The organism is Micromonospora sp. NPDC050495 (assembly GCF_040655175.1).
In the GTDB taxonomy this organism is placed as follows: Bacteria; Actinomycetota; Actinomycetes; order Mycobacteriales; family Micromonosporaceae; genus Micromonospora.
Genome location: NZ_JBFAJK010000001.1, coordinates 535307 through 591332 on the forward strand (window position 1 = coordinate 535307; position 56026 = coordinate 591332).

The window sequence follows — 56026 nt, forward strand, 5'->3', positions numbered from 1 at the left end:
GCCGCCCACGCATCCAGGTCGATTGCCGGATCCGGCACCTCCCGCAACGGCCAGATGTTCAAGTACTGCGCGGTGAAACCTGCCATCGGGTCCGGGTCGTCGGCCTGCGGGTCAGCCTCCCCCGCCAGCGCCTTCGCGTACTTCTTCGCGATCATCTGCCGACGGTCCTCCGACCAATGCGGCGACGCCGCCCGCCACACCTTCGGATCGCCCGGGTCCGACCCGTGCGGCGCCGCCCACAACAGCAGCAACGTGCCCGCGTCCCCACCGGCCAGCGCAACCTGCAACTGCGACCGCATCAGGCTCGTCGCCCGCCGGTGCGCCGTCGACGTCAGGTGGATCTGCGGAGACAGCCGCTCCAGCGTCGCCGGCTCCAAGCCCTCCGACACCGTGTCCGGCGCAACGTTCCACCCCTCATCGACGATCCCCAGACACACGTCATACCCGTACACCGCCCGCTGCGCCCGCACCAGCCACCGGTCACCGTCGGGCGTCTCCACCGCCTCCTTACCGTTGCTCCTGCTCACCGTCCAGCCGGCGACCTCCTCCGCCCACCGCCACGCGCCCCGCTGAATCTCACGGCAGATCGCCACGTCGCTGCCCGTATGGATGACGGTCTGAACCTCGCCGAACAGGTCCGGGTGCGCCATCCGCCACAACGCCAGCCCACGCACCCGAACCGACTTCCCCGCGCGCCGCGGCGCCGACTCCACCACCACCCGGTGACACAGCGACCCGTCCTCGCGGTGCTCCAGCTGCCGGGTGATCGCCAGCGCCTGCCACCACCGCAGCCGGATCCGCTGCGACGACTCGATCCACGCCACCGCATCCGCCCCGTACGACCCGACGGCGTCCTTCGGGGGCAGCGACATGGCCATCGGCGGAGAAGCGTCGTCAGGGACAGCCAGGAGCGGGCGCAGCCATGCGTACTTGGACAGCCGGCGGCGGTTCCAGGCCAATTCGGGAGTCAACTGATCACCTCGGGGAGAGAGAAAAGAACACTCGGCGGGTGTCCGTGGCCCCGGGCGGCGGGGAAAACCGCGGTCACCATCGCGTTCTCGGTTGCGGCTTCGGGTCTGCGGTCTTTGTTGGGTCGCCGACCTTGAGGTTGCAGGCGGGGCAGGCTGCCACGAGGTAGCGGATGTCGTCGCCGGTGGTGGCTCGGCCTTGTGTGTGGTGTACGTGGGTGGCCACGGTGGTGCACACCCCGGGTATGCGTAGCTGGCATACCCCCCGGTCGCGGGCCAGCACCAGGGCGCGGCGTCTGCGCCATTCCCTGGTGCTGCCCTTGGCCCAGCTACGGCTCATCGCCTGCGGTTGATCCACGTCATGAGGGCTACGCCGCCCCAGATGGTGGCGATGATGAGCAGGAACGCCAGGTTGTTACCGATCTCAACGGTCATGGCTTGTCCTTCCACTTCCAGCCGGGGCAGCCCGAGCACTTGGGCCACTTGTCCGGCTCATCGGGGTGTTGGCACGCGCACTGGTGCAGCAGGGGTCGGCTCAGCTTCTGTGCGTGCCTGGCCTTGAGCCCTCGCTGCCGACTCCCATTCAGGGTGTCCCGTGTGGACTGTCGGGCCTGCCGGCGTTCTCTGGCAGCCTCTACGGACGCTCGAAGCCGTTCGTCTAGCTCTTCCCTGGTCAGGGCGTACTTTTCATCGATTCCTTTTGTGGCTCCCATGGCTCCCGTGGGAGTCCCGTGGGAGTGGTGACTACACTCCCGCCCACTCCCACCCCCCTTAGGGGTGGGAGTGTGGGAGTCACCTGGCAGTCCAGCCATGGCAGTCACCCGTCCGTGGGATCGTTGGTGAGCCGGTAGCGGGTGCTGTTGCCCTCGCCCTCGCGCGCCACGACGCCCTCGCGGATCAGGTCGAGCTTGCTGCGGTGGAAGGTGGTTTCGCTGACCACGCCGCTCTTGACCAGCACCGAGACGCTGACCGGTTCCTTCTCGTGCACGGTCCACCAGTCCCGCACCCACTTGCGGGACGCGATGGCGGCCCGCTTGGGGCGGTGCAGCGGGTCGGACATCATCAGGACCAGGGATTCGCCGGTGGGGACGGCCCGTAGCTCGATGTCGTCCCATTCCTCGGCGTCCTTGTTCTTGGTGCACTGGAGCGTGATGAGGTCCTCGTCCTTGCTGACCTTGATGATGGTGGAGACGGCTCCGTCGAGGGTGGTGGCGCCGCGGCCGGTGTCGCCGTTGCGGCCGATGTGGTGGACGATCACCACGCACGCGTGGGATGCCTCCCGCAGCTTCTCGGCCTGGTGGACGAACTCGCCCATCTCCCGGTTGCTGTTCTCCTCCACGCCGACGGTGACCCGGGCCTGGGTGTCGATGACGACCATGACGGGCTGGATCTGGCGGACCAGCTCGACCAGGGCGCCCCACTGGGCGGCGTTGGTGGACTGCACGGGCAGGGGCAGGAACTGCACGCCGGTCATGGGGTGGCCGATGGACGCCTCCCATGCCCGGACGCGTTTCTTGGTGCCGCGGGCGCCCTCGGCGACCAGGTAGACCACCGGGCCGGATTTCACCTGGTAGCCCTGCCACGTCTCGCCGGTGCCGACGCAGCCGACCATGTCCAGTACGACGAACGACTTGCCGTGGCCCGGCTTGCCGACCACCCACACCAGCGAGTCGCGGAAGAGGATGTCCTCGCCGATCAGCGGCTCCGGGTCGGGGATGGAGTCGAGGCCCGCGGTGTCGAGCAGCGCGGCCCGCAGCCGGTCGAGGTGTGATGGCCGGTCCGGCTCAGGCTCACCGGGCGGTCCGCTCACGGGCATCTGCTCGTCGAGCCAGCCGCCCGGTGAGCAGAACTCACACGCGTCGCTGTGGCATGGGTCCGACGGCGTGCAGCCGGCCGTCACCGACCACCCCGGCGGCGGTCGGGGATGCCGTACTTGGCGGCTTCGTCGGCGCCGTACATCCGCACGCACAGCTCGTCGAGGGCCTGGCTGACGCGGCGGCGGTTGCGTTGCCGGTCGAGCCGCCACCGGGTACGGGCCCGGTCGGGGTCGACGGTGGCGGGGCCAGCCGGCGGCGGGGTGGGCGGGACGTTGACGTGCGGCCACTCGCTCATGCGGCCATCACCGCCTCGCGGGGCCGCGCCGGCGGCAGGGCCACCGCCAGGCGGCGGGTCTGCTCGCGGGTGAGCGGTGGGGCGGCGGCCACGGTGGCGGCGATCAGCCGCTCGACGTCACGCATCGGTGGCCGCCTTGCGGGCGGCGGCTTTGGCCCGGCGGGTCTGCGCCGAGCGCAGCGCCATCCGGGCGTAGTGGGCCGACTTCGCCGACGCGGCCCGCTTGGCGCGCTCGGCCGGGTCGAGCTTGCCGTCGGGGTCGACCAGCTGCTCCCACCGGTCGTGGAAGGCCTGGCGGGCGGCTGCGGTGGCCGCGGCGCGGTCGGGGCACTGCGCCCACTTGACGTGGGCGGCGAGTCTGGCGATCTGGGCGGCGTCGCCCGGGTGGTTCGATGCCATCGGGGGGCCTTTCGGTCGGCCCCGACCCGAGTCGCCGGACGGTCACACCTCACGCTGGGTAGTCGCATGCCGGGTGACGGATAGAAGCCGTCACCCCTGCCCGGGCGCCTTCACGTGGTCCCCCTACTGGCAACACGTGAGGCACAGCGCTAAGTTGTGGTTGACGCAGGACCATTGGCGTGGACTGCGTCCCGCCCGTTGGCGCGGGTCGGGTAGTACATCCCATGTGGTGCGGGGCCTTGCTGACGCGATCGTCGGTGGGGCCCCGCGCTTGTTGATGAACGTTAGTACGGCAGAGCGCTCAAGTTCTACTAGGCCAGCCGAGGTGACTGAGCAGCACTGAGCAACGGGGAACAACGGGGAGTTGCAGGTAGTGCGATGGCGACGGTGCCGTACGTCCGTTCGAGTCCCGCACTGGCACGCATGGGCTGGCACCGGCTGGCAAAACCGCAGGTCAGCCGCTTCCGGCTGATCCGGGGCGTAAGTGCCACGCCCGAGCCCCGCAGGCGCAAGATAACGATTTGGTCACGGGGCGTGGCGGATTCCACGTCGGCCCCGAAACTACTGTCCGTACGACGCGAACGGACCGACAATTCGAACGCCTGTATCAGGCCCAGATGTCGCCCCACGTGCGTTCGTCGCCGACCCACCGCGACAGGCCCAACCGCTCCGGCTCGAACACCTTCGACCCCGGCAGGGTGGCCGGCCCGACGACGATCACGGCGAGTGCCCGGATCACCTCGCGGCGGGCGGGCAGCGGCGCGCTGTCCCACCGCACCCGGACGTCCACGCCCGGTTCCAGGATCTGCCGCAGCGCCGGCGGGATCGACGCGTGCTCGGCCTTCCGCTCGGCGGCCCGGATCTTCCGGGTGAGGTCCGCCTCGATGACGGCCAGCGATGCCGGGGACGTCTCGCCCTTCGCGGCGGACAGCCGCCACTCGTCCAGCTTCGCGGTCAGCTCGGCGGCCTCACGGCGGGCGGCGATAACCTCCCGGTCGGACTCCGCCCCTTCCTGGCGCAGGGCGGCGTACGCGTCGGGTCGGGCCAGCCGGCCGAGCACCATGCGGGTCACGAGGTCGTCGGTGGGCGCCTGGAGGATGCTCACGCACCCGTCGGCGAAGCACCGGTACCGGCCGCGCACCGACGTCAGGCCGGACCCGCACGGCGTGGCGGCCAGGTAGGACAGCAGGTGCTTCTGCCGGCCGGGCCGGGTGGTGACGCGCGCCGGGTCGGTGAGGACGCGCTGCGCCTCGTAGAACACGGCCGGGTCGACGATGGCCGGCCAGTCGCCGGGGTACTGCTGGCCGTTGTAGACCCGCACGCCGATGTACGCCGGGTTGGTGGCGATGTCGCGGACCCGCATCGGGTACCAGCGCTTTGCGTTGAGGGTGGGCACGCCGCGGTCGTTGAGGTCGCGGACGATGGCGAGGATGGGCACCCCGCGCGCGGCCTTGTCGACGATCTCCCGGACGACCGCGGCGCGCTCCGCGTCCGGCTCCTGGCCGACCAGCTCGCCGGTGGCGGGGTCGTAGGTGCGCCGGTAGCCGTAGGGGGTGCGGCCGTGCGAGGGGCGACCGGAGGCGGCGGCGCCGGCGTGGCCACGGCGTACGCGCACCGACAACACCTCCGTCTCGTACGCGTTGCTCACGCCCTCTTCGGCGAGGGTCTTCCAGTCGCGGGCGCGCGCCAGGTCGTAGGTGCGCTCGTGGGATACGACGTGGATCCTCACGCCCTGCCTGCGGCAGAGCGACAGGAAGGCGAACCACGTCTCGGGGGTGCGGTCGCCGCGGCTGGACTCCCAGAGAATCAGGATGTCGAGCTGCCCGTCGCCGATGTCGGTGAGGACGCGCTGCCAGTCGTCGCGGACGGTGCGCGCGCTGCGGGATGCGCTGGTGCCGTCGGAGTAGCTGCCGGCGTCGGTCCAGCCTTCTTCGGCGATGACGGCCCGGCCGGCCGTGATCTGCTCCATGATGCTTTTGGCCTTACCACGGCTTTGCCGGCCGTACACGGCCGCGCGTACTTGCGGGGTGTCCACCATGGCGCGTAGCTTACAGGCTAAGAACCGAACATCAGGTTGTAGATGCACTGCTCGGAGACGAGGCCGAGGAAGTTGCGCCGGCCCGCCGCCGCCTGCGCCTGGGCGATGTGCCAACCGGCGAAGTTGGACGATCCGACGTAGAGGACCTTGCCCTGGACGACCAGGGTCTCCATCGCCTGCCAGATCTCCTCCCACGGCGTGGCCCGGGAGATGTGGTGCATCTGGTAGAGGTCGATGGTGTCGGTCTGCAGCCGGCGCAGCGAGTCCTCGCAGGCCCGGATGATGTGCCGGGCGCTGAGGCCCTGCTCGTTGGGCCACTCGCCCATCTTGCCGTAGACCTTGGTGGCCAGGACGACCCGGTCGCGGCGTCCGCCGCCCTGGGCGAACCAGCGGCCGATGATCTGTTCGGTGACGCCCTCGCCGAGCTTCCAGCCGTACACGTTGGCGGTGTCGAAGAAGTTGATCCCGTGTTCGAGTGCCCGGTCCATGATGGCGAAGCTGTCCGGCTCGTCGGTCTGCGGCCCGAAGTTCATGGTGCCGAGGCAGAGCCGGCTCACCGAGAGTCCGGTGCGTCCGAGGTTCGTGTACTCCATGGGTCCACCCTGGCACGCCGGCACTTAGAGTGCCTTGCGATGCCAGGGTGGATCAGGACGATTCGCGGGCCGCCGGGCCGCTGCCGAAGAGGACGTCGTCCCAGCTCGGCAGCCGCTTGCGCGGCTTGCCGGCGGCGTCCGTCGACTCGGCGCCGCCGGCGGCCGCAGCCGGGGTGCCGGTGCGGCGCGGCCGGAGCACGGCCAGCGACGGTACGGCCGGGACCTCCTTCGGCGCGTCCGAGTCGTCGTCGAACGCGGAACCCTGACCGCCGCCGAGCAGCGCCGCGGCCCCGCCGGTGACGGCCCGCTGGCGGGACGCGTCCGACCCGGCCAGGGCGGCCGGGGAACGGGTGTCCAGACCCCGGCCGGAGGTGCCGCCGAGCGGACGGTCCAGCGAGGCGAGCAGGGCGTCCCGGCCGGCGCGGATCGGATCCCGACCCGGACGGGCGTGCTCGGACGGCTGCGGCAGGCCGTGCCCGCCTCGGCTCGGCTCGCCGCGCGACGGGCCGGGCAGCGCGTGGCCGCCCCGCTCCGGTGCCGGCTCCTGGCCGAGGATCGGGGTGGGCCGCTCGGCGCAGAGGTATTGCGCCATGTCGTCGTGCGGGGCGACCTGCTGGCGGGTCTTGTCGAGATCCCAGACCGCCTGTGCGGTGGCCTTGCCGGACGGCCAGGTGGCGATGATCCGCCAGGTGCCGTCGTCGCGCCGGTACGCGTCCCAGGAGATCTTCTCGGTGTCGATCCCGTGTTGGGCCAGCCGACCGTTGACCACCTCGGCCAGCGGGGTCGGCTTCTCCGCGCCCTTGAGCCGGGTACGCCGGGCGTGCTGGGCGAGCATGGCCCGCTCCTGGAGCACCGGGCCCGCGTAGCGCAGCACCCGGTCGACCGGGACGCCGGCGATGCGGGCGACGTCCTCGGCGGACTCGCCGGAGCGGATCCGGGCCTGGATGTCCCGCGGGGAGAGCGACGGGATCGGGTCGGCGGCGGTCGGCACCACCGTGAGGGGCGTCGCGCCGGGCTCGGCGTGCAGCACCGAGGCGACGCGTTCGTCGATGGGGAGGGCGAGCAGGCGCCCGACCTCGTCGGCGAGCACCAGGGCCTGGCCGTCCTCGGAGAGGGCGACGAAGCGTACTGGGCGCATGGGCTTGCCTCCGTCCCGCTTCGCTGGCCGTGTCACGCCGCGAGCCGGCCACCCGGGCGTCTCGAACCACCGTACGCCCATCTACCTGAAGGTGGGGGATGCGACACCCCGGCATGTCGCGACTGAGCTGCGGCGATGATCACGGTGGGTGGTCGTCGGAGGCGCGACGACCACCCACCGTCACGAGGTGATCAGAGTCGCTCGACCACGTAGTCGATGGACGCGGTGAGCGCCTCGACGTCGGCCGGCTCGACCGCCGGGAAGAGCGCGACCCGGAGCTGGTTGCGGCCCAGCTTCCGGTAGGGCTCGGTGTCCACGATGCCGTTGGCGCGCAGCGCCTTGGCGATCGCCGTGGCGTCCACCTCGTCGGCGAAGTCGACGGTGGCGACCACGTTGGAGCGCAGCGCCGGGTCGGCCACGAACGGGGTGGCGAACTCGGCGCGCTCCGCCCAGCCGTACACGATGCCGGCGCTCTCCGCGGTGCGCTTGGCCGCCCAGGTCAGGCCGCCCTGGGCGTTCATCCAGTCGGTCTGCTCCGCGGCCAGGAAGATGGTGGCCAGCGCGGGGGTGTTGTACGTCTGCTCGAGCCGCGAGTTGTCGATCGCGGTGACCAGGTCGAGGAAGGCCGGGATGTAGCGGCCCGACTCCTTGATCTCGGTGGCCCGGGCCAGCGCGGCCGGCGACATCAGGGCCAGCCAGAGCCCGCCGTCGGAGCCGAAGCACTTCTGCGGGGCGAAGTAGTAGACGTCGGTCTCGCCGACGTTGACCTCCAGGCCGCCGGCGCCGGAGGTGGCGTCGACCAGCAGCAGCGAGCCCTCGTCGGCGCCCGGCACCCGGCTGATCGGCACGGCCACACCGGTCGAGGTCTCGTTGTGCGGGGTGGCGTAGACGTCCACGCCCGCCTCGGCGACCAGGGTCGGCGCGCTGCCGGCCGGGGACTTGCGCACGGTCGGCTCGCCCAGGAACGGGGCGTCGGCGACCGACTTGGCGAACTTGGCGCCGAACTCGCCGAAGCTGGCGAACTGGGCCCGGTCGCGGACCAGGCCGAAGGTGGCGACCTCCCAGAAGGCGGTGGTGCCGCCGTTGCCGAGCACCACCTCGTAGCCCTCGGGCAGGGAGAAGAACTCGGCGAGGCCCCGGCGCAGCCGGGCCACCTGGTCGCGGACCGTCTTCTGCCGGTGCGAGGTGCCCAGGTAGCTGGTGGCGACCTCGGCGAGCGCGGAGACCGCCGCCGGACGGACCTTGGACGGCCCGCAGCCGAAACGTCCGTCGGCGGGCCTGATGTCGTCGGGAATCCGGATGGTCGGTGCGTCAGCCACTGTTGTCTCGATCCTTCCGCATGGGGGAGGGCGGCCCTTCAGTGGGCGCGGACCGTGGGCGGCCACGCGCGCACGCGCGGCGGGGCCGGGTCCGAGCCCGGTCCGGCGGCGCTGCCGGCCTTCATCCTCGCACCCGGGCCGGCCGGCCCGGTGGCTGGTCCCACCCCCGGAGCTGAGGGATGCGCCACAGCGCGAGGGGGCCCGGTCCGTCGCGGATGCTGTTGGTTAATTCGGCATCCGTCGCGGACCGGGCCCCCTCGGCGCGTTGCGTCGGGCCCCCGCCGCCCCCGAAGGCGTCGAGCGGGGCCCGGGCGGGACAGCTCAGACGCCGTGCGGGATGGCGTCCCAGCCCTCGACCTGCTGCGGCTTGCGCGGGGTGTGGCCGATGTACCGGGCCGACGGGCGGACCAGCCGCTGGAGCTTCTTCTGCTCCAGGATGTGCGCGGACCAGCCGCCCATCCGGGCGCAGGTGAACATCGAGGTGAACATGTGCGCCGGGACCTCGGCGAAGTCGAGCACCACGGCCGACCAGAACTCGACGTTCGTGGCGAGCACCCGGTCCGGGCGGCGGGCCTGCAGCTCGGCCAGGGCGGCCTTCTCCAGCGCCTCGGCGACCTCGAAGCGCGGCGCGCCCAGCTCCTTGGCGGTGCGCCGGAGCACCCGGGCGCGCGGGTCCTCGGCCCGGTAGACCCGGTGACCGAAGCCCATCAGCCGCTCGCCCCGGTCGAGCACGCCCTTGACGTACCCCTCGGCGTCGCCGCTGCGCTCGACCGCCTCCAGCATGCTGAGCACCCGGGACGGGGCGCCGCCGTGCAGCGGGCCGGAGAGCGCGCCGATGCCGGACGAGATGCAGGCCGCGGCGTCGGCGCCGGTGGAGGCGACGATCCGGGCGGTGAAGGTGGAGGCGTTCAGGCCGTGCTCGGCGGCCGAGATGAAGTAGGCGTCGACGGCCTTGACGTGCCGCGGGTCGGGCTCACCCCGCCAGCGCTTCATGAACCGCTCGACGATGGTCTCGGCCTTGTCGATCTCCTTCTGCGGCACGGCCGGCAGGCCGAGGCCGCGGGCGGACTGGGCGACGAAGGAGAGCGCGGTGACCGACACCCGGGCGAGGTCCTCGCGGGCCTGCTCGTCGGAGATGTCGAGCAGCTGGCTGAGCCCCCAGTACGGGGCCAGCATGGCGACCGCGGACTGCACGTCGACGCGGATGTCGCCGGAGTGCACCGGCACCGGGAACGGCTCGGCGGGCGGCAGGCCCGGACCGAACCGGCCGTCGACCAGCAGCGCCCAGACGTTGCCGAAGGAGACCTGACCGATCAGATCCTCGATGTCCACGCCGCGGTAGCGCAGCGCGCCGCCCTCGCGGTCCGGTTCGGCGATCTTGGTCTCGAAGGCTACGACGCCCTCGAGGCCCGGTTTGAAGTCGGCCATGTCGTCTCCTGGCTTCCGGCGGTGGTGGCGGCGCGGGCTCGACCGGCCCGCGGCTTAGGCGACCCTCAGGGATGTGTTCGTGACATCTTGCCTGCTCGGTAACCGAGTCCGCGACCCACCGTGGGTGTGCGCCACATGACACCCCCGCCGGTGGACAGGCGCGCTACCTGGACAAGACTGGGTGGCGGGGTCTGGCCAGCGTCGGGGGACGCGGTCGCCCCGACGAAAAGGACGGAGACTGTGACCGGCGACACACCCGCCCCGGCCGGCATGCGTAACGAGTACGCCGCCGACCTGGGCCTTTCCGAATCCGATCTGGCACCCGACTGGCACAGCCAGTTCGCCCGCTGGTTCGCCGACGCGGTGGCGTACCCGCTGCCCGAGCCGAACGCCATGGTGGTCGGCACCGCCGACGCGCAGGGCCGGCCGAGTGGGCGGACCGTCCTGCTGAAGGGGTACGACCCGGACGGCTTCGTCTTCTACACCAACTACGACTCCCGCAAGGGCGGCGAGGCGACCGCCAACCCGTGGGCCAGCCTGGTCTTCCCCTGGTTCCCGATGCAGCGGCAGGTGGTGGTCACCGGGCGGGTGGCCCGGGTCGACCGGGCCGAGACCGAGGCGTACTTCGCCAGCCGGCCGCGCGGCTCGCAGCTCGGCGCCTGGGCGAGCACCCAGTCCCGGGTCGTGCCGGACCGGGCGGCGCTGGACGCGGCGTACCGGGCGGCGGCCGAGCGCTTCGCGGCGGTCGCCGAGATCCCCGCGCCGCCGCACTGGGGCGGGCTGCGGGTCCACCCCGAGACGGTGGAGTTCTGGCAGGGCCGGGCCAGCCGGCTGCACGACCGGCTGCGCTACCGGCGCACCGGGGACGGCGCCTGGATCACCGAGCGGCTGGCGCCGTGACGGGACTGAAGGAGGCCCGGCCGCGCGGAGCGCGCCGCTGGGCGATCGACCTGCGCCCGCTGCGGGTGCCCGCGTACCGGCGGGTCTGGCTCGGCAACGCGGTGGCGATGTTCGGTTTCCAGTTCACCGCCGTGGCCGTACCGGTGGAGATGTTCGCGCTGACCCGGGGCTCGTTCTGGGTCGGCCTGCTCGGCGTGGCCGGCTTCGTGCCGCTGCTGGTGTTCGGGCTCTGGGGCGGCGCGGTCGCCGACGCCCGGGACCGCCGCCGGGTGCTGCTGGCCGGCGGCGCGCTGCTCTGGGCGTCGACCCTGTCGCTGCTGCTCCAGGCGCTGTTCCGGGTCGGCAGCCCGACGCTGCTGCTGGTCCTGGTGGCGGTGCAGGCGATCGCCTTCGCGGTCACCTCACCCACCCGCAGCGCGATCCTGCCCCGGCTGGTCCCGGCCGAGCTGATCCCGGCGGCCAGCACGCTCAACTACACCACCTTCACCGCGACCTCGGTGTTCGGGCCGCTCACCGCGGGTCTGATCTTCGCCGCCTGGCCCACCGAGGTCGGGCTGCCGATCGCGTACGCGATGGACGCGCTGCTCTTCACCGTCTCGCTCTGGGCCACCCTGCGGCTGCCCGCCATGCCGCCCGAACCGGACCCGGGGGACGCGGCCACCCCGCGCCGGGCCGGGCTGGCCAGCATCGTCGACGGCTTCCGGTACCTGGCCACCACGCCGGTGCTGCTGCTGTCGTTCGCCATCGACCTGATCGCCATGATCCTGGCCATGCCCCGGGCGCTCTTCCCTGAGCTGGCGCAGCACCGCTTCGGCGGCGGGGCGGCGGTCGGCTGGCTCTACAGCGCGATCGCGATCGGGGCGATGCTGGGCGGCCTCACCTCCGGCTGGATCGGCCGGGTACGCCGGCAGGGCCTGGCGCTGACCGTGGCCGTGGTCGGCTGGGGCGTGGCCATCGCCCTGGCCGGGCTGGCCCACCAGCTCTGGCTGGTGGTGGCGCTGCTCGGGCTGGCCGGCGCGGCGGACCTGGTCAGCGCGACGCTGCGGCAGTCGATGCTGCTGATCTACGCGCCCGACCGGATGCGCGGCCGGCTCCAGGGGGTCAACACGGTGGTGGTCGCCGGCGGCCCGCGCCTGGGTGACCTGCGGGCCGGCGCGATGGCCGCCGCGTTCGGCACCGGCGCGGCGATGGTCGCCGGTGGGCTGGCCTCCGCGGTGCTCGCGGTCCTGCTGGTGGCGGTCTTCCCGGCCCTGCTGCGCTACCGGGCGGCGGCTCGGCCGGACTGACCGACGGCTGGGACGGGCAGCGCCGGCCCGGCATCCCGGGCGCGGGACGGACTAAGGTCCCCGGCATGGAGAACGCCGGGTACCGGTCCCCGTCGGGGACGCAGTGGACCATCGCCGCCGACGGGCACGAGGCGGTCGTCGTCGAGGTCGGGGGCGGCCTGCGGACCTACCGCCAGGACGGGGTCGACCACGTCGACGGGTACGCGGAGGACGAGATCTGTGCCGGCTCGGCGGGGCAGATCCTGGCCCCCTGGCCGAACCGGATCCGGGACGGCGCGTACCGCTTCGGCGACCGGTCGTACCAGCTCGACCTGACCGAGCCGGCCCGGCACAACGCCATCCACGGCCTGGTCAACTGGGGCGCCTGGCAGCTCGTCGAGGCGGCCCCGGACACGGTCACCCTCGGCTACGACCTGCCGCCGACCCCGGGCTACCCGTGGGCGTTGCGGCTGCGTACCCGGTGGAGCGTGGGGGCGGACGGGCTGCGCGCCGAGCACGAGGTGACCAACCTGTCCGGCGAGCCGGCGCCGTTCGGCTTCTCCGTCCACCCCTACCTGCGGTTGCCGAAGGCGGCCGTGGACGAGGTGTCGATGCGGGTGCCGGGGCGGAACCGGGTGCTGCTGGACAGCCGCCTGCTGCCGGTGGCCGCGACCGAGGTGGCCGGCACCGAGTACGACTTCACCGAGCCTCGCGTGATCGGCGCCGCGGTGCTGGACCTGGCCTTCGGCGACCTGGTGCGGGACGCCGACGGCGGCTCGTCGGTCACCCTGGCCGCGCCGGACGGGTCGGCGGTGCACATCTGGGCGGACCGGGCGTTCGGCTGGTGGCAGGTCTTCACCGGGGACACCCTCACCGGGGAGCGGTACCGCCGGTCGGTGGCGGTCGAGCCGATGACCTGCCCGGCGGACGCGTTCCGCTCCGGCCGGGATCTGATCATCCTCGAGCCGGGGCAGACCTGGCGGGGCGCCTGGGGCATCCGGCCGGGCGGCTGAGCGTGGAGTTCGCCGACGTCGTCCGCCGCCGCCGGATGGTCCGCAACTACGACCCGGACCGGCCGGTCCCGCCCGAGGTGGTGGAGCGGCTGCTGGCGCACGCGGTCCGGGCGCCCTCGGCCGGGTTCGCTCAGGGCTGGGGTTTCCTGGTGCTGGAGGAGCCGGCGGACCGGGACCGCTTCTGGGCCGCGGCCACGCCGGGCGGCGGGGGCCGGGAACGCTGGCTGGCCGGGATGCGCCGCGCCCCGCTGATCGTGGTGCCGCACGGCAACGCCTCGGCGTACCTGGACCGCTACGCCGAGCCGGACAAGGGCTGGGCGGACCGGTCGACCGACCGCTGGCCGGTGCCGTACTGGCACGTGGACGCCGGTTTCGCCGCGCTGCTGATGCTGCTCACCGCCGTGGACGAGGGGCTGGGTGCGTGCTTCTTCGGCATCCCGCCGCAGCGGCTCGACGCGTACCGGGCGGCCTTCGGGGTGCCGCCGGAGTACCAGCCGATCGGTGCGGTGACGGTGGGCTACCCGGCGCCGGACCACCGGTCGCCGTCGCTGCGTCGGGGACGTCGGCCGATGGACGAGGTCGTCCGGCGGGGCCGGTGGAGCTGAGGTGATTCGCCCGTCCCACGCGGGGGTACCGGCGTGGCGAAACCGACATGAGGGAGTAAAACGCGGTGTGCCGGGTGCGGTTAGGCTGGCACCGACATCACCGGCCGGCCAGGGGGAGGGAAGCGCGCCGTGATCTTCAGAGCGGTCCGGGACGGGCGGCCCTACCCGGAGCACAACCTCACGCTGAAGCAGTGGGCGGAGATTCCGCCGCGCCCGCTGCGGCTGGACCAGCTCATCACCACTAAGCGCGAGCTTGCGCTGGACAAGCTCCTCGCCGAGGACTCGACCTTCTACGGCGACCTCTTCCCGCACGTGGTGCAGTGGAACGGCGGCCTCTACCTGGAGGACGGCCTGCACCGGGCGCTGCGCGCGGCGCTCCAGCAGCGCAACCAGATCCACGCCCGGGTGCTGGTGCTCAGCGGTCAGGGCGAGTGACGTCTTCCTGAGTCTTCGTTAAGGTGGCCGCATGACTGCGCTGGACCTGCTGGACATCGACGCGTCGCTCAGCGAGGAGGAGCGGCAGATCCGCGCCGTCGTGCGCCGGCTCATCGACGACCGGGTCCGCCCGCACGTCGCCGGCTGGTACGAGGACGGCCAGGTCCCGGCCCGCGAGCTGGCCCGCGAGTTCGGCAAGCTCGGCCTGCTCGGCATGCACCTGACCGGGTACGGCTGCGCCGGCGCGACGGCCGTCGCGTACGGGCTGGCCTGCCTGGAGCTGGAGGCCGGCGACTCCGGGGTGCGTTCGCTGGTCTCCGTGCAGGGTTCGCTGGCCATGTACGCGATCTGGCGCTACGGCAGCGAGGAGCAGAAGCAGCGCTGGCTGCCCGCGATGGCCGCCGGCGAGGCGATCGGCTGCTTCGGGCTGACCGAGCCCGACCACGGCTCCGACCCGGCCTCGATGGCCACCCGGGCCCGGCGCGACGGCGACGACTGGATCCTCACCGGCAGCAAGATGTGGATCACCAACGCGCCGATCGCCGACGTCGGGGTGATCTGGGCGCGCACCGACGAGGGGGTACGCGGCTTCGCCGTACCGATGGACACGCCTGGCGTGACGGCGCGCGAGATCCGGCACAAGATGTCGCTGCGCGCCTCCCTCACCGGGGAGATCGCCCTCGACGGCGTGCGGCTGCCGGCGGACGCCCGGCTGCCCGAGGCGGTCGGGTTGAAGGCGCCGCTGAGCTGCCTGACCGAGGCCCGGCACGGCATCGTCTGGGGCGCGCTCGGCGCGGCCCGCGACTGCCTGGAGACCGCCCTGTCGTACGCGACCACCCGGACCCAGTTCGGCAAGCCCCTCGCGGGCTTCCAGCTCACCCAGGCCAAGCTCGCCGACATGGCCGTCGAGTGGAACAAGGGCCTGCTGCTCGCGCTGCACCTGGGCCGGCTCGCCGACAGCGGAAGGCTGCGGCCCGCGCAGGTCAGCGTGGGCAAGCTGAACAACGTCCGGGAGGCCCTGGAGATCGCCCGGCAGTGCCGGACCATCCTCGGCGCCAACGGGGTCTCCGGGGAATATCCGGTGATGCGGCATGCCAACAACCTGGAGAGCGTGCTGACCTACGAGGGCACTTCCGAGATCCACCAGCTGGTCATCGGCCAGCAGCTGACCGGGCTCTCCGCCTTCGCCTGAATCGACCACCGCGGCTCGCCGGCACCCGCCTGCTGGGGCCCTCGACCCGCCGATCTTCGGCACGGAGGGCTTCCCGGTGGATCAGTCCACCGACTCCGTCGAAACCCGGATTCACCCGTTCGGGTCGCTCGACGAGCGACTGTCGCATGGTGGCCGTACCGTCATTCTCAGTCGATGTTTCTGACGAGGATGGTGAGGGGCGATGGCCCGCGACGGTGACATCAGCGAGCCCACCAGGGAGTTTCCGGAATACCCGACCGGGGAGTCGCTCCGCGCCCGGTCGGACGTTCCACCCGAGCCCGGGGCCGGTGCCCCGGCTTCGTCGGCGCGTCCGGTGCGCGGTCTGCTCGGGGTGCTCGGCGCGGTCGCGCTGGCCGTGGTGGTGCTGCTCGGCATCCAGGCCACCGGCCTCCTGCCGGACTTCCGCAACCCGTTCGCCAAGGAGCAGACCGACCGCAGCCAACCGCCGCTGCTCAAGTCGATCCGCGACCTGAGCCGCTACGTGGCCGCCGAGGGCAACTTCCAGGTCGTCGTGGACGTGCAGAAGGACCGGCGCAACGTGCCCGACTTCCTGCTCAACGAGCGGACGCTCTTCGTCGGAGCCGGCCGGGTCGAGGCGTACGTCGACTTCTCCAAGATCGCGGACGGGGCGGTGGTGGTCTCCGACGACGGCAAGTCGGTCGAGATCAAGCTGCCGGCGCCGCAGCTCGGCGAGACCGACCTCGACATGGACAAGAGCTACGTCTTCGCCGAGGAGCGCGGCCTGATCAACCGGCTGAACGACCTGGTGGGCGGCGACCCCAACCGGCAGCAGCAGGTCTACCAGCTCGCCGAGGACCGGATCGGCGCGGCCGCCCGGGACAGCGGGCTCACCGCCCGGGCCCAGGAGAACACCCGCAAGATGCTGGAGGGGCTGCTCCGCTCGCTCGGCTACACCAAGATCACGGTCAGCTACACCGCACCCTGAACGGCGGACCCCAACGCCCGCCCGGCCCGCCCGGGCGGGCGTTGCCGTGCTCCCGGCCTGGTCGGCGGGGCGGGCGTTGCCGTGCTCCCGGCCTGGTCGGCGGGGCGGGCGTTGCCGTGCTCCCGGCCTGCCGGGCGGCCGCACCCGAGGCGCACCACCCCGGGAGCGGACGTCCTCGCCGGCGCGTTGCCGTGCTCGCGGCCTGCGGGGCGGGCCGCGCGGTGGGTCAGTACCGCACCCGGTCCTCGTTCGGCATCAGGATCCAGAGCACCAGGTAGACGATCACCTGGGTGCCGGGCAGCAGCAGCGACAGCAGGAACAGCAGCCGGACCATCCCGGCCGAGAGGCCGAACCGCTGGGCCAGGCCGGCACACACGCCGGCGAACATGCGCCCCTGGCGGGGCCGGACCAGTTTGCGACTCATCAGTCGTACTCCCAACTCCGCGGCGATCCGCCGCGCTGGATTCCAGGCTAGAAACGGCTACCTGCCGCGCCCTCGGTCCCGAGGAGGATCAGGGGCCCCGGCACCCGTAGGTGCTTACCCCGCCGACCCCCCACCGACGCGCCCCCGCTCTCCCGCCACCATCCCTGCCCACCCGCCCCCGCTCTCCCGCCACCATCCCTGCCCAACCGCCCCCGCTCTCCCGCCACCATCCCTGCCCCACCCGCCCCCGCTCGCCCGCTGCCGGCTGCTGCCCGATCGCCACCCGACCCGGCGAGGTTCTCCCACATCCGGGGAGCCGCGATTCGCATCCTGGGACAGCTGTAGATCTTGGTGAGAAACGGCCCCTATAAGGGCCGCTTCTTACCAAGATCTCGATGTCGGGACGTCCCGATGCGGAGAGCGCGCCCGAGACGCGGGGCCGGTCGAAGTCGGGGCGCCGAGAGGCGGGGCCGGTCGCCGTCGCGGTGCCCGAGGGCGATTGGGCACCGGGGGCGACGTGAGCGATAGCCGGATGCGGGGTGAGGGGAGGCGAGAGGGCGGGTTCGGGTCGCCGGGTGAGCTGGGCGGGTAGGCTCGCCGGTCGGGCACCCGCAACCCGGGACCCGCCCGCCGTCCCGGCCCCGGGGCGGCACCACTCGGTCCGCGCCCGCACGACGGGCGCGGCGGCGAGGAAGTGCAGCCATGATCAGTGTTTTCGACCTCTTCAGCGTCGGCATCGGGCCGTCCAGCTCGCACACGGTAGGGCCGATGCGGGCCGCCCGGACCTTCGTGACCGGGCTCAAGGCCGACGGGTTGCTCGCCGACGTGGCCGGCGTACGGGCCGAACTCTTCGGTTCGCTCGGCGCCACCGGTCACGGCCACGGCAGCGACCGGGCGGTGCTGCTCGGGCTGGAGGGGGAGGCCCCGGAGATCGTCGACACGGACACCGTCGGGCCCCGGGTGCAGCGGATCCGCGCCGAGCGGCGACTCGGCCTGCTCGGCGTCCAGGAGATCGACTTCGACCCGGACCGGGATCTGGTGCTGCACCGGCGCCGCTCGCTGCCGTACCACCCGAACGGGATGACCTTCGTGGCCCTGGACGCGGCCGGGAACCAGGTCCGGGCCCGGACCTACTACTCGGTGGGCGGCGGGTTCGTGGTCGACGAGGAGGCCGCCGGGGCCGACCGGATCAAGCCGGACGCCACCCGGGTCCGGTACCCCTTCCTCACCGGCGCGGAGCTGCTCCGGGTCACCGCCGAGACCGGGCTGTCGATCAGCGAGGTGATGCTCGCCAACGAGCTCTCCTGGCGCAGCGAGGCCGACGTCCGGGCCGGACTGCTGGAGATCTGGCGGGTGATGCGGGAGTGCGTGGCGCGCGGCTGTGAGCGCGACGGCGTGCTGCCCGGCGGGCTCAAGGTCCGCCGCCGGGCCGCCGAACTGCGCCGGAGCCTGGCGGCCGAGGCGAACGCCAGCGACCCGCTGCGCGCGATGGACTGGGTCACCCTCTTCGCCCTCGCGGTCAACGAGGAGAACGCGGCCGGCGGGCGGGTGGTCACCGCCCCGACCAACGGCGCCGCCGGGATCATCCCGGCCGTGCTGCACTACTACACCCGCTTCGTGCCGGACGCCTCCGAGGAGGGGGTGGTCCGGTTCCTGCTCGCCGCCGGCGCGATCGGCGTGCTGTTCAAGGAGAACGCCTCGATCTCCGGGGCCGAGGTCGGCTGCCAGGGCGAGGTCGGCTCGGCCTGCTCGATGGCCGCGGCCGGGCTGGCCGAGGCGCTGGGCGGCAGCCCCGAGCAGGTGGAGAACGCCGCCGAGATCGGCATGGAACACAACCTGGGGCTCACCTGCGACCCGGTCGGCGGCCTGGTGCAGATCCCGTGCATCGAGCGGAACGCGGTGGCCAGCATCAAGGCGATCACCGCGGCCCGGCTGGCGCTGCGCGGCGACGGGGTGCACCACGTGTCGCTGGACAAGGTCATCAAGACCATGCGGGAGACCGGCGCGGACATGAAGGTCAAGTACAAGGAGACGGCGCGGGGCGGGCTCGCGGTCAACGTGATCGAGTGCTGAACCCGAAGGGGTGACGCGGCCGGTACGAGCGCCGGTGCCGGGTGCCGGCGGCGAGGATGGGGCGGTGACGACAGGAGTCGCCGCGCTCTGGTCGGCCCGCCACTCGCTGCGCATCCTGGTCCGGCGGGACCTCGCGGTGAAGTACCAGCAGTCGGTGCTGGGCTACCTCTGGTCGCTCATCGAGCCGCTCGGCATGGGCCTGATCTACTGGTTCGTCTTCGGCGTGCTCTATTCCGGTGCCACCCGCCGGCACCTGGGTGACGCGGCCGGGTCGTACCCGCTGTTCCTGATCACCGGCATCTTCGCCTGGATGTGGGCCAGCTCGGCGCTGACCGAGGCGGCCAACGCGCTGACCGGGCAGGCCCGGCTGATCACCACGATGAACGTGCCCCGCCAGGTCTTCCCGATCGGCCGGGTCACCGGCCGGTTCGCCGAGTACCTCGCCGGCCTGCCCATCCTGATCGCCATCGCGGCGGTCTACGCGGCGCACGGCGAGATCCACCCCGGCTGGTCGCTGCTCGCCCTGCCGCTGGCCGTCGGGGTGCAGTTCGTCCTGCTGGTGGGGGTGGCGTTGCTGCTCTCTGCGGCCAACGTGCTGATGCGGGACATCGAGCGGTTCATGCGGCTGATCATCCGGCTGCTGTTCTACGCCACCCCGATCATCTACCCGCTCGCCCTGGTCCGGGACTCCGGCATGCCGGCCTGGGTCAAGTTCGGGTACGAGCTGAACCCGCTGGTCGGCATCTTCCAGCTGCACCACGCGATCTGGTACCCGGACGAGTTCCCGGACGCCCGGCTGCTCGCGGTGACCGTGCTGGGCAGCCTGCTCGTGCTGGCGTTCGGCTGGTGGTCGTTCCGCCGGCTGGAACCGGCCGTGCTCAAGGAACTCTGAATGGCGGCGATCATCGAGGCGGACGGGCTCGGCATCCGGTTCGTCCGCAACCGCCGCCGCCAGCTGCGCCTCCGCGAGCTGCTGATCCACCGGGGCGGGCGGGACGCCGGGGCGGGCGACTTCTGGCCGCTGCGGGACGTGTCGTTCCGGATCGAGCCGGGTGAGACCGTGGGGGTGATCGGGCGCAACGGCACCGGCAAGAGCACGCTGCTGCGGCTGATCGCCGGGGTGCTGATCCCCGACGAGGGCCGGATCCGGGTCCGTGGCGACGTGGCCCCGCTGCTGGAACTCTCCGCCGGCTTCTCCAACGACCTCACCGGCCGGGAGAACCTCTACCTGGTCGGCGGCCTGCACGGCCTCTCCGCCGGCTACCTGCGGCAACACTTCGACGAGATCGTCGCGTTCGCCGGGGAGCAGATCGAACGCTCCATCGACACCTCGGTCCGGCACTACTCCTCCGGCATGAAGGTGCGGCTGGGTTTCGCGGTGATCGCCCAACTGCCCCACCCGATCCTGCTGATGGACGAGGTGACCGCGGTCGGGGACGCGGAGTTCCGCGCGAAGTGCTATGCGACCATCGAGCGACTCCTCGCGGAAGGGCGCACGCTGGTGCTGGTGTCACACAACGAAAAGGACCTCACCCGGTTCTGTCGTCGGGGGCTCTACCTCGACGCCGGACGGTTGACCGTCGACGGGACCATCGACGAGGCGCTGCGGGCGTACGCCGGCGGGGCCAAGCGGTGACGCTCGCGATCGTGCTCGCCGCGGGTGCCGCGGCGGGCCTGACCACCGACGCCGGGGAGCGCCTGGCCGACCGGCTCGCCGGGCAGTGGCGGGACGCCGGGGCGGCCGATGTCCGGGTGGCCGCCGACCTGTCCGAACTGGCCGCGCTGGTCACCGGCGCCACCGGCCCGGTGCTGGTCAGCGGGGCCGACCTGGTGGCGCACACCGCCGTGCTCCGGCACCTGGCCACCAGCCCGGTCGGCCCGACCGTGGCCCTGGTGCTGACCGACCCGTCGGCGGCCGGGCAGGCCACGGTCCGGGAGGAACGCGGCCAGGTCGTCGGCGTCGACGAGCCCGTGGGGGCGACCGGCGTGTTCGGCGGTGCGCTGCGGGTCGGGCCGGGGGACCTGCCGGCCCTCGCGGCCGCCGCCCGCACGGCGGCGGGCCAGGGGGGCACGGTGGATCGGCTCTTCGCCGCGCTCGCGGCCGCCGGCACGCTGACCTTCGCCCACCGGGTACGCCTGCTCGTGGCGCACCGGGTCGGCACGGAGGCGGAGCTGCGGGCGGCCGGTGCGGCGGTGGCCCGGGTCGACGAGGACCGGGCGGAGCTGCGCCTGTCGGTGAAGGAGCGGGACGACTTCTTCACCACCTTCTTCGTCAGCACCTGGTCCCCGTACGTGACGAAGGCCGCCGCCCGGCTGCGGCTGAGCCCGACCGCGGTGACCATGATCTCGGTGGCGTTCGCGGTGGCCGCCGCGCTGCTCTTCGCGGCGGGTGGGCGGCCCGCCCTGGTCGCCGGCGGGGTCCTGCTCTACCTGGGCTTCGTGCTGGACTGCGTGGACGGGCAACTGGCCCGCTACACCCGGCACTTCAGCGCCTGGGGCGGCTGGCTGGACACCATGGCGGACCGGGCCAAGGAGTACGTCGTCTACGCCGGCCTGGGCTACGGCGCAACGCACGCCGGCTTCCGCCACGGCTGGGCGCTGGCGATCGCCGCGATGACCCTGCAGACCGTGCGGCACATGACCGACGCCTGGTACGGCGTGCTGCACGACGAGGCGGCCCGGCGACCGCGTCCGGCGGCCGGGGCGGCCGACGGCATCGGCGGGAAGCTGAACGCCGCCTCGACGAAGGTGCAGGCGGACACCGGCTCGGTGTCGTACTGGCTGAAGCGGACGGTGGTCTTCCCGATCGGCGAGCGGTGGGCGCTGATCGCGCTGGCGGCCGCGCTCTTCGGCCCGCTGGTGGCGCTCTGCGCGGTGCTGGTCTGGGGCACGCTGGCGTTCGCGTACACCGGGGCGTTGCGGACCCTGCGCGCCCGGTGGATGAAGGTGCCGGTGCTGACCACGGTCGACGTGACCCTGCACCGGGACGACGGCCCGCTGGTCCGGCGGTTCGCGGCGGCCCTGCCCGCGGGCCTGACCCGCGTCCTGCTGCGCGCCGCCCGCCCGGGGGTGGGTGTGCTGGGGCTGACCGTGCTGCCGGCGCTGGCGCCGCTGGCGCTGCTGCTGCTCGCCTGGCGGTGGGGTGCGGACACGCCCCGCTGGCTGGTGGGGGTGGCCATGCTGGTCTGGCTGCTGGCCGCGGTGGGCGTCCGGGCCACGCCGGACGGGCCGCTGGACTGGCTGGTCCCCGCCGCGCTGCGGGCCGGGGAGTACCTGTTCGCGATCGCCGTCGGGGTGCTCGGCGGCGCGCCCGCCTGGCTGATCTTCGGGTACGTCTTCGTGCTGACCCTGCACCACTACGACCTGACCGCCCGGCTGGAGAAGCGGCAGGCCGCGCCGCCGCTGCACGCCGCCTCGCTGGGCTGGGAGGGGCGCTCCCTCCTGCTGGCCGCAGCGGCAAACGCCGGAATCGTGAGCATTGCTCTGGCTACACTCGGTGCGTACCTTCTCGTGGTTTTTGTCGCGAGCGTGGCCCTCGCCTGGGTGGTCCTGCCGGCCCGCGCCCGCCGGACGCCGGTCCCGGTGAACGGGGGTGAGCGCTTGCCGGGCTGACGGAGGGCCGGCCGGGATGACTCTGCTCAGCTTCGTCGTACCGGCCTACCTGGTGCAGGGCTACCTGCGGGAGTGCCTCGACTCCATCCTGGAGCAGCCCTACGGCGACCTCGAGGTGATCGGCATCGACGACGCCTCCCCGGACGGCAGCGGCGAGATCCTGCTCGAGTACGCGGACCGCGACCCCCGGGTCCGCCCGGTCCGCCTCACCGAGAACGCCGGCCTCGGTCCGGCCCGCAACATCGGGCTGGACCGGGCCGTCGGCGAGTACGTCTGGTTCGTCGACGGGGACGACTGGCTGGTCCCCGGCTGCCTGCCGCACGTCGCCGACCGGCTGGTGGCGACCCACCCGGACGTGCTGATCGTCGACCACGTCCGGGCCCACTGGAACAACACCGGCACCCGCAGCGCGATGCGCGACGTCTTCCCCGAACCGGTGGGCGAGGAGACGTTCCGGCTGCGGGACCGGCCGGAGGCGGTACGGCTGCTGCACACCGCCTGGAACCGGGTCCTGCGGCGGGAGTTCCTGCTCGACCGCGGGCTGCGCTTCGAACCGGGCTGGTACGAGGACGTCTCGTTCAGCTATCCGGCGCTGATGGCCGCCGACCGGATCGGGGTGCTCGACCGGGTCTGCCTCAACTACCGGCAGCGCCGTACCGGGGCGATCACCCGGACCCGGGGCGACCGGCACTTCGAGGTCTTCGCCCAGTGGCACCGGGTGTTCCGGCTGATGGACCGGTGGGGGCCGGCGGTCGCCCCACTGCGCCCGGCCGTCTTCGAGCGGATGATCTGGCACTACCTGACGGTGCTGGGCAACGGCGAGCGGATCGCCGCCGAGCTGCGGCCGGCGTTCTTCACCCAGATCCACGCCGACCACGTCCGCTTTCGGCCGCCCGAGGGATACCCGGTGCCGGCCGGCGTGGAAGGGCTGAAGCACCGGCTGGTGGCGGCCGGGCGGTGGCGGACGTTCAGCGGGCTGCGCGACGCCAACCAGGTGGCCGAGACGGCCGTGCGGGTCGCCCGCCGGGCCCGGCGCCGGGCGCTGCCGAAGGCGCGGCGGGCCGCCCGGAGGGCCCGGGACGCGGCGCTGCGCGAGTACTACCGGGCCGAACTGCACCGGCCGCTGGACCCGAGCCTGGCCGTCTACGCCGCGTACTGGTACCGGGGGTACTCCTGCAACCCGGCCGCGATCTACGCGGCGGCCCGCCGGCTCGCGCCGCAGGTGCGCGGGGTGTGGATCGTGCGGCGGGACCGGGTGGCCAGCCTGCCGCCGGGCGTGGAGTACGTGGTCGCCGGCAGCCCGGACTACTACCGGGTGCTGGCCCGGGCCCGCTGGCTGGTCAACAACGTCAACTTCCCGGACTTCGTCCGCAAGCGGCCCGGCTCGGTGCACCTGCAGACCCACCACGGCACCCCGGTCAAGGTGATGGGGCTGGACCAGCAGCGGTATCCGGTCGGCGCGATGGGGATGAACTTCACGAAGCTGCTGCACCGGGTGGACCGCTGGGACTACAGCGTCAGCGCGAACAGCTTCTCCACCCAGATGTGGGAGCGGGCGTACCCGGCCGGGTACACCTCCCTGGAGGTCGGCTACCCCCGCAACGACCGGCTCGCCCTGGCCACCCCGCAGGAGTGCCGCCAGGTCCGCGCGGAGCTGGGCCTCGGCCCCGACGAGTACGTGGTGCTCTACGCCCCGACGCACCGGGAGCACCTGCCCGGCTGGCGGCCGCCGTTCGATCCGGACCGGATGCTGGACGCGCTCGGCCCGTCCGGCCGGCTGTTGATGCGCAGCCACTACTTCCACGACCGGGACCGGCGGCCCCGCGGCCCGGCCGCGGCCGGCGGGGTGCTCGACGTGAGCGGCCACGACTCGGTGGAGGACCTCTACCTCGCGGCCGACGTGCTGGTCACGGACTATTCGTCGGCGATGTTCGACTACGCCGTGCTGGACCGGCCGATCGTGGTGTACGCCCCGGACTGGGACGCCTACCGGGTGGCCCGGGGGGTCTACTTCGACCTGCTCGCCGAGCCGCCCGGGGCGGTGGCCCTCGACTTCCCGGCCCTGCTCGACGTCTTCCGCTCCGGCACGGTACGCGGGCCGGCTGCCGAGCGAGCCCGGGACCGGTTCCGGGCCCGGTTCTGCGCGCTGGACGACGGCCACGCGGCGGAGCGGGTGGTCCGGCGGGTGTTCCTCGGCGAGCTGGCCTGAGCGGGGTTACCGACGGGTCACCTTACTGATCGGTACCCGCCGATCCGCTGTAATCGGTCTGTCACGGGGGGAACATGGAACGTTTACCCGATGTGCTGATCCGATGATCCTGGTCACAGTCATGTCCGGGTTCAGCCGAGCACTGGGGAGGAGACGGTGACCACCGTCGCGCTCAAGGATGTCACCAAGGTCTTCCAGGACGGAACGGTCGCGGTCGACACCATCAATCTGGACGTCAATGACGGCGAGTTCATGGTGCTGCTGGGCCCTTCGGGTTGCGGCAAGTCCACCGTGTTGCGGATGGTGGCCGGATTGGAGGACCCCACCACCGGGGCGGTGATGCTCGACGGTGAGGTCGCCAACGACCTGCCACCGCGGGACCGGAGGATCGCCATGGTCTTCCAGGATTTCGCGCTGTACCCGCACATGACGGTCGGCGACAACATCGGCTTCCCGCTGCGGCTGGCCGGCGTCGAACCGTCCCCGCGCGGGGAGCGGATCCACGACGTGGCGAGCGCGCTCGGCATCGGCGACGTGCTCGGCCGCAAGCCGAGCCAGCTCTCCGGCGGCCAGCGCCAGCGGGTCGCCATGGGCCGGGCGATAGTGCGCCGGCCCGGACTGTTCCTGATGGACGAGCCGCTCTCCAACCTGGACAGCGGCCTCCGCGCCGAGCTGCGCGCCGAGATCTCCGGCCTCACCCGCGAGCTGGGCGTCACCACCATCTACGTCACCCACGACCAGGCCGAGGCGCTGACCATGGCCGACCGGGTCGCCATCATGCGCAAGGGCGTGCTCCAGGACGTCGGCACCCCCACCCAGGTGTACGGCCGGCCGGCGACCCTGTACGTGGCCGCGTTCCTCGGCAGCCCCCGGATGAACCTGCTGGAGGCCTCGGTCTACGTCCACCTCGACCGGTACGTCGCGCTGAACCTCGGCGAGCAGTCGCTCTACCTGCCCTGGGACGACATCCGCAGCCGGGCGGTCGCGCACTACCACGGCGAGCGGATCGTGGTGGGCATGCGGGCCGAGGCGCTCACCCCGGTCGCCCCGGACACCCCGGGTGACGTGCTCCAGGGCCGGATCCGGTACCTGGAGCACCACGGCCACGAGTCGCTGGCCTTCCTCGACATCGGCGCCACGGCCATCGTGGTGGACGAGATGGGCACCCCGGTGGAGAACGCCCTGCCCGGCCAGCGCGGCCTGCGCCGGTTCGGTCAGGTCATGCAGCGCCTGACCGGCCGGGCCGCCGAGGCGCCGGAGGCCGCCGCCCCGGTCGGCGGCGGGAACCGGACCAGCGTGCTGCCCGACCCCGGCCGGCACCACCGCCGCCCGGCCGAGCTGGCCGTCCGGCTGGCCCCGTACCCGGCGGTGTCGGCGGGCCACCCGCTCTCCGTGCAGATCCGGATGGACGCGCTGCACTTCTTCGACGAGCGGGGTGACCGGATCGATGTCGGCTGGCGCTGATTCCGGCCTCCCCGGGCGGGGAGGCCGGCCTTGCCGGCGCTGGTTACTGGCGAGTAGCGTTCGGGCATGACCGTCGACTCTCGCCAGGTCGCGGCCGGTCTCCTGGAGGCCGTGCCGTTCGCCCGCACGCTCGGAATCGAATTCGTCGAGGTCGCGCCCGAGGCCGAGGGCGGGGTACGCGCCGTCGTCCGGCTGCCCGACGACCCGGCCCACCACAACCACGTCGGCGGCCCGCACGCCGGCGCCATGTTCACGCTCGGGGAGACCGCCTCCGGGGCGGTGGTGCTCGCCGCCTTCGGCACCGTGCTCGACCGGGCGGTGCCGCTCGCGGTGACCGCCACCATCCGCTACCAGAAGGTCGCCGTCGGGCCGGTGCGGGCCACCGCCCGGCTGGGCCGTGCCCCCGCCGAGGTGCTCGCCGAGCTGGACGCCGGGCAGCGGCCCGAGTTCCCCGTCGAGGTGGAGATCGGCACCGAGGACGGCACCGTCACCTCGGCCCTCACCGTCGTCTGGACGCTCCGCCCGAACCGCTGACGGCCGAATCGGGTTTGCCCAGCGGGGCCGGTGGATAGATTCAGGCAATGCTGGGCCTACCCGCTCACGTGACCGCCTGTCTCTTCGACCTGGACGGCGTCCTCACACAGACCGCCAAGGTGCACAACGCCGCCTGGACCCAGACCTTCGACGCCTTCCTGAAGCAACGGTCGGCCGCCACCGGCGAGCCGTTCCGCCCGTTCGACCCCGGCCCGGACTACAACCGGTACGTGGACGGAAAACCGAGAGCCGACGGCGTACGCTCCTTCCTCGCCTCGCGGGGGATCACCCTGCCCGAGGGCTCCCCCGACGACCCGCCCGAGGCGGACACGGTCAACGGGGTGGGCAACCGGAAGAACGCCATCCTGCTCCAGCGCATCGCCGACGGTGGCGTCGAGGTCTACCCGGGGTCGGTGCGCTACCTGGAGGCGGCCGCCGCCAGCGGGCTGCGCCGGGCGGTCGTCTCGGCCAGCGCCAACTGCGCCGCGGTGGTCGCCGCCGCCGGGCTGGACCGGCTGCTGGAGGCCCGGGTGGACGGCGTGGTGGCCCGCGAGCGCGGGCTGCGCGGCAAGCCGCACCCCGACACCTTCCTGGCCGGCGCGCAACTGCTCGGCGTGGCGCCCCGACAGGCCGCGGTCTTCGAGGACGCCCTCGCCGGGGTGGCCGCCGGCCGGGCCGGCGGCTTCGGCTACGTGATCGGCGTCGACCGGGTCGGCCAGGCCGACGAGCTGCGCGCGCACGGCGCCGACGTGGTGGTCACCGACCTCGCCGAGCTGATGACGGAGCCGGCCCGGTGATCCGCGAACGGGCCTATCCCGTCGAACCGTGGCACGTCCGGGAGACCCGGCTCGACATGGACGTGCTGGCCCAGTCCGAGTCGGTCTTCGCCCTCTCCAACGGGCACTTCGGGCTGCGCGGCAACCTCGACGAGGGCGAGCCGCACGGCCTGCCCGGCACCTACCTCAACTCCTTCTACGAGCTGCGGCCGCTGCCGTACGCCGAAGCCGGCTTCGGCTTCCCCGAGTCCGGGCAGACCGTCGTCAACGTCACCAACGGCAAGCTGATCCGGCTGCTGGTCGACGACGAGCCGCTCGACGTCCGGTACGGCGAGCTGCTCTCCCACGAGCGGGTCCTCGACCTGCGCGCCGGCACCCTGCACCGCGAGCTGCACTGGCGCTCCCCGGCCGGCCGGGACGTCAAGGTCCGCACCACCCGGCTGGTGTCGTTCACCCAGCGGGCGGTCGCCGCGATCCACTACGAGGTGGAGGCGCTGGAGGGGCCGCTCCGGCTGATCCTCCAATCCGAGCTGGTGGCGAACGAGGCGCTGCCGCCGCAGAGCCGCGACCCCCGGGTGGCCGCCGTGCTCGAGTCACCGTTGCAGGCCGAGGAGCAGCTGACCACCGACGACGGCGGCCTGCTCATCCACCGCACCAAGGTCAGCGGGCTGCGGGTCGCCGCCCAGATGGCGCACGACGTGGACGCCCCGGAGCGCACCAGCATCGAGTCCGAGGGCTACGAGGACTGGGTGCGGACCACCATCGGCTGCGTGCTCAAGCCCGGGCAGAAGCTGCGGGTGGTGAAGTACCTGACGTACGGCTGGTCCAGCCGGCGGTCGCTGCCCGCGCTGCGCGACCAGGTCGGGGCGGCGCTGGCCGCGGCCCGGCTGGACGGCTGGGACGGGCTGCGCCGGGAACAGCGGGAATACCTGGACGGGTTCTGGGACGCCGCCGACGTGCGGGTCGAGGGAGACCCGGAGGTGCAGCAGGCGGTCCGGTTCGGTCTCTTCCACGTGCTCCAGGCCGGCGCCCGGGCGGAACGCCGGCCGATCGCCGCCAAGGGCCTCACCGGCCCCGGGTACGACGGGCACGCGTTCTGGGACACCGAGATGTTCGTGCTGCCGGTGCTCACCTACACCCAGCCGGGCGCGGTCCGGGACGCGCTGCACTGGCGCTACTCGACGCTCGCCCAGGCCCAGGAGCGGGCCCGGACGTTGAACCTGCACGGGGCCGCCTTCCCGTGGCGGACCATCGAGGGGCCGGAGTCGTCGGCGTACTGGCCCGCCGGGACGGCCGCCTTCCACATCGCCGCCGACGTGGCCGACGCGCTGCGCCGCTACGTGCTCGTCACCGGCGACCAGGCGCTGGAGGAGGAGATCGGGCTGGAGTTGCTGGTCGAGACCGCCCGGCTCTGGCGCTCGCTCGGCCACCACGACCGCACCGGCCGGTTCCACATCGACGGGGTGACCGGCCCCGACGAGTACACCGCGGTCAAGAACGACAACGTCTACACCAACCTGATGGCGCAGCGGAACCTGCTCACCGCCGCCGACTGCGCGATGCGCCACCGGGACCAGGCCCTCGACCTGGGCGTCAGCGAGGAGGAGGCGGCCGCCTGGCGGGACGCCGCGCACTCCATGCACCTCCCGTACGACCCGGAGGCCCAGGTGCACGGGCAGGTGGAGGGCTTCACCCGGTTGCAGGAGTGGGACTTCGAGCACACCCCGCCGGAGAAGTACCCGCTGCTGCTGCACTACCCGTACTTCGACCTCTACCGCAAACAGGTGGTCAAGCAGGCGGACCTGGTGCTGGCCATGCACTGGCGGGGGGACGCGTTCAGCGACGACGAGAAGGTCCGCAACTTCAACTACTACGAGCGGCGTACCGTGCGGGACTCCTCGTTGAGCGCCTGCACCCAGGCGGTGATGGCGGTCGAGGTCGGCCACCCCGAACTGGCCCACCGCTACCTGCGCGAGGCCGCCCTCATGGACCTGCACGACCTGAGCGAGAACACCCGCGACGGGGTGCACATGGCCTCGCTGGCCGGCACCTGGCTGGCGCTGGTGGCGGGCTTCGGCGGCCTGCGCGACCACGACGGGACGCTCTCCTTCTCGCCCCGGCTCTCCAGCCGCCTGAGCCGGCTGGAGTTCGCGCTGCAGTGGCGGGGGATGCGACTGCGGGTGGACGTCCGGCCGCACCAGGCCACGTACTCGTTGCGCAACGGGGGAGCGGACACCGTGCTGACCCTGCGCCACCACGGCGAACCGGTCCGGGTCACCGCCGCCCAGCCGGTCACCGTGCCGGTGCCGCCGGCGCCACCGACCGGGCCGCCACCGGAGCAGCCACCGGGCCGGTCACCCCTGATGCATCTGCCGGAGAACCTGAGCTGAGCCACCCCGGGCCGCGTGGTCAGCACCTGAGCTGAGCCGCCCCGGGCCGCGTCGTCGCGATCCGGGGCGGCTCAGGCGTACGTCAGAACTGGCGGCCGTTGGACGGCCGGCCCCCGGCGTCCCGCGGCGCCGCCGCCTTCGGGTCGTCGGCGGTGCGGGCCAGCGAGGCGCGGTCCGCCCACTCCGACGAGCCCTGCAACTCCTCTTCGCGGCGCTTCTGCTCGGCGAGCTCCTGCTCCCGGGACCTGTCCTGTTTCGCCATGACGATCCTCGCGATCCGTCGGGGTCCGTGGTCACCCCGCGCCTTCCCGATCCCCGGCCGCTCAACCGTCCAGGTGCCGGGCGAAGCTCAGCCGCAGGTGGTTCTTGGGCCGGGACCCGACGATCGAGCCGACCACCTGCCCGTCCCGGAACGTCAGCAGTGTCGGCATCGACATCACCTGGTACGCCCGGGTCGTCTCGGGGTTCTCGTCCGAGTTGAGGGCGACGATGCGCAGCGCGTCGCCGAACTCCTCGGCCAGCTCGGCCAGGTGGGTGGAGACGGCGCGGCAGGGCGGGCACCACTCCGCCCAGAAGTCGACCACCACGGGCCGGTCGGCGGCCAGCACGGTGGTGGCGAAGGTGGCGTCGGTGACCGAGGTCAGTCGCGCCTGCGTGTCCTGAGGCATGTTTCCTCCCGATGGGCGATGGCGCGGGCGAGCTGATCGTGCAGCTGCCGGCGGACCGTGCCGAGCCGGTCGAGGTAGTCGTCCACCTCGGCCAGCTTGCGCCGCAGCACCGCCACCGAGTCGGGGCACACGTCACCGGAGCTGTTGCCGGCACGCAGGCAGGCCACGAACGGACGGATGTCGTCCAGCCCGAAGCCCACCGCCAGCAGCGCCCGGATCTCGTGCACGACGCGCAGCTCCGCCTCGTCGTAGACCCGGTAGCCGTTGGCCGAGCGCCCCGGCCGCACCAGCCCCTGGGACTCGTAGTAGCGCAGGGTCCGGGTGCTGGTCCCGGCTCGTTGCGCCAGCTCCCCGATCCGCATGCCGCCTCCCAGCTCACCTCGCCCAGCCGACGCTAAACCTTGCCACCGACGTCAACGCAACCCCGCGGTGACGCCCGTCGCCCCGGCCGTGCTCCGCGTACCGGGTCGGCGGCTGGACCGACGAACAGGATGCGGCACGCTGTGGAGCTGAGTCGTTTCTGATATCGCGATCCGTCCGGAACGTCAGGGCGCGCGGCCGAATTGCCCGATCTGGGCAGGCAGTCACCGTCGGTTCGAGTCGTTTCCGACGTCAGTTCCACAGGTCCCGGGTGAGGGCGCGGTGGGCGGGGGTATCCGCCGCGTGGAGGTGGGGAGCATGGCGGGGTACGAGGTGACGGTGCCGGTCGTGGACGGCGGGCTGGTCGGGGACGTGATCGTGCCGTCGGGGGCGGTCGGCGTGGTGCTGTTCGCGCACGGCAGCGGCAGCTCGCGGCACAGTCCGCGCAACGTGGCGGTGGCGCACCAGCTCAACGACCGGTCGCTGGCCACCGTGCTGGTGGACCTGCTGACCCCGGAGGAGGACGCGCGGGACGAGGTCACCGCCGAGCTGCGCTTCGACATCGGGCTGCTGGCCGAGCGGCTGGCGGCGATCGTCGACTGGGTGGCCGCCGACCCGGCGCTGGGGCGGCTGCCGGTCGGGCTCTTCGGGGCCAGCACCGGCGCGGCCGCCGCCCTGGTCGCCGCGGCGGCGCGGCCGGACCGGGTCGGTGCCGTGGTGTCCCGGGGCGGGCGTCCCGACCTGGCCGGCAGCTCGCTGGCCGCGGTGCGTGCCCCGACGCTGCTGCTGGTCGGCGGCCTCGACGAGCAGGTGATCGTGCTCAACGAGCAGGCCCGCGACCAACTCGGAGAGGTGGCGGAGCTGCGGATCGTGCCCGGCGCCACGCACCTCTTCGAGGAGCCCGGCACCCTCGACCAGGTGGCCGAGCAGGCCGGGGCCTGGTTCGGCAGTCACCTCCGGCAGCCGCACCCCGCCTGACCGGGGCGGCCGGCGGGGTCAGCCGGCCGGCTGGGAGACCCGGTGCTGTTGCACCGTGTCCAGGACGCGCCAGGTGACCGCGGCGATCGGCACCGAGACGAACGCACCGGCGATGCCGGCGACCAGCGTGCCCGCGGTGACCACGACCAGGATGACCGCCGGGTGGAGCTGTACCTGCCGCTTCATCACCAGCGGTTCCAGCAGGTTGCCCTCGATCTGCTGGACGGCGATCACGACGGCGAGGGTGAGCAGCGCGGTGGTGGGACCGTTCGCGGCGAGGGCGACCAGCACGGCGACCGCCCCGGCCACGGTGGCGCCGATGATCGGGACGAACCCGCCGACGAAGGTGATCAGCGCGAGCGGCAGGGCCAGCGGCACGCGCAGCACCACCAGTCCCAGCCCGATACCGAGCGCGTCGATCGCCGCGATGATCATCGTGCCCCGGCTGTACGCCCCGAGCGTCCGCCACCCGGCGCGGCCCGCCTCGGCGGTCAGTTCCCGGTGCGGCCCGGTCGCCCGGTGCAGCACCCAGCCCCACATCGTCCGGCCGTCCTTGAGCAGGAAGAAGAGCAGCACCAGGCCGAGCAGGATCGACCCGGCCACCTCGGCTGCGGTACGCGCACCGGCGACCGGGTCGGGGGCGCTGCCGCTCAACCCGTCCCGGACCTGCCGGACCAGCCGGTCGAGTTGCGCGTCGGTGACCGGCAGGCTGGAGGTGACGAAGTCCCGCCCGCGGGCCAGCCCCTGGTCGAGCTGCTGGCTCAGCTCGCCGAACTGGCTCGCGGTCAGGTTCCAGACCAGCGCGCCGACCCCGACCAGCACGCCGAGCAGCAGCAGGATGGTGAGCAGGGCGGCCAGCGCCGCCGGCACCCGCAGCCGGCGCAGCCGCAGCAGCACCGGGTCGAGCAGCGCGGCGAGGAAGAGGGTGCCGGCCAGCGCCACCGCCAGCGGCGCCAGCAGCACCGCGATCCGGCCCAGCAGCCAGAGCCCGGTGACCACCACGACCAGGCACGCGCTCCACGTCACGGCCGTCCGTACCGGCCAGGGCAGGCCGGCCCATGCCTGGCGCGGCCCCGCGGCCGGACCGGCCTCGCGGCGCACGGTGGCCTGCCGCCGGGCCGCCGGCCCGGCACTGTCCGCCACCCCGGTGCCGTCCGCCACCTCACCGTCCGCCACCTCGGCGCTGTCGGTCGCCCTGGCGCTGTCCGTGGCCTCGGACCCGCGCCCGCGCTCATCCTCCACGTCGGCCCCCTCCTCGAACCTGGCCGTCCGGTGGCCCGACGGGCGTGCCGACCCTCCTCGACCGTGCCGTTCCGTACCCGACGGGCGGGAATCCGACACGCGGCCGCCAACCGGGCGGGATGCGTTTGTGCCCACCCGGCCAGGGAAGGCAGGAAGGCACCGAGAGGAGATCCGACATGAGCGACTTCATGGACAAGGCCAAGGACTTCGCCGACCAGCACGACAAGCAGGTCGACAAGGGCCTCGACAAGGGCGGCGAGATGGCCGACAAGCGCACCGGCGGCAAGTACGACCAGCAGATCGACAAGGGCGTCGACATGGCGCAGCAGCGGACCGGACAGGGCGACACCGACCGCTGATCCCGCCCGCGCTCCCGGGTCGTCCCTGGCGGACGGCCCGGGAGCGCTGTGTCCGGGGTACGACCGCCCCTCTGGTCCTCATCGACCAACCTCGCTACTATCCGCAGTCGGAGCATGACTCATTGTCGAGGCGCGCGGAGTTGGCCGTCGGGTGTCCGCGCGAACGGAGGGGGAGCCGGTGAGCGAGGGGACCGAATGGCGGCTGCACGTCGACCCGACCCGGTGCATCGGGTCCGGGATCTGCGCGGGCATCGCCCCCGACCATTTCGTGCTGGTCGACGGGCTGTCCCGGCCGCTGGTGGAGCGGATCCTCGCCGCCGAGGCGGTGCTCGACGCGGCCGACTCCTGCCCCATGGAGGCGATCATCGTGTCCGATGTGACGAGCCTGCGACGGATCGCGCCCGAGGAGTGACCGCCCGCCGCCGCTGACCAGAGGCCACGGTTCCGGCGGCCAGGAGGCGGCCGGTTGCCCGGGAGACCAGGAGACGGACGGTTGCCCCCGGCGACAAGAGTCCGGGTAGCCGCCGTCCTCCGTTAACCCGCTGGTCAGGCCCTCGGCTGGGGAGTGCGGTTGCGTGGTGGTCGCAATGAGCGTTCCATCCGCCAGGAGGACCCCCGTGACCGTCCGTTCCCGCCGCAGGCTGCTCGCCCCGGTCGTCGCCGGCGCCATCGCCGCCGCCGGGCTGAGCCTCGCCAACCCGATCACCGCGGCCGATGCCGGCCCGGCCAAGGGCAAGGCGCGCAACGTCATCTTCATCAACGGCGAGGGCATGTCCGCCGCCCACCGCGAGGCGGCCCGCCTCTACCTGGCCGGCCTCGACGGCCAGCTCACCATGGACAAGCTGCCCTACTCCGGCCAGCTCACCACCAGCCCGCACGACCCGTCGACGCCGATCACCGACTCGGCCGCCGCGGCGACCGCCTGGGCCACCGGCGAGAAGACCTACAACGGCGCGATCAGCGTCGACGTGGACCGCAACCCGCTGCCCACCCTGGGTGCCCAGGCCAAGGCGGCCGGCAAGGCGACCGGCCTGGTCACCACCGCCCAGGTCACCGACGCCAGCCCGGCGGCCTTCTTCGCCAACACCGCCAACCGCTCCGCGCAGGACGAGATCGCCCGGCAGTACCTGGAGGTGACCCGGCCGGACGTGATCCTCGGCGGGGGCGAGGACTGGTGGCTGCCCGCCGACGTCCCGGGCGCGTACCCGGACCACCCGGCCGAGGACCCGGCCGAGGCCAGCAAGGGCACCAAGGGCAACCTGATCACCGAGGCGAAGGCCAAGGGATACCAGTACGTCTCCACGGCCGCTCAGCTCCGCGCCGCCAAGGGCGGCAAGCTGCTCGGGCTCTTCGGCAACGAGGAGCTGTTCCAGCAGCGCGCCGAGGGCGAGGGCGACAGCTACCACCCGCCGGCCAGCCTGGCCACCATGACCGAGAAGGCACTGTCCACCCTGTCGACGAACAAGAAGGGCTTCTTCCTCTTCGTCGAGGAGGAGGGCATCGACGAGTTCGCCCACGACAACAACGGCACCCGCATGCTCCAGGCCCTCGGCGAGTTGGAGAAGGCCGTGGCCGTGGCCCGCAACTACGCGGCCAGCCACCGGGACACCCTGGTCGTGGTGACCGGTGACCACGAGTGCGGCGGCCTGACCGTCGAGGACACCGGCAGTTCCGACGAGTCCGGCGACGACATCTCCGCCGAGGACGGGCCGTTCCCGATCAAGGGCAGCAGCCTCAGCTTCAACCTGGACTGGACCACCAGCGGGCACACCGGCGCCGACGTGCCGGTCACCGCGTACGGCCCGCTGGCCGAGCAGTTCACCGGCAAGCACCCCAACACCCACGTGCACGACGTGCTCGCGCAGATCCTGACCCGCTGAGCCCGACCCGGCGTACGCCGAAGGGCCGGCCTCCCGTGGGGGAGGCCGGCCCTCGCCGTCGCTGGGTCAGGAGCTGTAACCGCGGCCGGCGATCCAGTTGGCCAGCTGGGTCACGTCCATCCAGTACGTCGGCTCGTTCGGGCTGGCCGGGTCGGCGATCAGCACCGTGTTGCCGTCGTCCTTGTACTCCACCACGGTCAGGTAGTGGCCGGGGTAGCTGTGCTCGACACCGTCGATGTCCAGCGCGCCGCCCAGGATGTTGGCGACCACCGGCCGGTCGGCGTCCACGGCGGCCTTGATGTCCGCGCGCAGCCGCTCCACCTGCTCACGGGTGGCCACGTCGTCCCGGATCTCGGTGGTCTTGTACTTGCCACCGGTGTACTCGTTGAGCACCCGGGTGACGTCGATGGCCGAGTCGGTGCCGTTCTCGGTGGTGCCGAGCTTGGCGGCCAGCTCGTCCTGGCTGATCTCCTTGCCCTCGGCGGACAGGGCGATCCGGGTCGAGGCCGGGCCGCAGTAGTAGAAGTTCGGCTGGGCCTGGTACTCGTAGCCGGCGCTGCGCTCGCCCTTGCTCTTGACCACACTGGCGGGAGCGGCGTGCGCGGCCACGGCCGGGCCCGCGACCACACCACCGGAGGCGGCGAGGCAGGCGACGGAGAGCAGGCACTTCCGGACAATTGCGATCACGGTCGAGGCTCCATTCGGGGGTTGCCGTCCGCACGGGATCTCCGCCGGACGGAGCACCGGGAGTGGCGCTCGGCGGTCGTTCGGGAAGTGCAACGGCTCCCGGCTGCCCCTGATTCCGCAGGTGGCGGCGCTCACCGCCGAACCGGACAGACGGCACCGGCCGACCCGATTCCGGGTAGGCGTGGCCGGGCCGTTCTGGGTGGTTCGTCACCGGGTTGCGGCATGTGGGGCCTTCCCTGAGCCGGGACAGCACAACATGCGGTATCCCGAGTCGATCAAGGCCACCCCGAGCGGAGGGCCGGGCTGGGGCGGATCGGCCGGAGGGCCGGGCTGGGGCGGATCGGCCCGCCGGTCGGCGCGGGATCGACAGCGCGGGATCGACAGCGCGGGACCGAAAGCGCGGGACCGAAAGCGCCGGACCGAAAGCGCCGGACCGCAAGCGCCGGACCGAAAGCGTCCGGATCGAAAGCGCCGCTCGAAAGCGCGGGGACCGAAAGCGCGGGACCGCGCGGGACCGGTCGGTGCGGGACGGCCCGACGCGGGCGACACCCGCTGGCGGGTCAGGCCGGTCAGTCGGCGGGGAGGCTGCCGATCAGGCGGGTCACGGCGATCTCGATGACCACCCGCTGCGGGTTGGGGCGCGGCTGGCGGTAGCGCTCGGCGTACCGGCGCTCGGCCTCGGCCACCGACTCCGGGTCGCGGCGCAGCACGGCCCGTCCCTCGACGGTCAGCCACCAGCGGCCGTCCACCTGGCAGGCCGCGACCGGGGTGCCCGCCGGCCCGGCCGCCGCGACGTGCCGTGCCTTCGCCGAGGTGCCGGAGGTGATGACCCGGGCCAGCGCGGCGTCCGGGTCGAAGGTGAGGCCCACCGGGACCACGTGCGGGGTGCCGTCGCGGCGCAGCGTGGTCAGCGTGGCGAGGTGCCGGTCCCGGAAGAATGCCGCGACCCGCGCGTCGTGCGGCTCCAGCCGGTGGTCGCCCGCCATGTCCCGTCCCCCGTCGCCGGCGGCCGAGCGGGCCGCGCCGATGTCCGTCGAGCCGGGCCGGTCGGCGGCCCGGGGCAGATCATGACACGAGGCGGCGTGGGGGATCGGGCGGTGTGCGGAACCCCGGCCGGTCCGGCCCGCCGCGCTGCGCCGCCGGGTCGCGCCCGCCGCGTTGCGCCGCCGGGTCGCGCCCGCCGCGTTGCGCCGCCGGGTCGCGCCCGCCGCGTTGCGCCGCCGGGTCGCGCCCGCCGCGCTGCGCCGCCTAATCCCGCACGCCGCGCTGCGCCGCTTAATCCCGCACGCCGCGCTGCGCCGCCTAATCCCGCACGCCGCGTTGCGCGGTCCGGTCTGGCAGTCCGCGTTGCGCGGCGGAGCCCGGCAGGCCGCGTTGCGCGGTCTGGCCCGGCAGTGCTCCTTGCGCGGCCCGGTGCCGGGCGGCCAGCCGCCCCAGATAGACCAGGGCGCCGGCCAGCACGCCCATGTCGTCCAGGTAGATCGGGTCGGGGAGCAGGTCGACCGGCAGGATCGTGTAGATCAGCGCGCCGTAGAAGGCGACCTTGCCGCCGGCGCCCAGGGCACCGAGCAATCGGCGGGTGCGGACCACCCGGACGGCGAGCAGCACCGCGCCGACCAGCGTCGCCAGGGCGACCAGGCCGGCGAGCACCACCAGGAGCCACATCTCGCGGGACACGGGGTCACGCTAGCCGAGCCCGGCCAGTGGTGCTCGACGATCAGTACGCGGCGACCGCCGCACGACCCCGGGCGGCCGGCGCCGGGTCGCGTACGGGCAGCTCCCGGGTGGCCTCCGGGCCGGTCAGGTCGGCGAGGGAGAGCGCGGACCGCGGCTCGACTGCCGGGCGGGTCGCCGCGTACGCCTCCTCGCGCAGGCTGCGTGCGGCGGCCGCGGCCAGCTCGGCGTCCCGCCAGGCAGCCTGCTCCCGCTCCCGGGCGGTCTGCTGGCGGGCGCGCAGGTTGTCCCGGACCAGCCGGCGCAGCAGCAGTTCCTGCTCCACCGGGTGCCGGCGCGGGTCCCAGCCACGGTGGCCGAGGATGTCGCTCAGCTGCTCGACGGTGATCTCCTTGCGCCACTGCGCGTCCAGCGCCGCCCGGTGCAGCCAGCGCTCCCGGTCGGCGTACTCGGCCGGGGTCTGTGCCGTCCGCGGCAGCGGCAGCGCGGCAGCGGCGGCCAGCCGGTGGACGTCCTCCTCCGCCGCCTCGTACGCGCGCCAGGCCTCGTCCACCTCCTCCTGGGCGGCCAGCCACTCGGCGCGCCGCCGCTCGGCCGTCGCGGCCGCCCGGGCCGCCGCGACCTCGACCTCCTGGGCGTACCGGGCCCGCTCACGGGCCTCCTCGGCCAGTTCCAGGCTGCTCGGCATGGCCGCCTCGCTGATCCGTCCGGCGAACACCGGACGGAGCCGGCCGGGCCGGATGATCAGGGCGGCGATCGCGATCGCCGGCACGGCGATCAGGGCCAGCCAGATCAGGGCGGCCCGGGGGACGTCGGGCAGGACGGTGGAGAAGACGGTCTGCATCACCAGCACCTCAGGGTGGGACATTCGGGAGTCGCGGTCGGGGGCCCGGTCGACGGGCGGGGGTTCGTGCCACGGATCGCCGTGTGGCCGTGCCGCCGGATCGGCCCGCCGGGCCACGGCGGCCGGTCGGTTCCGCCGGGCCGTGGCGGCCGGTCGGGATCCTGCGGGCCACGGCGGCCGATCGGGTTCCGGCGGGCCGTGCGGCCGGTCGGGTTCCGGTGGCCACGGCGGCCGGTCGGGTTCCGGCCGGGCCGCGGTGGATCAGGCGGCGCGGGCGGGCACGGCGGCCGGCGGGGTCAGGCGTGCGGCGGGCCGCGGCGGGCGACGGTGCTCCGGCCCGGGTCGGTGGGCGGCACGGCCGGGCCGGCCTGCGCCCGCGGCGAGGCGACCTCCGACGTGGAGTGGCGGGCCGGAACGCGGACCGCCGGCCCGGTCGGGGTCGCGCGCAGGTCCCGGGCGGCGGCGTTCGCCCCGGGGACGAGGGCACCGGTGACCGGCGTCGCGGTGCCGGGACCGGCGGAATCCACGGCGGCGGCATACCGCACGGTGCGGAGGTCGGGCGCGGCCGGGGCGAGCCGGAGGTCGGCGATCGAGCGGCTCGTCGCGGCCGGACGGACCGGATCGGCGCCGGCCGGCGCGGCGGCCAGACCGTTGAGCCCGACGGCGAGCACCAGTGCGGTGGCCGCCATCCGGGTGAGCCGGCGGAGGCTGCGCAGCGTCGTCGCCCAGAGGGGCGGAGTGAACGCTACGGCCAGCACACGCTCAACCTATCGGTCGGTTCCGCCTCCTGCATCCCGACGATCTTCGCCACGGACGTGACCCGCCCCACGCTGCGCTGTGGACGGAACGAAACGACCCGGTACGACGACGGCGCGGCGCCCCTCCGGGTGGAGGGACGCCGCGCCGCGGGTCGGCTGCGATCAGTCGGTGCCGAGCACCGGCGGGGCGGCCGACCGGCCGTCGCCCCAGACCATCTCGTCCTCGGTCAGCCAGGTGAACCGCTCGTCCGACTCGTCGTCGTGCTGGCCCTGCCGGCCCAGCACGCCGTTGCGGCCGGCCAGCGCGGGACGCCCGCCGGTGCCCTTCGCGCCGTTGCCGCGGCCCTCGGCGTCGACCACCACGCTCCGGCCGCCGGCGAGTCGTCCGGAGCCGGTGGCCGCCCGGTTCTCCAGGCCGCCGGGGCGGCCCGCGGTCGGCGTGCTGGTCGAGCCGGCCAGCGCCCCGGTGCCCACGACGCCGCCGGAGAGCCCGAAGGGCGAGTTCCCGCCGCCGGTGGGGACGGTCGTGGACGCGCCGGCGATGGTGCTGCTGGGGAGGCCGGTCGTCGGGCCGGTGGTGGTCAGCGGGGCGGCGCCGGCCAGCGAGGTGCCGGTCGGGTCGACGGTGCCGACCGAGCCGATGGTGCCCGGGCCGCCCACGCCGCCGATCCCGGTGCCGTTCCCCGGCCCGCCACCGCCCGGCGTGCCGCTGCCCGGGGCGGTGTGGTGCACCCCGGAGGTGGTCGCGGTGGCGCCGGCTCCCGGGCCGAACGTGCCGGAGGTCGGCCCGCTGTGCGGCGTGCCGACCGACGGGCCGTCCTTCAGCGACGAGCCGGGCGGGTCGGAGTGCCCCGGCAGCCGCTTGTCGGGCTCGTCGGGCACGACGATCCGGCCGTACGCGGAGAAGTCGTACCCCTCGGCCAGGTCGGCGACGACCTTGACCATCCGCTGGTGCGCCTTCTCCTGCTCGGCCTGGTCCTGCTCGTGGCCGACGACGCCGCCGATCACCGCGCCGGTCAGGCCACCCACCAGGAAACCCTTGGTCGCCCCGGAGAGCATCTTGTCGTTGTCGTCGGTCTCCTCCGGGCTCTCCGCCTTGGTTTGGGCGGTGCGCAGCTCGGTGGCCATCATGTCGAGCCCCTGCCGGACGCCGGTCATGCCCTCGGCCAGGTTGCCCGAGTAGGTGGCGACCAGGCTCAGCCGCTGCTGGAACTCGTGCGACGCGGCGCCGGTCCAGGTCTTGCCGAGCGCCTCGAGGTCGTGGCGCAGGTCGCGGCCGAGCCCTTCCAGGGTGTCCTTCAGGGAACTCCACTGGGCGCTGAGCGCGTCGATCTGCGTCGGGTCGCCGGCGTTGACCGCCTGGTAGAGCTCCTTGTGGCTGACGTGCTCGTAGCGCTGGGTGTACTCAGACACGCGGATCCTCTCCCTTCGCCGGCTTCATCGCCTCGGACAACCCGGCGAGGGCGGCGACGATGTCGGCCGCGGCGGCGGCGTTGCGCGCCTCGGCGGTCCGGTAATTGGTCATGATCGTCTTGGTCGCCTGCTTGGCCGCCACGATCGCCCGGTGCAGCCGCTCGGCGTGGTTGACGAAACTCTGGTACGTCTCGGAGTAGCGGCGAGCGTTGTCGGTCGCGTCGGTGAACGTGCCCAACGCCGGGGGCCGGCACTGCATAGCGGTGTTGAGCTTGCGCAACACCGCCTCAGCCTCGCTCAGCCGCCGCTCAAGCCGCTGGTGGAAATCCTCCAAGGACAGTACGTCAACTGTGGTGCGCCCGCTCATGGCTGCATCCCCGTAGTCATCGTCGAGAATCGTTGGCCACGCTCAGGTTAGTCGACCCGGGCCAGCCGAGGCGACCCGTGTCCGCCGCCGCTCCACATCGGACCGGCCGGCGGTCAGCCCCCCTGGGCCGGCGGGTCGGTGCCCGCCGCCGAATCGGCCGGCCCGTCCGGGCCGGCCGACGCCGCGCCCGGGTCGAAGTACGCCATCGCGTCCCGCCGTTGCAGGGCGGGCCCGGTGGGCACCAGGGCCAGCAGCGAGGCGGGCACCGCCAGCGGCGCGACGTCGCCGTAGCCGAGCGCGACCCGGGCATCGCCCGGACCGGCGCCGAGCGGGTAGCGCACGCCCTGGGCGGTGATCAGGTAGACGGTGGCGCCGGCCGCCGCCTTCCCGGTCTCCCCGGCCGCGGCCTGGGCCAGCACGCCCTTGCCGCCGGGCAGCAGCACGCTCTCGGCGGTCCGTACCGCGTCCCGGGAGCCCTGTCGCGCGGCGACCCCGGTGGTCGCGGTCAACTCGGGCGGGGGCTGGTCGAAGACCTCCAGCGTGGTGGTCGGCGGCTGGCCCGCCCCGCTCGCCCGGTATGTGACACAGAGCACACTGTGCCCGGCCCGCACCTCGTGCAGGGCGGGCAGCCGCTGCGGCAGGCCGTCCGGCTCCAGCCGCTGGTCGGTGAGGAGCCGGCCGGCCTGGTCCGGCGTGATGTCGGTGACCTGACCGCCGTCGCCGAGCAGCAGCAGCGCCGTCACCTCCCGGATCGCCGCGAGCCCCTGCCGGGTCAGCACGTAGTACTGGTCGGCGGCCCGGAAGACCTGGCCCACCTTGGCCGGGCGGTCGGCCACCGCCAGGCCGCTCGCGCTGCCGTACCCCTCGATGTTCGGCTTGCGCAGCGCGGGCCCGACCGGCACCGCGTTGAGCAACTGCTGGCCCACGCCGAGGGCCGGCGCCCCGGCCATCTTCAACGCGACCAGCGCCTGCTCGTCGCCGACCACCCGCAGCCGCGCGCCGCCGGTGAGCAGGTACCGCGCCTCGTCGGTGCGGACCAGCACCGCCTCGTCCGTGAGCGGGGCGCCGCCGGCCAGCGGCCGGTCGATGACCAGTCGGGTGGTGGACCGCCGGGGGTCGACCGGGTCCGGCACGTCACACACCGACCAGGGCAGACCGACCAGCGACTTGCGGTCCGGCAGGTCGTCCGGAGCACCCACGATGCCGACCGTGCGACCGCGCGGCTGGTCCTTGATCGAGGCCCGCGACATGGTCCGCACCGGCGGATCGGCCTTGTCGAGGATGAGCCGGGCCGAGACGTAGTTGAGCGTCGGGTGCAGCTTCCCGTCGGTGAACACGTACGTGGCGCCGGTCTCCCGCTCGATCACCAGCGTGTCCGCCGCCAGCGGGGCCGCGTTGCCGGTGAGCTGCCCGTACGCCCCGGCGCCGCCGAGCACCACGGCGGCGGCGAGCACGCTGCCGAAGACCGCCATGCCGAGCCGCCGCATCGGCAGGTCGCTGGTCTCCGGGTCGCCGGAGAGCAGCGCGGAGACGATGCGGCGGGTGACGAAGCGGTACGCCTGCACCTGATCGCGGCGGGTCCGCATGACTAACCTCCGGCCGGGGGTGGGTCCGCGGCGATCAGGTCCGAACTCCGCCGCGGGCTTCCCTACGATAAGGGGCCGCCGGGGGTTCACCGGGACCCCGCCCGCCCTCCCGGCCCGCAATGATCCGGCGGATGCCCAGGATGTCCAGAAGGGACGCTACCGATGACGCAGGTCCAGGCGCCACCCGGTCGTACGGCCACCGCCCCCGCCGCCCCGGACGACCGTCCGGTCGCGCCCAGCGACCAGCGCCGACGGGGCCGCCTCGGCCCGGTCGTCGTCGGCCAGCTGGTGGTGCTGGAGTGCGCCGCGCTCGCGGTCTGGTTCGCCACCGCCGGCCCCACCTGGGTGCTGCCGGCGGTGGGCGTACCGGCCCTGCTGGCGGTCGTCGCCGCCTTCGCCCGGCGCGGCGGCCGCTGGTGGTACGAGGACCTGGCGCTGCGCCGCCGGCTGCGCCGCCGCCGGGAGCGGGCCCGGGGCGCGGTGCCGGCCGGCGATCCGCGGCTGGCCGCGCTCGCCCCGGAGCTGAACGTGGTCGAGCTGACCGAGCGCGGCACCCGGCTCGGCATCGGGCAGGACGAGCGGGGCTGGTTCGCCGCGGTCGCGCTGACCGGGCGGCCCGGCGCGCCGGCCGGCTCGGTCGAGGCCGCGGTGGTGGACCGGGCCCTCGCCGTGCTCGCCGACTTCGCCGGCCCGGTCACCCAGACCCAGGTCGTCTCGCACACCCTGGTCTGGTACCCGGCGCCCGGTGCGCCGCCGGCCGCGCACCGGACGGTCTGGGTGGCGCTGCGCCTCTCCGTCGCCGACGCCCGCGCCGAGGCGGTGAGCCGGGGCGGTGGCCTGCGCGGCGTGCACCGCACCGTGTCCGCCGGCATGGGCCGGCTGGGCAAGGCGCTCACCGCGGCCGGCCTCGGCCACCGGGTGCTCAGCCGGGACGAGCTGCACGCCGCGGTGGTCTCCGGGGCCGGGCTGGACCTGGCGCCGGAGTCGCCGGTGGAGAGCTGGACCAGCCTGCGCGGCGGCGGTTGGACCCAGCACTGCCTGGCCCTGCGGGTACGCCCCAACGGCGCACTGGGCCCGCTGGTGGACGCGGTGACCGCCACCTCCGCGCCGTCGCACACGGTCGCGGCGCTGGTGCTGCCCGGCGGCCGCCGGGTGCCCCCGCTGCTGCGGGTCGCCGCCATGGACGGGCACGCCGAGGCGCTGGTGAAGGTCGTCCGGGACGTGGCGAAGCGGTGCGGCGTGCCGGCCCGCCCGCTGGACGGGCAGCACGGCCCGGGCGTCTACGCCACCGCGCCGGTGGCCACCGCGATGGGCACCGTCACGGTCGAAGGTTGACGATCCAGCCGTAGAGGCCGCAGACCCAGACCGCCAACGGCACCACCGCGATGATCAGCAGGATCTCGACGATGTCCAGGGTGCGACCCCAGACCGGCGAGATCCGCTTGCCGGCCACGGTCAACCCGTAGATCAGGCTGATCACCGCGGCGAGCAGCAGCCCGCCCAGGATCAGCCCGAGCCGGACCGGCAGCGAGCCGGTGCCGAAGGTGGCCGCGGCGGCCAGCCCCAGACCGCCGGTGCCGGCGAGCAGCACCGGCGTGCGCTGGGCGCGGCCGAGGAACGGGCGGGCCCGCAGCAGCGACAGCAGGGCCAGGACCAGGCAGAGCAGCACGGACGGCAGCCGGCCGTTGTCGGCCAGCACCAGCTCGCCGCCGAGGACCAGCAGCGACACCGTCCACAGCAGACCGGTGAGGAAGGCGTCGGCGCGCTCGCTGTTGCGCAGCACCTGCGGACCGTCCACCGCCTCGGTGTCGGTCTTCAGGTCGTCCGGGCCGGTCGGGATCGACGGGACCGGCAGCCGGGCCAGCCGGTAGGCGATCATCGGCAGCGCGGGCAGGGCGGCGAACGCGACGGTCGCGACCACCGCCGCGGCGGCCGCCGCGCCGATGCCGAAGGCCAGGCTGAGCGCCGCGCCGACCGCGACGGCCACGCCGACCGCGACCGCGCCGAGGAACAGCGGCAGCCGGTCGCCGACGGCCAGCGCGGCGACCGCGCCGAAGAGCACCGCCGCGGTCGCGGCCATCAGCACGTGCGGGCTGGCCAGCTCGGTGAGCTTCCGGTCGCCGGCGAGCACCAGCAGGCCGCCGATCGCCGCGTACCCCAACCCCACCATGGCCAGCACGGCCCCGGTGCGGCTGTCGCCGGCCGCCCGGGACAGCACCGCGGCGGTCACCAGCAGGGTCACCGCGACGACCAGCGCGGCCAGCGCGCCGGGCAGCTGCGGCGGGCCGGTGAGGAGCGCCGCCACCGCCCCGGCGGCGAGCGCCGCGCCGGCGAAGAACACGGCGAACGACCGGGTGGTGCCGACCTGCCACGTCCCGGGCCGCTGGTTGGTCGCGGTGGCCACCGCGTCCACCACGTCGTCGAAGACGATCTCGGGGGCGGCCGTGGCCCGCGGGTTGAAGTAGAGCACCTCGCCGTCGCGGACCCCCAGCTGCGCGGCGGTGCGGCCGCCGTCCAGCGGCGGACCGCCGAGCCGGGACAGGCTCCACCCGCCATGCCGTACGCCCTCGTCGGCCAGGTCCTCGCCCGCGTACCGGAGCAGGGTGGGCAGCAGGTCGGCCAGCGGAACGTCGGACGGCAGTGCCAGATCCATCCTGGTCCGCGGCGCCACGATGGTGATCCGGCTGAGCCCGCCGGTCGCCGTCTTCGTCGCCACTGTTGGCCTCCTCGTGCTCGCCTACGATCCACCTCGGCCGGTGACGTCGCCCCCCACGGGTCCACGACGCCTCCGGGAGATTACCTACGATGGCGGTCGCACAGGTTGCCCACCCGACGTCTCGGGCCGTCGGCAGACCACGATCAGGGCAGCTTCTGGGGAGGAGAGCCGTGAGTACGGTGGTGTTCCGCCGGCTTCCGCGTCAACCGGGGCCCGCGTTGCCGCGGGGCGAGGTGTTGCTGGAGTCCCCGCCCGAGCTGCCCGAGCCGCAGTCCAAGGGCATGGGTCAGGTGCTGATGATCCTGCCGATGCTCTGCGGCGTCGGCGCGATGGCCTTCCTCTACGCCGGTCGCGGCGGCGGCATGATGACGTACGTGGCCGGTGGCCTGTTCGGCGTGTCGATGCTCGGCATGGCGATCGGCACCCTCGGCAACGGCGGCAACGACAAGGCCGAGCTGAACGCCCAGCGGCGCGACTACATGCGCTACCTGGCGCAGATGCGCAAGCGCACCCGGCGGGCCGCCGAGCAGCAGCGGGCCGCGATGACCTGGCGGCACCCGGAGCCGGACGCGCTCTGGTCGATCGCCGCCTCCCGCCGGCTCTGGGAGCGGCGGATCACCGAGGACGACTTCGGCGAGGTCCGGATCGCGCTCGGCCCGCAGCGGCTGGCCGTGGAGATCGTGCCGCCGGAGACCAAGCCGGTCGAGGACCTGGAGCCGATGAGCGCCATCGCGCTGCGCCGGTTCGTCCGGGCCCACACCAGCGTGCCGGAGCTGCCCACCGCGCTGTCCCTGCGGGCGTTCAGCCGGGTGGCCCTGCGCGGCGACCGGGCCGCGGTGCTCGACCTGGCCCGGGCGGCCGTGGGCCAGCTGGTCACCTTCCACGCCCCGGACGACCTGATCGTGGCGGTGGTGGCCGCGCCGGACCGGCAGCCGGCCTGGGACTGGGTGAAGTGGCTGCCGCACGCCCAGCACCCGGGGCGGACCGACGCGGCGGGGGCACGCCGGATGGTCTTCGCCAGCCTCGCCGAGGCGGAGGTGGCGCTCAGCAACGAACTCGGTGGCCGGCCCCGGTTCGCGCCGGAGGCCAAGCCGCTCACCACCGCGCCGCACGTGGTGGTGCTGCTCGACGGCGGCGAGGTCTCGCCGACCTGCGCGCTGATGGGCGCCGGCCTGCTCGGCGCCACGGTCATCGACCTCTCCGGCACGGTCCCGCGGGACGCCGGCCGGTGGCTGCTCTGCCTGGACGTCGGCGACGGCACCGGGCTGGACCTGGTGCGCGGCACCACGACCTCCCGGCTGGGCCGGCCGGACCGGCTGAGCGCGGCCGCGGCCGAAGGGCTGGCCCGGCAGATCGCCCCCTTCCGCCTCTCCCAGCAGCAGGGCGCCACCGCGGAGGAGCCGCTGGCCCGCAGCATGGAGCTGCCGGACCTGCTCGGGGTCGGCGACGCGGCCACCGTGGACACCCAGCAGACCTGGCGGCCGCGCGGGCACCGGGACCGGCTGCGGATCCCGCTCGGGGTCGGGCCGGACGGCAACGTGGTGGAGCTGGACTTCAAGGAGTCCGCGCACGAGGGCATGGGTCCGCACGGCCTGGTCATCGGCGCGACCGGTTCCGGCAAGAGTGAGCTGCTGCGTACGGTGGTGGGTGCGCTCGCCGTGACGCACTCCTCGGAGGAGCTCAACTTCGTCCTGGTCGACTTCAAGGGCGGCGCCACCTTCGCCTCGCTGGACGCGTTGCCGCACACCAGCGCGGTGATCACCAACCTCTCCGACGAGCTGCCGCTGGTCGACCGGATGCGGGACGCCCTGGCCGGCGAGATGAACCGCCGCCAGGAGGTGCTGCGGGCGGCCGGCAACTACGTCTCCCGGTACGACTACGAGAAGGCCCGGGCGGCCGGTGAGCCGCTGGAGCCGATGCCCAGCCTGCTGATCATCTGTGACGAGTTCAGCGAGCTGCTGGCCGCCAAGCCGGACTTCATCGACCTCTTCGTGATGATCGGCCGGCTCGGCCGCTCGCTCGGCGTGCACCTGCTGCTGGCCAGCCAGCGGCTGGAGGAGGGGAAGCTGCGCGGGCTGGACACCCACCTGTCGTACCGGATCGGTCTGCGGACCTTCTCGGCGGTGGAGAGCCGGATCGTGCTCGGCGTGCCGGACGCGTACGAGCTGCCGAACGCGCCGGGTCACGGCTACCTGAAGACCGACACCAGCACGATGCTGCGGTTCCGCGCCGCCTACGTCTCCGGCCCGTACCGGGCGCCGGGGCAGGTGCAGCGGTCGGTCCGGGCGCAGGTGCAGCGCCGGATCGTCCCGTACGGCATCGACTACGTGCCGGCGCCGGCCCTGCCCACCCCGACGGAGATCGTGCCGGAGCCGGAGCAGAGCGGCGACGGCAAGGCCGTGGCGACGCTCGACGTGCTGATCGACCGGCTCAAGGGGCGGGGCCGCCCCGCGCACCAGGTCTGGCTGCCGCCGCTGGCCGAGCCGCCGGGCCTGGCCGAGCTGCTGCCGCCGCTGAGCGTGCACCCGACGTTCGGGCTGACCACCGCCGACTGGCCGGGCCGCGGCCGGCTCAGCGTGCCGGTGGGCATCGTGGACCGGCCGTACGAGCAGCGGCGCGACCCGATGATGGTGGACCTGGCCGGCGCGGGCGGCAACGTGGTCATCGTCGGCGCCTCGCTGAGCGGCAAGAGCACCATGCTGCGCTCGATGCTGGCCTCGCTGGCGCTCACCCACACCCCGCGCGAGGTGCAGTTCTTCTGCCTCGACTTCGGCGGTGGCGCGCTGCGCAGCCTGGAGGGGTTGCCGCACACCTCCGGGGTGGCCGGGCGGCGGGACACCGAGGCGGTCCGCCGGACCGTGGCCGAGGTGGTCGCGATCATCGACGAGCGGGAGCTGCGCTTCACCCAGCACGGCATCGACTCGGTGGCCAGCTACCGGCGGCGCCGCGCCGCCGGTGAGTTCGCCGACGACCCGTTCGGCGACATCTTTTTGGTCGTCGACGGCTGGAACACGCTGCGCCAGGAGTACGAGGAGCTGGAACAGACCATCACCAACCTGGCCAACCGGGGCCTCGGTTTCGGCGTACACGTGGTGGTCACCGCTGTGCGGTGGGCGGAGATCCGGATCAACATGCGCGACCTGCTCGGCACCAAGCTGGAACTGCGGCTCGGCGACCCGGCCGAGTCGGAGATCGACCGGCGGGCGGCGCAGAACGTGCCGGGCGGTACGCCCGGCCGCGGTCTGACCCGGGACAAGCTGCACTTCCTCACCGCGATCTCGCGGATCGACGGCAAGCGCGAGGTCGAGGACCTGACCGAGGCGTCGGTGGCGCTGGCCGGGCACGTGGCGGCGAACTGGCCGGGCCGCCCCGCGCCGAAGGTGCGGCTGCTGCCCCGCAAGCTGGGGGTCGGCGAGCTGGCGAAGGTGATCGACCGGTCGGCGCCGGGCATCCCGATCGGCGTCAACGAGTCGGCGCTCGCCCCGGTCTACCTGGATCTGGCCGGTGAGCCGCACCTGACCGTGTTCGGTGACGCCGAGTGCGGCAAGACCAACCTGCTGCGGCTGATCGCCCGGGGCATCGCCGAGCGGTACACCCCGGCCCAGGCCCGGTTGGTGATCGCCGACTACCGGCGCGGCCTGCTCGGCGCGGTGGAGGGCGATCACCTGCTGGACTACGCGCCGTCGAACCAGGTGTTCAGCCAGGGCCTCGGCTCGATCCGCAACGCTCTGCAGAACCGGCTGCCCGGCCCGGACGTGACCACCGCGCAGCTGCGCGACCGGAGTTGGTGGAAAGGACCCGACCTCTACATCCTGGTCGACGACTACGACCTGGTCGCCTCCGGCGGCAACAACCCGCTCAGCGCGCTGCACGAGCTGCTGCCGCAGGCCCGCGACATCGGCCTGCACCTGATCATCACGCGTCGGGTGGGCGGCCTGGCGCGCGCCCTCTACGAGCCGGTGCTGCAACGCCTGCGCGAGCTGGACTCGCCGGGTCTGCTGATGTCCGGCAGCCGGGAGGAGGGGGCCGTCTTCGGCAATCTGCGGCCGAGCCCGCAGCCGCCGGGCCGGGGCACCCTGGTGCGCCGCCGGGACGGCCAGCAGTTGATTCAGACGGCGTGGACGGAGCCGGCCTGAGCGGACCGTCGGCGGCCGGGGCCCTGACCTGGCCAACGACCGTCCAACTCGTACGGTCCGGGGCGGATTGCGTTGTGGATCCTGCCGTGTCGGAAGACGACGATGGGAAGGCAGGGCTGCGCGGGTTGGACGTCGTCCGCTACGGTTCGGTTGAAGTGTCCGTCGGTGGGGTGTGTACGCCTTGCCGCGGGGGAGGGCGCGGCGGATCCGCCGCCACAGAGATGACGGAAGGGTGTGAAGCATGGCGTTCGAGGTCAGTGCAGCGACTCTGCACACCGCCGCGAGTGACGTGCGGTCCACGCGCAGCGACGTCGACGGTGAGCTGAAGAAGCTGTGGAACGTGGTCGACGACCTGGCGATGGCCTGGAAGGGCCAAGCCTCCACGGGTTTCCAGAACCTGATGCAGCGCTGGAACGAGGACACGACCAAGCTGCTCCAGGCCATGGACAACATCGCGGACCTGCTCGACAAGTCGGGCACGACGCACCAGGTCAACGACGAAGAACAGCAGCAGATGCTGGACAAGTTCCACTCTGCTCTCAACCCGTGATCCGCGAAGACAGGCAGAGGAGGAACTCATGAGCATCAAGGTTGACTACGCCGTCCTCGAGAGCAGCAACCAGCAGATGCAGGCCATCTCGCGGACCATCGACGAGAAGCTGGACACGCTGCGCTCGATGCTGACCAAGCTCGAGTGGGAGGGCCAGGACCGGGTTGCCTACCAGCAGCACCAGGCCCAGTGGGACGCCGCCGTGCGGGACATCAACAAGGTCCTGAACGAGATCGGTGGCGCGGTCGGTATCGCCCGCGAGAACTACATGACCACCGAGATGAGCAACTCGAAGGTCTGGGGCTGACCCGGACCGGTCCACCGCGGCCCCGCACCCGGCTCTGCCGGGGCGGGGCCGCGGTGCGTTTCCGCCCCGCGGGATGACCGTGTCGCTCCCGCCGACCGCCGCAGCGCGCCCTGACGCCCCACCGCGCCACCGCGCGCCCTGACGGGTCCGTGGCGCGGCTCGGACGGCGCACCGGGTCCTCGCGCCACAGCGCGCGCTGCCGGGCCGCGTACCGCGCTCTGGGCCGGTCCGGGCGGCGGGCCTGGACCCGGCCGGGGGGTCAGCTGTCCAGTTGCGCCGGCCGGCGTCCCGGTCGCCAGCCGCGTCGGCGGCCGAGGGCCAGCACCGGGCGTAGCGTCAGCAGCGTGCCGGCCAGCAGCGCGCCCACCACGGCCACCCAGATCGCCACGGTGCGCTGCCAGGCCAGCGGGTCGGCCTGCGGCGCGGGGGCCGGCATCGCGCCGAGCGGCGGGTCCTGCCGGGTGCCGAGCAGGCTGGTCACCGCCCGGTACGGGTCGACCGTGCCGTAGCCGACCGAGGCGTTGTGCCCGTCGGGCGGGTTGTCGGCGGTGCGGGTCAGCCGGTAGGCCACCTCGTCGGGCGTGAGGTTGCGGTGCGCGGCGCGGATCAGCGCGGCCACCCCGGAGACGTACGCGGCGGCGAAGCTGGTGCCGCCCTGCGGCTCGGCGAGGTATCCGGAGCCCTGCGGAGCCGGACCGACGATGTTCAGGCCGGGTGCGGCGATGTCGACGTAGTCGCCGCTGACCGAGCTGCCGACGTGCTGGCCCTGCTCGTCGACGCCGGCCACGGCGATCACCCCGGGGTACGCGGCCGGGTAGGCGGGCCGGTCCTCCTGGTTCTCCTGCCGGTTGCCGGCGGCGGCCACCAGGACCACCCCCTTGCCGAGGGCGTAGTCGACGGCCGACTTGAGGGCCGGGTCGTCCAGCGTCACGAGCGACAGGTTGATGACGTCGGCGTCATGGTTGGCGGCCCAGCGGATGGCGCGCCCGATCTCGCCCGGCACCGCCGGGTCGAAGTTCTCCCGGTTCTCGGCGAGCACCCGGATCGGCAGGATCCGCGCCTCCGGCGCGATCCCGCTGTACGGCACGCCGGTGCCCTCCCGGCCGGCGATGATGCCGGCGATCAGGGTGCCGTGGCCGACCAGGTCGCACTGCCCGCGCAGCTTCACCAGGCCGTTGAAGTCCTCGCCGGGCAGGACCCGGCCGCGCAGCAGCGGGTGGCTGGCCGAGACGCCGGAGTCGATCACGGCGACGGTCACCCCGCCGCCCTTGGTCACCCGCCAGGCCGAGGCGGGGGCGAGCCGGTCCAGTGCCCAGGTCTGCGCGGTCGGCGCGGGGTTGCCGGCCGGGCCGCAGCGGGGGGCCGCGGCGGCGGGGGCGGGGGCCACCAGGACCGTGCCGAGCAGCGCCGCGACCGTTCCACAGAGGACAGGTCGGATCCGGTGCCCGATCCGGGCGCTCACCGTCGTTTCGTCCGGCCGCAGGCTGTCGCGCACGCGGTGAGACTACCGCCGCCGGCCCGGTCGTGCGGTGACGGGAGCGGGGTGCGGCGCCGGCCGCCGACGCGGGTCACTTCCCGGTGGACTCGTCGTCGGGTCCGGCGCTGAAGAGGGCGAGCAGGGCGCCGACCTGCTGGTCGGCCTCGGCCGGGTGCCGGAAGTGGCCGCTCGGGTTGATCGTGTACTCGTTGCGCCGGCCCACCCGGGTGCGGCGCAGGTAGCCGCCGGCCTCCAGGTCGGTGACGATCGCCTGGGCGGCCCGTTCGGTCACCCCCACCTCGTCGGCGACGTCGCGGAGCCGGGCGGTGGGGTTGCGCGCGATGGCCAGCAGGACGTGCCCGTGGTTGGTGAGGAAGGTCCAGTTCCGGGCGCTCCCGGGCGCGCCAGGTGTGGTCGACATGGTGGTCATGGTAGGGCCCGGCAGCGCCGATCCGGGCCGTCGGGCGAGCGGGGCGGGCGGCGTGGACGCGTCGCGGCGGCCGGTCAAGTACCTCCGGACGTATGAAGTCTGTATCACGTATACCTTGACGGGCGTTCGGCTGCGTGTGACTGTGGTCGGCGAGGCCGCCTCCGCCGCCGGCCGGGCTGACCAGGTCTTTTGCGCCGAGGACGAGGTGAGTGTATTGACGCCGACCACTCCTGAGCGAGCGCTCGCCGAGCTGCAGGCCGGGAACAACCGGTTCGTCACCGGCGCCCCCCGGCACCCGAACCAGGACGCCGACCATCGGGCCCTCGTCGCCGACGGGCAGCACCCGTTCGCGGTGATCGTCGGCTGCTCCGACTCCCGGCTCGCCGCCGAGATCATCTTCGATCGCGGGCTCGGCGACCTCTTCGTGGTCCGGACCGCCGGCCACACCACCGGTCCCGAGGTCCTCGGCAGCGTCGAGTACGCGGTCACCGTGCTGGGCACGCCGCTGGTGGTGGTGCTCGGCCACGACTCCTGCGGCGCGGTGCAGGCCGCCCGGGAGGCCACGGCCACCGGCGCCACCCCGCCCGGTCACCTCGGCGCCGTGGTGGACGCGGTGGTGCCGAGCCTGCGCCGGGCGCTGCGGGAGGGCGTGACGGACATCGACGGGATCGTCGACATCCACATCGCGCAGACCGTGGAGGCCCTGGTCGCCAACTCGGCGGTGCTCGCCGAGCGGGTGGCCGCCGGGCGCTGCGCGGTGGTCGGCATGTCGTACCGGCTCGGCGCGGGCGAGGTGCGCACCGTGGCGGAGGTGCCGGCGGGTGCTCCCGGCCCGGCCGTGCCCGCGCCGGCCGGCGCCGCGGATCCGGCGCCCACCGCCGTCGCCGGCTGACGCCCTCGAACAGACGAACGGGCCGTCCCGCGTGGTCGCGGGGACGGCCCGTTCGGCGCGTACGGACTCAGAGCAGCGACATGTGCACGTGGTCGGTGTGGTTGGACGGCCCGCTGTACGACTTCCAGCCCGTCGCCGGGAACCAGATCTGCCGGTTCCAGATGACGTAGTAGATGCCGAGCCGGTCGGCGTTGCGGATCAGGAACGCGGCCACGTTGTTGCCGTACATCCGCATGTCGTTGTTGTGCCAGGGGGAGAAGCCGCTCTTCTGCAGCGACCAGTCGCAGGCCCGGCCCTTGGGGTGCTCCCACGGCCCGCCGGGCCGGTAGCAGCCCACGAAGCGGTTGAAGCCGGCCTTCTTGACCTCCTTGTAGGCGTGCAGGGTGCGCGGCGTGATGCAGCCGGAGGTGGTCGGGTCGTTCTCGCTGCACGACTCGGACTTCCAGTCGCCGTCGGCGGTCCGGCCCGGGCCGATCGCGGCCACCCGGGAGGTGGCCGAGACCAGGCCGCCGGTGAAGCCGAGCCCGCCGACCAGCTTCAGCGCCTTCTCCGCCGCGGCCTTCTCCCGGGCCATCGCGTTGGTCAGCTTCTGCTGCTCGCGCACCTCGGCGTCGAGCGCGAGCTTGGCCTGCTCGGCCCGGGTCTTGGCGGTGTTGATCGCGGCGAGCTTCTGCGCGTTGACCAGGTTCAGCTCGTCCAGGCCGGCGGCGCGCTGCACGAACGAGTCCGGCGACCGGCTCTCCAGCAGCATCGCCATGGCGCCGATCCGGCCGGTCCGGTAGGACTGCGCGGCGATGGCGCTGACCTGGGGCCGCAGCGCCTCCAGCTCGTCCTGCGCCGCCTTCACCTCGCCGGCCAGCTGGCGCTGGCGTTGCTGCGACTTCGCCAGCTTGGTCTTCGCCTGGACGTACTGCCGGTTCGCCGACTCGATCGCCTCGGTGATGAGCGGCGGGTCGTCGTCCTCCTCGTGCCCCGAGGGGGTGGGGGTGGCGGGCGCGGCCAGGGCCGGGGTGGGGCCGGCGACGATGGCGAGCGCGGCGAGCACGGTCACCAGCGGTGTGATCCAGCGGCGCAGGGGTGCCGTCACAGTCTTCCCTTCCGTCGGCCGCCGACCGGGTTAGCTGACGGGTTCGGGACGGAAGCGGCCCCTACCGCTGACGCGGACTCACCCCATGTACCTGGTTCCCCGGCTCGCCCGCGGGCGATTGGGCGGCGGTACCGCAGGCGCCGGTTCGCGCCTTCAGCGGTGACCGGCAGCGAGGTTACCTGAGAGTCCGGGCGGGGATCTACGTCCGGAAGCCGACCAGAAGCCCTATTTCGTCGTGGCCCTGCGTGACCAGCGTCGCGTTTGACATCCGTCGTCACGCTGCGGAGTGGCGTCATGCCGGCCGGTGTTCCACCGCACCGTCCGGGGCACGCGTGGCCCGGCAGCGGGACGGGCGTCAGGCGAGGCCGGCGCGCCGGCGGCGGTACTCCTCCTCGTCGATCTCGCCCCGGGCGTACCGTTCGTCGAGGATGCGCCGGGCCGCCGCGGAGGCGCGCGCGGCGCCCGCCGGATCGGTGAGCCGGAACACCAGCCACACCAGCGTGCCCAGCACCACCAGCCCCAGCAGGGGCCAGATCCACATCAAGCCCATCATCGGGCCGTTCCACATCATCTGGCCGCCCTCCCGTCCGTCCCGAGGGTCGGCCGGTCCGGCGAGGTGACGCCGGCTCCGGTCGCCACCTCGACCGTACGGCGGGCCCGGCCCCGGGCGGGCGGGCCGGTCGACCCGGGATCGGGGCCGGAAGTCCCGACCTCAGCCCCGCTTCATCAGCCGGCCGACGGCGGCCATCATCTCGGTCGCCATCTCGTCGGCGCGCCCCTCGGCGGCGCCCTCGTGCATGCAGTGCCGGGCGTGGCCGTCGAGCAGGCCGAGGCCGACCTTGTCCAGGGCGGCCTGGATCGCCGAGATCTGGGTCAGCACGTCGATGCAGTAGCGGTCGTCCTCGACCATCTTCTCGATGCCGCGGACCTGGCCCTCGATGCGGCGGAGCCGCGCGAGCAGCTGATCCTTGCTGGCGGTGTAGCCCCGGGTCGGGGTCGTCGGTGCGGTCATGACGTCGAGGATAGCGTACCCCTCGGGGGTATGGTACGGTCCGGTCGTGGGAATACCCACACCGGGTATCGGTAACAGCCCGGACGGGCCGCGGTCCATCCCTCTCCTACCCCTGGGGGGTATAGGATAGGGGTGCGGGAAGGAGTTTCGACATGGTCACCACCACGTACCAGGTGCAGGGCATGACCTGCGGGCACTGCGTCAACTCGGTCAGCACCGAGGTGGGCGCGATCCCGGGCGTCACCGACGTCCAGGTCGACCTGGCCACCGGCCGGGTCACCGTCAACAGCGAGAGCCCGCTGGACCCGGACGCCGTCCGTGCCGCCGTCGACGAGGCCGGTTACGACCTCGTCCCGGCGTGACGGCCGGCGGACCCCGAGAAACCGAGGTACCCCGATGAACACGGCGACGAAGCTGAGCGGCTTCGCCCTCGGCCTCGCGGCGGTGTTCGGCGCGGCGTACGGGGTCGGTCACCTGACCGGCCCCGTCGCGCCCGCCGCCGAGACCCGCCACGACGCCACCGACCCCGCGCACGACCCCACCGCGGCCGACCACGGCGACGGCCACGCCGAGCCGTCCACCGACCACCTGCCCGGCGGGCTGCTCGTCGCCGACCGCGGCTACACGCTGCAACCGGTGAGCGCCCCCACCCGCGAGTTCGCCTTCCGGATCACCGGCCCGGACGGCCGGCCGGTCACCCGCTACGACGTCGCCCACGACAAGCGGATGCACCTGATCGTCGCCCGCCG

At 73.6% G+C, this 56026-nt stretch carries 56 protein-coding genes, 1 pseudogene and 1 riboswitch (2 of these 58 cut by a window edge); of the genes and pseudogenes, 27 read left to right on the forward strand and 30 right to left on the reverse strand.

Going from position 1 to position 56026, the window contains the following annotated elements; genetic code table 11:
* The 11 genes and pseudogenes from AB0I11_RS02615 to AB0I11_RS02665 form a co-directional block, all read right to left on the reverse strand.
* Window positions 1-971: the 5' portion of a hypothetical protein gene (locus AB0I11_RS02615; protein ID WP_357309481.1), read on the reverse strand. Its footprint begins 571 nt before the window's first position; 971 of the gene's 1542 nt are visible here — the first part of the coding sequence; it begins with the start codon at window positions 969-971; the stop codon falls past the left edge of the window.
* A 73-nt stretch (window positions 972-1044) separates the two neighbouring features.
* Window positions 1045-1326 carry a hypothetical protein gene (locus AB0I11_RS02620; protein ID WP_357309485.1) on the reverse strand — a complete coding sequence of 94 codons (282 nt, stop codon included), beginning with the start codon at window positions 1324-1326 and terminating at the stop codon, window positions 1045-1047.
* A 459-nt stretch (window positions 1327-1785) separates the two neighbouring features.
* Complete coding sequence (locus AB0I11_RS02625) at window positions 1786-2778, reverse strand: AAA family ATPase (RefSeq protein WP_357309488.1); 993 nt, start codon at window positions 2776-2778, stop codon at window positions 1786-1788.
* 86 nt (window positions 2779-2864) lie between these two features.
* Entirely contained in the window at window positions 2865-3080 is a 216-nt protein-coding gene (locus AB0I11_RS02630; protein WP_357309491.1) for a hypothetical protein, read from the reverse strand.
* The gene (locus AB0I11_RS02635) at window positions 3077-3205 is read right to left on the reverse strand and encodes a hypothetical protein (protein ID WP_357309494.1); all 129 of its coding nucleotides are present in this window, start codon (window positions 3203-3205) and stop codon (window positions 3077-3079) included. The genes AB0I11_RS02630 and AB0I11_RS02635 overlap by 4 nt, the downstream gene beginning before the upstream one ends.
* Entirely contained in the window at window positions 3198-3479 is a 282-nt protein-coding gene (locus tag AB0I11_RS02640) for a hypothetical protein (RefSeq protein WP_357309498.1), read from the reverse strand. The genes AB0I11_RS02635 and AB0I11_RS02640 overlap by 8 nt, the downstream gene beginning before the upstream one ends.
* Window positions 3480-4086: 607 nt before the next feature.
* Window positions 4087-5448: a recombinase family protein gene (locus AB0I11_RS02645; protein WP_357309501.1), complete on the reverse strand. Its 1362-nt coding sequence runs from the start codon at window positions 5446-5448 to the stop codon at window positions 4087-4089.
* Between the two features lie 98 nt (window positions 5449-5546).
* A pseudogene (locus tag AB0I11_RS02650) lies at window positions 5547-6110 on the reverse strand (aldo/keto reductase); the annotation flags it as partial.
* A gap of 52 nt (window positions 6111-6162) precedes the next feature.
* Entirely contained in the window at window positions 6163-7248 is a 1086-nt protein-coding gene (gene sepH, locus AB0I11_RS02655) for a septation protein SepH (RefSeq protein ID WP_357309505.1), read from the reverse strand.
* A 191-nt stretch (window positions 7249-7439) separates the two neighbouring features.
* Window positions 7440-8567 carry a phosphoserine transaminase gene (gene serC / locus AB0I11_RS02660; protein ID WP_357309508.1) on the reverse strand — a complete coding sequence of 376 codons (1128 nt, stop codon included), beginning with the start codon at window positions 8565-8567 and terminating at the stop codon, window positions 7440-7442.
* A 321-nt stretch (window positions 8568-8888) separates the two neighbouring features.
* A complete protein-coding gene (locus AB0I11_RS02665) occupies window positions 8889-9995 on the reverse strand; it encodes a citrate synthase 2 (RefSeq protein ID WP_357309511.1) in 1107 nt (368 codons plus the stop codon).
* Between the two features lie 270 nt (window positions 9996-10265).
* On the opposite strand from AB0I11_RS02665, the gene pdxH reads away from it, so the two are divergent.
* The 7 genes from pdxH to AB0I11_RS02700 all read left to right on the forward strand — a co-directional run bounded on the left by pdxH (window position 10266) and on the right by AB0I11_RS02700 (window position 16372).
* Window positions 10266-10895: a pyridoxamine 5'-phosphate oxidase gene (pdxH, locus tag AB0I11_RS02670; protein ID WP_357310304.1), complete on the forward strand. Its 630-nt coding sequence runs from the start codon at window positions 10266-10268 to the stop codon at window positions 10893-10895.
* Window positions 10892-12181 carry an MFS transporter gene (locus AB0I11_RS02675; protein WP_357309515.1) on the forward strand — a complete coding sequence of 430 codons (1290 nt, stop codon included), beginning with the start codon at window positions 10892-10894 and terminating at the stop codon, window positions 12179-12181. The genes pdxH and AB0I11_RS02675 overlap by 4 nt, the downstream gene beginning before the upstream one ends.
* Window positions 12182-12246: 65 nt before the next feature.
* A complete protein-coding gene (locus tag AB0I11_RS02680) occupies window positions 12247-13173 on the forward strand; it encodes an aldose 1-epimerase family protein (RefSeq protein WP_357309519.1) in 927 nt (308 codons plus the stop codon).
* A gap of 2 nt (window positions 13174-13175) precedes the next feature.
* Window positions 13176-13778 carry a nitroreductase family protein gene (locus tag AB0I11_RS02685; RefSeq protein WP_357309522.1) on the forward strand — a complete coding sequence of 201 codons (603 nt, stop codon included), beginning with the start codon at window positions 13176-13178 and terminating at the stop codon, window positions 13776-13778.
* A 129-nt stretch (window positions 13779-13907) separates the two neighbouring features.
* On the forward strand, window positions 13908-14213 hold the full coding sequence (locus AB0I11_RS02690; protein ID WP_046566293.1) for a type II toxin-antitoxin system VapB family antitoxin: 306 nt from the start codon (window positions 13908-13910) through the stop codon (window positions 14211-14213).
* Between the two features lie 31 nt (window positions 14214-14244).
* Window positions 14245-15405: an acyl-CoA dehydrogenase family protein gene (locus AB0I11_RS02695; protein WP_357309527.1), complete on the forward strand. Its 1161-nt coding sequence runs from the start codon at window positions 14245-14247 to the stop codon at window positions 15403-15405.
* A gap of 202 nt (window positions 15406-15607) precedes the next feature.
* Complete coding sequence (locus AB0I11_RS02700; RefSeq protein WP_357309530.1) at window positions 15608-16372, forward strand: DUF4230 domain-containing protein; 765 nt, start codon at window positions 15608-15610, stop codon at window positions 16370-16372.
* Window positions 16373-16598: 226 nt separating this feature from the next.
* On the opposite strand, the gene AB0I11_RS02705 is transcribed toward AB0I11_RS02700, so the two are convergent.
* Window positions 16599-16796: a PspC domain-containing protein gene (locus AB0I11_RS02705; protein WP_357309534.1), complete on the reverse strand. Its 198-nt coding sequence runs from the start codon at window positions 16794-16796 to the stop codon at window positions 16599-16601.
* 702 nt (window positions 16797-17498) lie between these two features.
* Between AB0I11_RS02705 and AB0I11_RS02710 the strand changes: the two genes are divergently transcribed.
* From AB0I11_RS02710 to AB0I11_RS02750, 9 genes are all read left to right on the forward strand, one after another.
* Window positions 17499-18869, forward strand: coding sequence for an L-serine ammonia-lyase (locus AB0I11_RS02710; protein WP_357309538.1), 1371 nt, complete (start codon window positions 17499-17501; stop codon window positions 18867-18869).
* 64 nt (window positions 18870-18933) lie between these two features.
* Window positions 18934-19761 (forward strand): ABC transporter permease, encoded by an 828-nt coding sequence (locus AB0I11_RS02715; protein ID WP_357309543.1) that lies wholly within the window; start codon window positions 18934-18936, stop codon window positions 19759-19761.
* A complete protein-coding gene (locus AB0I11_RS02720; RefSeq protein ID WP_357309546.1) occupies window positions 19762-20505 on the forward strand; it encodes an ABC transporter ATP-binding protein in 744 nt (247 codons plus the stop codon).
* 38 nt (window positions 20506-20543) lie between these two features.
* Complete coding sequence (locus AB0I11_RS02725; protein ID WP_357310314.1) at window positions 20544-22481, forward strand: DUF5941 domain-containing protein; 1938 nt, start codon at window positions 20544-20546, stop codon at window positions 22479-22481.
* A gap of 16 nt (window positions 22482-22497) precedes the next feature.
* On the forward strand, window positions 22498-24690 hold the full coding sequence (locus tag AB0I11_RS02730; protein WP_357309550.1) for a bifunctional glycosyltransferase family 2 protein/CDP-glycerol:glycerophosphate glycerophosphotransferase: 2193 nt from the start codon (window positions 22498-22500) through the stop codon (window positions 24688-24690).
* Window positions 24691-24846: 156 nt separating this feature from the next.
* Entirely contained in the window at window positions 24847-26154 is a 1308-nt protein-coding gene (locus tag AB0I11_RS02735) for an ABC transporter ATP-binding protein (RefSeq protein ID WP_357309553.1), read from the forward strand.
* Between the two features lie 66 nt (window positions 26155-26220).
* Entirely contained in the window at window positions 26221-26688 is a 468-nt protein-coding gene (locus AB0I11_RS02740; RefSeq protein WP_357309556.1) for a DUF4442 domain-containing protein, read from the forward strand.
* Between the two features lie 47 nt (window positions 26689-26735).
* Complete coding sequence (locus AB0I11_RS02745) at window positions 26736-27485, forward strand: beta-phosphoglucomutase family hydrolase (RefSeq protein WP_357309561.1); 750 nt, start codon at window positions 26736-26738, stop codon at window positions 27483-27485.
* Window positions 27482-29854 carry a glycosyl hydrolase family 65 protein gene (locus AB0I11_RS02750; protein WP_357309563.1) on the forward strand — a complete coding sequence of 791 codons (2373 nt, stop codon included), beginning with the start codon at window positions 27482-27484 and terminating at the stop codon, window positions 29852-29854. Before AB0I11_RS02745 ends, AB0I11_RS02750 begins: the two co-directional genes overlap by 4 nt.
* 82 nt (window positions 29855-29936) lie before the next feature.
* Here the strand turns inward: AB0I11_RS02750 and AB0I11_RS02755 are convergent, their stop codons facing one another.
* From AB0I11_RS02755 to AB0I11_RS02765, 3 genes are all read right to left on the reverse strand, one after another.
* Window positions 29937-30116 (reverse strand): hypothetical protein, encoded by a 180-nt coding sequence (locus AB0I11_RS02755; RefSeq protein ID WP_357309566.1) that lies wholly within the window; start codon window positions 30114-30116, stop codon window positions 29937-29939.
* A 61-nt stretch (window positions 30117-30177) separates the two neighbouring features.
* Entirely contained in the window at window positions 30178-30522 is a 345-nt protein-coding gene (gene trxA / locus AB0I11_RS02760) for a thioredoxin (protein ID WP_357309569.1), read from the reverse strand.
* Window positions 30495-30884 (reverse strand): MerR family transcriptional regulator, encoded by a 390-nt coding sequence (locus tag AB0I11_RS02765; RefSeq protein WP_357309572.1) that lies wholly within the window; start codon window positions 30882-30884, stop codon window positions 30495-30497. The genes trxA and AB0I11_RS02765 overlap by 28 nt, the downstream gene beginning before the upstream one ends.
* Before the next feature lie 316 nt (window positions 30885-31200).
* On the opposite strand from AB0I11_RS02765, the gene AB0I11_RS02770 reads away from it, so the two are divergent.
* Window positions 31201-31860, forward strand: a complete 660-nt coding sequence (locus AB0I11_RS02770; RefSeq protein WP_357309575.1) for a dienelactone hydrolase family protein — start codon at window positions 31201-31203, stop codon at window positions 31858-31860.
* Between the two features lie 18 nt (window positions 31861-31878).
* Here AB0I11_RS02770 and AB0I11_RS02775 read toward each other — a convergent pair whose 3' ends face one another.
* Complete coding sequence (locus AB0I11_RS02775) at window positions 31879-33102, reverse strand: AI-2E family transporter (RefSeq protein ID WP_357309578.1); 1224 nt, start codon at window positions 33100-33102, stop codon at window positions 31879-31881.
* A gap of 176 nt (window positions 33103-33278) precedes the next feature.
* Here AB0I11_RS02775 and AB0I11_RS02780 point away from each other — a divergent pair, with 176 nt between their 5' ends.
* The 3 genes from AB0I11_RS02780 (at window position 33279) to AB0I11_RS02790 (ending at window position 35341) form a co-directional block, all read left to right on the forward strand.
* The gene (locus tag AB0I11_RS02780; protein WP_357309581.1) at window positions 33279-33461 is read left to right on the forward strand and encodes an antitoxin; all 183 of its coding nucleotides are present in this window, start codon (window positions 33279-33281) and stop codon (window positions 33459-33461) included.
* Between the two features lie 178 nt (window positions 33462-33639).
* Window positions 33640-33873 (forward strand): ferredoxin, encoded by a 234-nt coding sequence (locus AB0I11_RS02785; RefSeq protein ID WP_357309585.1) that lies wholly within the window; start codon window positions 33640-33642, stop codon window positions 33871-33873.
* A 205-nt stretch (window positions 33874-34078) separates the two neighbouring features.
* On the forward strand, window positions 34079-35341 hold the full coding sequence (locus AB0I11_RS02790) for an alkaline phosphatase (protein ID WP_357309589.1): 1263 nt from the start codon (window positions 34079-34081) through the stop codon (window positions 35339-35341).
* 66 nt (window positions 35342-35407) lie between these two features.
* Here the strand turns inward: AB0I11_RS02790 and AB0I11_RS02795 are convergent, their stop codons facing one another.
* From AB0I11_RS02795 to eccB, 8 genes are all read right to left on the reverse strand, one after another.
* Window positions 35408-36028 (reverse strand): C39 family peptidase, encoded by a 621-nt coding sequence (locus tag AB0I11_RS02795; RefSeq protein ID WP_357309593.1) that lies wholly within the window; start codon window positions 36026-36028, stop codon window positions 35408-35410.
* Between the two features lie 569 nt (window positions 36029-36597).
* On the reverse strand, window positions 36598-37014 hold the full coding sequence (locus tag AB0I11_RS02800) for a TIGR03618 family F420-dependent PPOX class oxidoreductase (RefSeq protein WP_357309596.1): 417 nt from the start codon (window positions 37012-37014) through the stop codon (window positions 36598-36600).
* A 316-nt stretch (window positions 37015-37330) separates the two neighbouring features.
* Window positions 37331-37705: a YkvA family protein gene (locus AB0I11_RS02805; RefSeq protein ID WP_357309600.1), complete on the reverse strand. Its 375-nt coding sequence runs from the start codon at window positions 37703-37705 to the stop codon at window positions 37331-37333.
* Window positions 37706-37745: 40 nt separating this feature from the next.
* The gene (locus AB0I11_RS02810) at window positions 37746-38570 is read right to left on the reverse strand and encodes a hypothetical protein (RefSeq protein WP_357309603.1); all 825 of its coding nucleotides are present in this window, start codon (window positions 38568-38570) and stop codon (window positions 37746-37748) included.
* 272 nt (window positions 38571-38842) lie between these two features.
* Complete coding sequence (locus AB0I11_RS02815; RefSeq protein ID WP_357309607.1) at window positions 38843-39304, reverse strand: hypothetical protein; 462 nt, start codon at window positions 39302-39304, stop codon at window positions 38843-38845.
* A gap of 162 nt (window positions 39305-39466) precedes the next feature.
* Window positions 39467-40717 (reverse strand): WXG100 family type VII secretion target, encoded by a 1251-nt coding sequence (locus AB0I11_RS02820; protein ID WP_357309610.1) that lies wholly within the window; start codon window positions 40715-40717, stop codon window positions 39467-39469.
* On the reverse strand, window positions 40710-41084 hold the full coding sequence (locus tag AB0I11_RS02825; RefSeq protein ID WP_357309613.1) for a hypothetical protein: 375 nt from the start codon (window positions 41082-41084) through the stop codon (window positions 40710-40712). The genes AB0I11_RS02820 and AB0I11_RS02825 overlap by 8 nt, the downstream gene beginning before the upstream one ends.
* 113 nt (window positions 41085-41197) lie before the next feature.
* Window positions 41198-42670: a type VII secretion protein EccB gene (gene eccB / locus AB0I11_RS02830; protein WP_357309618.1), complete on the reverse strand. Its 1473-nt coding sequence runs from the start codon at window positions 42668-42670 to the stop codon at window positions 41198-41200.
* A gap of 162 nt (window positions 42671-42832) precedes the next feature.
* On the opposite strand from eccB, the gene AB0I11_RS02835 reads away from it, so the two are divergent.
* Entirely contained in the window at window positions 42833-44005 is a 1173-nt protein-coding gene (locus AB0I11_RS02835) for a type VII secretion protein EccE (protein WP_357309621.1), read from the forward strand.
* Here the strand turns inward: AB0I11_RS02835 and eccD are convergent.
* Window positions 43989-45386: a type VII secretion integral membrane protein EccD gene (gene eccD, locus AB0I11_RS02840; RefSeq protein ID WP_357309624.1), complete on the reverse strand. Its 1398-nt coding sequence runs from the start codon at window positions 45384-45386 to the stop codon at window positions 43989-43991. The two genes, AB0I11_RS02835 and eccD, sit on opposite strands and share 17 nt — an antisense overlap.
* A 170-nt stretch (window positions 45387-45556) precedes the next feature.
* On the opposite strand from eccD, the gene eccCa reads away from it, so the two are divergent.
* From eccCa to AB0I11_RS02855, 3 genes are all read left to right on the forward strand, one after another.
* Entirely contained in the window at window positions 45557-49522 is a 3966-nt protein-coding gene (eccCa, locus tag AB0I11_RS02845; RefSeq protein ID WP_357309628.1) for a type VII secretion protein EccCa, read from the forward strand.
* Between the two features lie 241 nt (window positions 49523-49763).
* Complete coding sequence (locus tag AB0I11_RS02850) at window positions 49764-50072, forward strand: WXG100 family type VII secretion target (RefSeq protein WP_357309631.1); 309 nt, start codon at window positions 49764-49766, stop codon at window positions 50070-50072.
* A gap of 28 nt (window positions 50073-50100) precedes the next feature.
* Window positions 50101-50379 (forward strand): WXG100 family type VII secretion target, encoded by a 279-nt coding sequence (locus AB0I11_RS02855; RefSeq protein WP_357309634.1) that lies wholly within the window; start codon window positions 50101-50103, stop codon window positions 50377-50379.
* Window positions 50380-50638: 259 nt separating this feature from the next.
* Here AB0I11_RS02855 and mycP read toward each other — a convergent pair whose 3' ends face one another.
* Window positions 50639-51874: a type VII secretion-associated serine protease mycosin gene (mycP, locus tag AB0I11_RS02860; RefSeq protein WP_357309638.1), complete on the reverse strand. Its 1236-nt coding sequence runs from the start codon at window positions 51872-51874 to the stop codon at window positions 50639-50641.
* A 73-nt stretch (window positions 51875-51947) separates the two neighbouring features.
* Window positions 51948-52286: a MarR family winged helix-turn-helix transcriptional regulator gene (locus AB0I11_RS02865; RefSeq protein WP_357309641.1), complete on the reverse strand. Its 339-nt coding sequence runs from the start codon at window positions 52284-52286 to the stop codon at window positions 51948-51950.
* A gap of 214 nt (window positions 52287-52500) precedes the next feature.
* Between AB0I11_RS02865 and AB0I11_RS02870 the strand changes: the two genes are divergently transcribed.
* Entirely contained in the window at window positions 52501-53178 is a 678-nt protein-coding gene (locus AB0I11_RS02870; protein ID WP_357310327.1) for a carbonic anhydrase, read from the forward strand.
* Between the two features lie 67 nt (window positions 53179-53245).
* Here the strand turns inward: AB0I11_RS02870 and AB0I11_RS02875 are convergent, their stop codons facing one another.
* From AB0I11_RS02875 to AB0I11_RS02885, 3 genes are all read right to left on the reverse strand, one after another.
* Window positions 53246-54265, reverse strand: a complete 1020-nt coding sequence (locus AB0I11_RS02875; protein ID WP_357309645.1) for a hypothetical protein — start codon at window positions 54263-54265, stop codon at window positions 53246-53248.
* Window positions 54266-54268: 3 nt separating this feature from the next.
* A riboswitch (cyclic di-AMP (ydaO/yuaA leader) is annotated at window positions 54269-54400 on the reverse strand.
* A 220-nt stretch (window positions 54401-54620) separates the two neighbouring features.
* Window positions 54621-54806, reverse strand: coding sequence for an SHOCT domain-containing protein (locus AB0I11_RS02880; protein WP_357309649.1), 186 nt, complete (start codon window positions 54804-54806; stop codon window positions 54621-54623).
* A 171-nt stretch (window positions 54807-54977) separates the two neighbouring features.
* Window positions 54978-55277 (reverse strand): metal-sensitive transcriptional regulator, encoded by a 300-nt coding sequence (locus AB0I11_RS02885; protein ID WP_046568942.1) that lies wholly within the window; start codon window positions 55275-55277, stop codon window positions 54978-54980.
* A gap of 152 nt (window positions 55278-55429) precedes the next feature.
* Here AB0I11_RS02885 and AB0I11_RS02890 point away from each other — a divergent pair, with 152 nt between their 5' ends.
* Together AB0I11_RS02890 and AB0I11_RS02895 are read left to right on the forward strand one after the other, a co-directional pair.
* The gene (locus tag AB0I11_RS02890) at window positions 55430-55639 is read left to right on the forward strand and encodes a cation transporter (protein WP_357309654.1); all 210 of its coding nucleotides are present in this window, start codon (window positions 55430-55432) and stop codon (window positions 55637-55639) included.
* Window positions 55640-55673: 34 nt separating this feature from the next.
* A protein-coding gene (locus AB0I11_RS02895) for a hypothetical protein (RefSeq protein ID WP_357309657.1) crosses the window boundary here: on the forward strand, window positions 55674-56026 show its start. 619 nt of this gene lie beyond the right edge of the window; 353 of the gene's 972 nt are visible here — the first part of the coding sequence; it begins with the start codon at window positions 55674-55676; the stop codon falls past the right edge of the window.

Bases quoted from the DNA above. Each gene is read 5' to 3' on its own strand.
- AB0I11_RS02630 (WP_357309491.1), bottom strand. From the start codon at position 3,080: ATGAGCGAGTGGCCGCACGTCAACGTCCCGCCCACCCCGCCGCCGGCT.
- AB0I11_RS02635 (WP_357309494.1), bottom strand. From the start codon at position 3,205: ATGCGTGACGTCGAGCGGCTGATCGCCGCCACCGTGGCCGCCGCCCCA.
- AB0I11_RS02640 (WP_357309498.1), bottom strand. From the start codon at position 3,479: ATGGCATCGAACCACCCGGGCGACGCCGCCCAGATCGCCAGACTCGCC.
- AB0I11_RS02645 (WP_357309501.1), bottom strand. From the start codon at position 5,448: ATGGAGCAGATCACGGCCGGCCGGGCCGTCATCGCCGAAGAAGGCTGG.
- sepH (WP_357309505.1), bottom strand. From the start codon at position 7,248: ATGCGCCCAGTACGCTTCGTCGCCCTCTCCGAGGACGGCCAGGCCCTG.
- AB0I11_RS02665 (WP_357309511.1), bottom strand. From the start codon at position 9,995: ATGGCCGACTTCAAACCGGGCCTCGAGGGCGTCGTAGCCTTCGAGACC.
- pdxH (WP_357310304.1), top strand. From the start codon at position 10,266: ATGCGTAACGAGTACGCCGCCGACCTGGGCCTTTCCGAATCCGATCTG.
- AB0I11_RS02680 (WP_357309519.1), top strand. From the start codon at position 12,247: ATGGAGAACGCCGGGTACCGGTCCCCGTCGGGGACGCAGTGGACCATC.
- AB0I11_RS02695 (WP_357309527.1), top strand. From the start codon at position 14,245: ATGACTGCGCTGGACCTGCTGGACATCGACGCGTCGCTCAGCGAGGAG.
- AB0I11_RS02700 (WP_357309530.1), top strand. From the start codon at position 15,608: ATGGCCCGCGACGGTGACATCAGCGAGCCCACCAGGGAGTTTCCGGAA.
- AB0I11_RS02705 (WP_357309534.1), bottom strand. From the start codon at position 16,796: ATGAGTCGCAAACTGGTCCGGCCCCGCCAGGGGCGCATGTTCGCCGGC.
- AB0I11_RS02710 (WP_357309538.1), top strand. From the start codon at position 17,499: ATGATCAGTGTTTTCGACCTCTTCAGCGTCGGCATCGGGCCGTCCAGC.
- AB0I11_RS02720 (WP_357309546.1), top strand. From the start codon at position 19,762: ATGGCGGCGATCATCGAGGCGGACGGGCTCGGCATCCGGTTCGTCCGC.
- AB0I11_RS02730 (WP_357309550.1), top strand. From the start codon at position 22,498: ATGACTCTGCTCAGCTTCGTCGTACCGGCCTACCTGGTGCAGGGCTAC.
- AB0I11_RS02740 (WP_357309556.1), top strand. From the start codon at position 26,221: ATGACCGTCGACTCTCGCCAGGTCGCGGCCGGTCTCCTGGAGGCCGTG.
- AB0I11_RS02745 (WP_357309561.1), top strand. From the start codon at position 26,736: ATGCTGGGCCTACCCGCTCACGTGACCGCCTGTCTCTTCGACCTGGAC.
- AB0I11_RS02755 (WP_357309566.1), bottom strand. From the start codon at position 30,116: ATGGCGAAACAGGACAGGTCCCGGGAGCAGGAGCTCGCCGAGCAGAAG.
- trxA (WP_357309569.1), bottom strand. From the start codon at position 30,522: ATGCCTCAGGACACGCAGGCGCGACTGACCTCGGTCACCGACGCCACC.
- AB0I11_RS02765 (WP_357309572.1), bottom strand. From the start codon at position 30,884: ATGCGGATCGGGGAGCTGGCGCAACGAGCCGGGACCAGCACCCGGACC.
- AB0I11_RS02770 (WP_357309575.1), top strand. From the start codon at position 31,201: ATGGCGGGGTACGAGGTGACGGTGCCGGTCGTGGACGGCGGGCTGGTC.
- AB0I11_RS02780 (WP_357309581.1), top strand. From the start codon at position 33,279: ATGAGCGACTTCATGGACAAGGCCAAGGACTTCGCCGACCAGCACGAC.
- AB0I11_RS02800 (WP_357309596.1), bottom strand. From the start codon at position 37,014: ATGGCGGGCGACCACCGGCTGGAGCCGCACGACGCGCGGGTCGCGGCA.
- AB0I11_RS02810 (WP_357309603.1), bottom strand. From the start codon at position 38,570: ATGTCCCACCCTGAGGTGCTGGTGATGCAGACCGTCTTCTCCACCGTC.
- AB0I11_RS02825 (WP_357309613.1), bottom strand. From the start codon at position 41,084: ATGAGCGGGCGCACCACAGTTGACGTACTGTCCTTGGAGGATTTCCAC.
- eccB (WP_357309618.1), bottom strand. From the start codon at position 42,670: ATGCGGACCCGCCGCGATCAGGTGCAGGCGTACCGCTTCGTCACCCGC.
- AB0I11_RS02835 (WP_357309621.1), top strand. From the start codon at position 42,833: ATGACGCAGGTCCAGGCGCCACCCGGTCGTACGGCCACCGCCCCCGCC.
- AB0I11_RS02850 (WP_357309631.1), top strand. From the start codon at position 49,764: ATGGCGTTCGAGGTCAGTGCAGCGACTCTGCACACCGCCGCGAGTGAC.
- AB0I11_RS02855 (WP_357309634.1), top strand. From the start codon at position 50,101: ATGAGCATCAAGGTTGACTACGCCGTCCTCGAGAGCAGCAACCAGCAG.
- AB0I11_RS02865 (WP_357309641.1), bottom strand. From the start codon at position 52,286: ATGACCACCATGTCGACCACACCTGGCGCGCCCGGGAGCGCCCGGAAC.
- AB0I11_RS02880 (WP_357309649.1), bottom strand. From the start codon at position 54,806: ATGTGGATCTGGCCCCTGCTGGGGCTGGTGGTGCTGGGCACGCTGGTG.
- AB0I11_RS02885 (WP_046568942.1), bottom strand. From the start codon at position 55,277: ATGACCGCACCGACGACCCCGACCCGGGGCTACACCGCCAGCAAGGAT.
- AB0I11_RS02890 (WP_357309654.1), top strand. From the start codon at position 55,430: ATGGTCACCACCACGTACCAGGTGCAGGGCATGACCTGCGGGCACTGC.